The sequence below is a fragment of the Sphingobacterium sp. UBA2610 genome (genome assembly GCF_002339225.1).
In the GTDB taxonomy this organism is placed as follows: Bacteria; Bacteroidota; Bacteroidia; order Sphingobacteriales; family Sphingobacteriaceae; genus Sphingobacterium; species Sphingobacterium multivorum.
The window spans coordinates 175,737-233,407 of record NZ_DDKA01000009.1 but is presented as its reverse complement, the minus strand read 5'-3'; the positions used below and the strand labels follow the sequence as shown (position 1 = coordinate 233,407).

The 57,671-nt window shown below is 38.7% G+C and carries 49 protein-coding genes and 3 tRNA genes (2 of these 52 cut by a window edge); 26 read left to right on the top strand and 26 right to left on the bottom strand.

The window, feature by feature from the left end; genetic code table 11:
- Nucleotides 1-470, bottom strand: partial view of a heavy metal translocating P-type ATPase gene (locus B4Z47_RS06870; protein ID WP_115048794.1) — the beginning only. The gene continues 1,630 nt to the left of window position 1, outside the view; the window shows 470 of its 2,100 coding nt (coding positions 1-470); its start codon is at nucleotides 468-470; the stop codon falls past the left edge of the window.
- 177 nt (nucleotides 471-647) lie between these two features.
- Here B4Z47_RS06870 and B4Z47_RS06865 point away from each other — a divergent pair, with 177 nt between their 5' ends.
- Entirely contained in the window at nucleotides 648-1,490 is an 843-nt protein-coding gene (locus B4Z47_RS06865; RefSeq protein ID WP_070568869.1) for a mechanosensitive ion channel family protein, read from the top strand.
- 2 nt (nucleotides 1,491-1,492) lie between these two features.
- Here B4Z47_RS06865 and coaA read toward each other — a convergent pair whose 3' ends face one another.
- The 6 genes from coaA to lysS all read right to left on the bottom strand — a co-directional run bounded on the left by coaA (nucleotide 1,493) and on the right by lysS (nucleotide 7,689).
- The gene (coaA, locus tag B4Z47_RS06860; RefSeq protein ID WP_046673564.1) at nucleotides 1,493-2,452 is read right to left on the bottom strand and encodes a type I pantothenate kinase; all 960 of its coding nucleotides are present in this window, start codon (nucleotides 2,450-2,452) and stop codon (nucleotides 1,493-1,495) included.
- 131 nt (nucleotides 2,453-2,583) lie between these two features.
- Entirely contained in the window at nucleotides 2,584-2,985 is a 402-nt protein-coding gene (locus tag B4Z47_RS06855; RefSeq protein WP_070568864.1) for an OsmC family protein, read from the bottom strand.
- 12 nt (nucleotides 2,986-2,997) lie between these two features.
- A complete protein-coding gene (locus B4Z47_RS06850; protein WP_046673562.1) occupies nucleotides 2,998-3,378 on the bottom strand; it encodes a methylglyoxal synthase in 381 nt (126 codons plus the stop codon).
- Nucleotides 3,379-3,445: 67 nt separating this feature from the next.
- A complete protein-coding gene (locus B4Z47_RS06845; RefSeq protein ID WP_046673561.1) occupies nucleotides 3,446-4,678 on the bottom strand; it encodes a nucleoside recognition domain-containing protein in 1,233 nt (410 codons plus the stop codon).
- 31 nt (nucleotides 4,679-4,709) lie between these two features.
- A complete protein-coding gene (locus B4Z47_RS06840; RefSeq protein WP_115048791.1) occupies nucleotides 4,710-5,765 on the bottom strand; it encodes a patatin-like phospholipase family protein in 1,056 nt (351 codons plus the stop codon).
- A gap of 205 nt (nucleotides 5,766-5,970) precedes the next feature.
- Nucleotides 5,971-7,689, bottom strand: a complete 1,719-nt coding sequence (lysS, locus tag B4Z47_RS06835) for a lysine--tRNA ligase (protein WP_070568858.1) — start codon at nucleotides 7,687-7,689, stop codon at nucleotides 5,971-5,973.
- Nucleotides 7,690-8,014: 325 nt separating this feature from the next.
- Between lysS and B4Z47_RS06830 the strand changes: the two genes are divergently transcribed.
- Together B4Z47_RS06830 and B4Z47_RS06825 are read left to right on the top strand one after the other, a co-directional pair.
- Nucleotides 8,015-8,620, top strand: coding sequence for an RNA polymerase sigma factor (locus B4Z47_RS06830; RefSeq protein ID WP_046673558.1), 606 nt, complete (start codon nucleotides 8,015-8,017; stop codon nucleotides 8,618-8,620).
- A gap of 14 nt (nucleotides 8,621-8,634) precedes the next feature.
- On the top strand, nucleotides 8,635-9,996 hold the full coding sequence (locus tag B4Z47_RS06825) for a hypothetical protein (RefSeq protein WP_070568854.1): 1,362 nt from the start codon (nucleotides 8,635-8,637) through the stop codon (nucleotides 9,994-9,996).
- 80 nt (nucleotides 9,997-10,076) lie between these two features.
- On the opposite strand, the gene B4Z47_RS06820 is transcribed toward B4Z47_RS06825, so the two are convergent.
- The 9 genes from B4Z47_RS06820 to B4Z47_RS06780 form a co-directional block, all read right to left on the bottom strand.
- Nucleotides 10,077-10,688 carry an HAD family hydrolase gene (locus B4Z47_RS06820; RefSeq protein ID WP_070568850.1) on the bottom strand — a complete coding sequence of 204 codons (612 nt, stop codon included), beginning with the start codon at nucleotides 10,686-10,688 and terminating at the stop codon, nucleotides 10,077-10,079.
- Nucleotides 10,689-10,819: 131 nt separating this feature from the next.
- Nucleotides 10,820-13,990, bottom strand: coding sequence for an efflux RND transporter permease subunit (locus tag B4Z47_RS06815; protein WP_115048789.1), 3,171 nt, complete (start codon nucleotides 13,988-13,990; stop codon nucleotides 10,820-10,822).
- 38 nt (nucleotides 13,991-14,028) lie between these two features.
- Complete coding sequence (locus B4Z47_RS06810) at nucleotides 14,029-15,186, bottom strand: efflux RND transporter periplasmic adaptor subunit (RefSeq protein WP_075992753.1); 1,158 nt, start codon at nucleotides 15,184-15,186, stop codon at nucleotides 14,029-14,031.
- Between the two features lie 26 nt (nucleotides 15,187-15,212).
- The gene (locus B4Z47_RS06805; protein ID WP_075992752.1) at nucleotides 15,213-16,538 is read right to left on the bottom strand and encodes a TolC family protein; all 1,326 of its coding nucleotides are present in this window, start codon (nucleotides 16,536-16,538) and stop codon (nucleotides 15,213-15,215) included.
- An 8-nt stretch (nucleotides 16,539-16,546) separates the two neighbouring features.
- Nucleotides 16,547-17,134, bottom strand: a complete 588-nt coding sequence (locus tag B4Z47_RS06800) for a TetR/AcrR family transcriptional regulator (protein ID WP_158638758.1) — start codon at nucleotides 17,132-17,134, stop codon at nucleotides 16,547-16,549.
- Nucleotides 17,135-17,428: 294 nt separating this feature from the next.
- The gene (locus tag B4Z47_RS06795) at nucleotides 17,429-17,848 is read right to left on the bottom strand and encodes a c-type cytochrome (RefSeq protein WP_075992750.1); all 420 of its coding nucleotides are present in this window, start codon (nucleotides 17,846-17,848) and stop codon (nucleotides 17,429-17,431) included.
- Nucleotide 17,849: 1 nt separating this feature from the next.
- Nucleotides 17,850-18,497 (bottom strand): SCO family protein, encoded by a 648-nt coding sequence (locus B4Z47_RS06790; RefSeq protein ID WP_115048787.1) that lies wholly within the window; start codon nucleotides 18,495-18,497, stop codon nucleotides 17,850-17,852.
- A 101-nt stretch (nucleotides 18,498-18,598) separates the two neighbouring features.
- On the bottom strand, nucleotides 18,599-19,021 hold the full coding sequence (locus B4Z47_RS06785) for a transposase (protein WP_115048785.1): 423 nt from the start codon (nucleotides 19,019-19,021) through the stop codon (nucleotides 18,599-18,601).
- Between the two features lie 41 nt (nucleotides 19,022-19,062).
- Complete coding sequence (locus B4Z47_RS06780) at nucleotides 19,063-19,560, bottom strand: PaaI family thioesterase (RefSeq protein WP_070563819.1); 498 nt, start codon at nucleotides 19,558-19,560, stop codon at nucleotides 19,063-19,065.
- A 91-nt stretch (nucleotides 19,561-19,651) separates the two neighbouring features.
- Between B4Z47_RS06780 and B4Z47_RS06775 the strand changes: the two genes are divergently transcribed.
- Nucleotides 19,652-20,884 carry an MFS transporter gene (locus B4Z47_RS06775; protein WP_075994819.1) on the top strand — a complete coding sequence of 411 codons (1,233 nt, stop codon included), beginning with the start codon at nucleotides 19,652-19,654 and terminating at the stop codon, nucleotides 20,882-20,884.
- A gap of 244 nt (nucleotides 20,885-21,128) precedes the next feature.
- Here B4Z47_RS06775 and purN read toward each other — a convergent pair whose 3' ends face one another.
- A complete protein-coding gene (gene purN, locus B4Z47_RS06770) occupies nucleotides 21,129-21,701 on the bottom strand; it encodes a phosphoribosylglycinamide formyltransferase (protein WP_070563826.1) in 573 nt (190 codons plus the stop codon).
- A gap of 157 nt (nucleotides 21,702-21,858) precedes the next feature.
- On the opposite strand from purN, the gene B4Z47_RS06765 reads away from it, so the two are divergent.
- A complete protein-coding gene (locus B4Z47_RS06765; protein WP_115048783.1) occupies nucleotides 21,859-22,353 on the top strand; it encodes a TlpA family protein disulfide reductase in 495 nt (164 codons plus the stop codon).
- Between the two features lie 61 nt (nucleotides 22,354-22,414).
- On the opposite strand, the gene clpB is transcribed toward B4Z47_RS06765, so the two are convergent.
- Complete coding sequence (gene clpB, locus B4Z47_RS06760) at nucleotides 22,415-25,015, bottom strand: ATP-dependent chaperone ClpB (protein WP_075992745.1); 2,601 nt, start codon at nucleotides 25,013-25,015, stop codon at nucleotides 22,415-22,417.
- A 271-nt stretch (nucleotides 25,016-25,286) separates the two neighbouring features.
- On the opposite strand from clpB, the gene B4Z47_RS06755 reads away from it, so the two are divergent.
- From B4Z47_RS06755 to B4Z47_RS06745, 3 genes are all read left to right on the top strand, one after another.
- Nucleotides 25,287-25,359 (top strand) — tRNA-Thr (locus B4Z47_RS06755).
- A gap of 34 nt (nucleotides 25,360-25,393) precedes the next feature.
- A tRNA-Thr gene (locus B4Z47_RS06750) sits at nucleotides 25,394-25,466 on the top strand.
- 33 nt (nucleotides 25,467-25,499) lie between these two features.
- Nucleotides 25,500-25,572 (top strand) — tRNA-Thr (locus tag B4Z47_RS06745).
- A 42-nt stretch (nucleotides 25,573-25,614) separates the two neighbouring features.
- Here the strand turns inward: B4Z47_RS06745 and B4Z47_RS06740 are convergent.
- The 3 genes from B4Z47_RS06740 to B4Z47_RS06730 form a co-directional block, all read right to left on the bottom strand.
- Nucleotides 25,615-27,027 carry an alkaline phosphatase gene (locus B4Z47_RS06740; RefSeq protein ID WP_115048781.1) on the bottom strand — a complete coding sequence of 471 codons (1,413 nt, stop codon included), beginning with the start codon at nucleotides 27,025-27,027 and terminating at the stop codon, nucleotides 25,615-25,617.
- Nucleotides 27,028-27,118: 91 nt separating this feature from the next.
- Nucleotides 27,119-27,772 (bottom strand): NAD(P)H-binding protein, encoded by a 654-nt coding sequence (locus tag B4Z47_RS06735; protein WP_115048779.1) that lies wholly within the window; start codon nucleotides 27,770-27,772, stop codon nucleotides 27,119-27,121.
- Nucleotides 27,773-27,856: 84 nt separating this feature from the next.
- Complete coding sequence (locus B4Z47_RS06730; protein WP_046673541.1) at nucleotides 27,857-28,099, bottom strand: hypothetical protein; 243 nt, start codon at nucleotides 28,097-28,099, stop codon at nucleotides 27,857-27,859.
- 208 nt (nucleotides 28,100-28,307) lie between these two features.
- On the opposite strand from B4Z47_RS06730, the gene B4Z47_RS06725 reads away from it, so the two are divergent.
- On the top strand, nucleotides 28,308-28,493 hold the full coding sequence (locus tag B4Z47_RS06725) for a hypothetical protein (RefSeq protein ID WP_046673540.1): 186 nt from the start codon (nucleotides 28,308-28,310) through the stop codon (nucleotides 28,491-28,493).
- 52 nt (nucleotides 28,494-28,545) lie between these two features.
- On the opposite strand, the gene B4Z47_RS06720 is transcribed toward B4Z47_RS06725, so the two are convergent.
- The gene (locus B4Z47_RS06720) at nucleotides 28,546-28,998 is read right to left on the bottom strand and encodes an Lrp/AsnC family transcriptional regulator (RefSeq protein WP_075992742.1); all 453 of its coding nucleotides are present in this window, start codon (nucleotides 28,996-28,998) and stop codon (nucleotides 28,546-28,548) included.
- A 122-nt stretch (nucleotides 28,999-29,120) separates the two neighbouring features.
- Between B4Z47_RS06720 and rocD the strand changes: the two genes are divergently transcribed.
- From rocD to B4Z47_RS06690, 6 genes are all read left to right on the top strand, one after another.
- On the top strand, nucleotides 29,121-30,380 hold the full coding sequence (gene rocD / locus B4Z47_RS06715; RefSeq protein WP_115048777.1) for an ornithine--oxo-acid transaminase: 1,260 nt from the start codon (nucleotides 29,121-29,123) through the stop codon (nucleotides 30,378-30,380).
- A 3-nt stretch (nucleotides 30,381-30,383) separates the two neighbouring features.
- A complete protein-coding gene (locus B4Z47_RS06710; protein ID WP_115048775.1) occupies nucleotides 30,384-31,349 on the top strand; it encodes an arginase in 966 nt (321 codons plus the stop codon).
- 201 nt (nucleotides 31,350-31,550) lie between these two features.
- Nucleotides 31,551-33,173: a tetratricopeptide repeat protein gene (locus B4Z47_RS06705; protein ID WP_115048773.1), complete on the top strand. Its 1,623-nt coding sequence runs from the start codon at nucleotides 31,551-31,553 to the stop codon at nucleotides 33,171-33,173.
- 206 nt (nucleotides 33,174-33,379) lie between these two features.
- Nucleotides 33,380-36,166 carry a TonB-dependent receptor gene (locus tag B4Z47_RS06700; protein WP_115048771.1) on the top strand — a complete coding sequence of 929 codons (2,787 nt, stop codon included), beginning with the start codon at nucleotides 33,380-33,382 and terminating at the stop codon, nucleotides 36,164-36,166.
- Nucleotides 36,167-36,316: 150 nt separating this feature from the next.
- Entirely contained in the window at nucleotides 36,317-37,579 is a 1,263-nt protein-coding gene (locus tag B4Z47_RS06695; protein ID WP_115049587.1) for a right-handed parallel beta-helix repeat-containing protein, read from the top strand.
- A 70-nt stretch (nucleotides 37,580-37,649) separates the two neighbouring features.
- Nucleotides 37,650-38,663: a phytase gene (locus tag B4Z47_RS06690; protein WP_115049586.1), complete on the top strand. Its 1,014-nt coding sequence runs from the start codon at nucleotides 37,650-37,652 to the stop codon at nucleotides 38,661-38,663.
- Between the two features lie 97 nt (nucleotides 38,664-38,760).
- Here the strand turns inward: B4Z47_RS06690 and B4Z47_RS06685 are convergent, their stop codons facing one another.
- Nucleotides 38,761-40,788 carry a PAS domain-containing sensor histidine kinase gene (locus B4Z47_RS06685; RefSeq protein ID WP_115048769.1) on the bottom strand — a complete coding sequence of 676 codons (2,028 nt, stop codon included), beginning with the start codon at nucleotides 40,786-40,788 and terminating at the stop codon, nucleotides 38,761-38,763.
- Nucleotides 40,789-41,126: 338 nt separating this feature from the next.
- Between B4Z47_RS06685 and B4Z47_RS06680 the strand changes: the two genes are divergently transcribed.
- Nucleotides 41,127-41,795, top strand: coding sequence for a response regulator (locus B4Z47_RS06680; protein WP_070563855.1), 669 nt, complete (start codon nucleotides 41,127-41,129; stop codon nucleotides 41,793-41,795).
- A 63-nt stretch (nucleotides 41,796-41,858) separates the two neighbouring features.
- Here the strand turns inward: B4Z47_RS06680 and lgt are convergent, their stop codons facing one another.
- A complete protein-coding gene (gene lgt, locus B4Z47_RS06675; protein WP_115048767.1) occupies nucleotides 41,859-42,677 on the bottom strand; it encodes a prolipoprotein diacylglyceryl transferase in 819 nt (272 codons plus the stop codon).
- 504 nt (nucleotides 42,678-43,181) lie between these two features.
- Here lgt and B4Z47_RS06670 point away from each other — a divergent pair.
- The 6 genes from B4Z47_RS06670 to B4Z47_RS06645 all read left to right on the top strand — a co-directional run bounded on the left by B4Z47_RS06670 (nucleotide 43,182) and on the right by B4Z47_RS06645 (nucleotide 52,343).
- A complete protein-coding gene (locus tag B4Z47_RS06670; RefSeq protein WP_286727064.1) occupies nucleotides 43,182-45,059 on the top strand; it encodes a sensor histidine kinase in 1,878 nt (625 codons plus the stop codon).
- Between the two features lie 12 nt (nucleotides 45,060-45,071).
- On the top strand, nucleotides 45,072-45,806 hold the full coding sequence (locus B4Z47_RS06665; RefSeq protein WP_046673530.1) for a LytR/AlgR family response regulator transcription factor: 735 nt from the start codon (nucleotides 45,072-45,074) through the stop codon (nucleotides 45,804-45,806).
- Between the two features lie 121 nt (nucleotides 45,807-45,927).
- Nucleotides 45,928-46,668 carry an ImuA family protein gene (locus B4Z47_RS06660; protein ID WP_070563863.1) on the top strand — a complete coding sequence of 247 codons (741 nt, stop codon included), beginning with the start codon at nucleotides 45,928-45,930 and terminating at the stop codon, nucleotides 46,666-46,668.
- A 2-nt stretch (nucleotides 46,669-46,670) separates the two neighbouring features.
- On the top strand, nucleotides 46,671-48,170 hold the full coding sequence (locus tag B4Z47_RS06655) for a Y-family DNA polymerase (protein WP_070563866.1): 1,500 nt from the start codon (nucleotides 46,671-46,673) through the stop codon (nucleotides 48,168-48,170).
- A gap of 2 nt (nucleotides 48,171-48,172) precedes the next feature.
- The gene (locus B4Z47_RS06650; RefSeq protein ID WP_070563869.1) at nucleotides 48,173-51,313 is read left to right on the top strand and encodes an error-prone DNA polymerase; all 3,141 of its coding nucleotides are present in this window, start codon (nucleotides 48,173-48,175) and stop codon (nucleotides 51,311-51,313) included.
- Between the two features lie 82 nt (nucleotides 51,314-51,395).
- A complete protein-coding gene (locus tag B4Z47_RS06645) occupies nucleotides 51,396-52,343 on the top strand; it encodes a hypothetical protein (protein WP_115048765.1) in 948 nt (315 codons plus the stop codon).
- A 58-nt stretch (nucleotides 52,344-52,401) separates the two neighbouring features.
- Here B4Z47_RS06645 and B4Z47_RS06640 read toward each other — a convergent pair whose 3' ends face one another.
- Nucleotides 52,402-53,805, bottom strand: a complete 1,404-nt coding sequence (locus tag B4Z47_RS06640; protein ID WP_115048763.1) for an MFS transporter — start codon at nucleotides 53,803-53,805, stop codon at nucleotides 52,402-52,404.
- A 118-nt stretch (nucleotides 53,806-53,923) separates the two neighbouring features.
- On the opposite strand from B4Z47_RS06640, the gene B4Z47_RS06635 reads away from it, so the two are divergent.
- Nucleotides 53,924-54,262 (top strand): winged helix-turn-helix transcriptional regulator, encoded by a 339-nt coding sequence (locus tag B4Z47_RS06635; protein WP_112375470.1) that lies wholly within the window; start codon nucleotides 53,924-53,926, stop codon nucleotides 54,260-54,262.
- 165 nt (nucleotides 54,263-54,427) lie between these two features.
- Here B4Z47_RS06635 and B4Z47_RS06630 read toward each other — a convergent pair whose 3' ends face one another.
- Complete coding sequence (locus B4Z47_RS06630) at nucleotides 54,428-55,420, bottom strand: 2-hydroxyacid dehydrogenase (protein WP_046673609.1); 993 nt, start codon at nucleotides 55,418-55,420, stop codon at nucleotides 54,428-54,430.
- 175 nt (nucleotides 55,421-55,595) lie between these two features.
- Between B4Z47_RS06630 and B4Z47_RS06625 the strand changes: the two genes are divergently transcribed.
- The 3 genes from B4Z47_RS06625 to B4Z47_RS06615 form a co-directional block, all read left to right on the top strand.
- Nucleotides 55,596-56,675 carry an NAD(P)H-dependent flavin oxidoreductase gene (locus tag B4Z47_RS06625; protein WP_115048756.1) on the top strand — a complete coding sequence of 360 codons (1,080 nt, stop codon included), beginning with the start codon at nucleotides 55,596-55,598 and terminating at the stop codon, nucleotides 56,673-56,675.
- 167 nt (nucleotides 56,676-56,842) lie between these two features.
- Entirely contained in the window at nucleotides 56,843-57,223 is a 381-nt protein-coding gene (locus B4Z47_RS06620; RefSeq protein WP_046673523.1) for a response regulator, read from the top strand.
- A protein-coding gene (locus tag B4Z47_RS06615) for a HEAT repeat domain-containing protein (RefSeq protein ID WP_115048754.1) crosses the window boundary here: on the top strand, nucleotides 57,216-57,671 show its start. It continues 585 nt past the right edge of the window; only the first 456 of its 1,041 coding nucleotides appear in the window; its start codon is at nucleotides 57,216-57,218; its stop codon lies off the right edge, out of view. The genes B4Z47_RS06620 and B4Z47_RS06615 overlap by 8 nt, the downstream gene beginning before the upstream one ends.

Genomic DNA, 57,671 nt, shown 5'->3' with positions numbered 1-57,671 from the left:
GCAAAAGCAGCTGTAGATCCAATAAAGATGAGTACATCCATATTGGGCATTTTGTTCCAGATGGAACGAAATGCACTGATGCCAAAATAGGAAAAACCAATGATGTAAACTGGCGCACAAAGCGCGAGTTGGATAAAGGGATCATGTAGAATAGGTAAATTCGTAAACATGTGACTCCACAAGGGTATCGTAAAGATGAGGCAGCAGAGGAACTTAAGCTCGATAGATTTCCAAAAGCTAGGTTTCTTATCCTTACCCTCCATAACTTTGTAACCCAAAGACTCAATGCCTTTGACCAGCACAGGTATTTGTTCCAGCGGTATCTCCGAAAATTTCACTTCATCTGATGCAAAATCGACATAGATATCCTTAGCACCGTTGTTTTCTAGGTATTTGTGGATTGAAATAGCACAATTTGCACAGTGCATTCCGCTTACGTTAAGTTCAGTTTGCACGTTCGATTCCTTCATTTAATAGCATGTAATGTCTTTAGCCAAAGATAGCTATTTCCTGATAATGCTTTTTACGTAAAGTAAAATTGTTTAGTTTAGCAAGCCCGTTTGAAGCCATTTTACATGAAATATCTTGAATAGTGAATGGGAGAACATTAAATTTGACTAGATAGACAACTTAAGCTTGTGTAAAAAATGACAAAATCGATTTCAATTTCTTTTATCGTCCGAATTATATTGTTGATTGCGCTAACGGCATCCTTTGTTCAATTTGAAACCTTTTATAAGCAGCGGGAGATCATCCGGAATATGGCATACGGCTTAAATACTTTTCTAACAGCTAGTGTCCTGATCTCCATTGGTCATTTTATCCTTGTAAAACTATACAATAGCCGAAATGAGCAGCAGGTTGTACGGGGTAATTTTGTGCTTGGAATTACGCGTGTCGCCACGGTAGGCAATGTCTTTTTCATTATTGTCAGCCTAATGATAGCTGTTGGGATTAACCCAAAAGATTTTATCACCAGCATGACAATTGTCGCAATGGCCATTGCTGTGATTTTTAGAGAATACATCACGAATATGATATCTGGTTTGATTATTATGTTTTCGGATCAGTTTTCTGTAGGCGATCGCATAAAAATCGGCGAATATCAGGGGAAAATCGTGGATATCACGTTGGCTAATCTGGTTGTGCGCGATGAAGATGACGACGCTGTGATGATTCCCAATAATTTGGTGTTTACTGCAACGTTGGTCAATAAGACCTCCCAAAAGTCAAATAAAATTGTTGTAAAATTCGAATTGCCGATTGATCGCTCGTTTGCAGTGGCGGAATTGGAACAGTATTTAAGTCCATTATTACAAAAAAATCCAAATTTAGATCATTCCCAAGGTTTTACAATTAAGGTCGCCGATATGACTAAAGATTATATCAAATATAAAGTTGAGGTTAGTGCAATCTCATCCAGCAATAAAGTACATCAACAGGTACAAAGCAGCATATTAAATGAAATCCTGCAGTTTACGAGACTGTAGGGTCAAATCTTTCTTACTTTGACATTTTTAACAAAGTGGTGGCTTCCTTTTTCCAAAATAAGATCGGCGCGATATCTCGTTGGCAAAATGTTTTTAATTAGATTGGGCTTATTAATTTCGTTCCAGATATTTACAGCCATGGTGTGACTTTCATCAGCTGTCATATTTGCATATTTATGGAAAAATGAAGCCGGATTTTGAAATGCAGTGGCACGCAGTGACTCAAATCGATTGGTATACCATTCAATAAGATTTTTCTCGCTGGCATGTACATAGATTGAATAATCAAAAAAGTCGGAAACGAATACGCTATGTCCCTTTCGTGGTCGCTGGGAATTGACTTGTAATACATTTATCCCTTCTACAATAAGGATGTCGGGTTGTTCAATCACTTGTTGCTGTTCGTCTGGCAACACGTCATAGACCAGGTGGCTGTATACTGGAACCGTAATTTTTGGAGCTCCTGATTTCACTGCTGAAAGGAAATGAATCAATCTTTTAGCATCATAGCTTTCAGGAAAGCCTTTTCGGTTTAGAATACCACGTTCGATAAGATATTGATTCGGGTAAAGAAAACCGTCTGTGGTCACCAAATCGACCTTCGGTTTGGACGGGAGTAAACTAAGCACACGTTGTAGCACACGGGCTGTCGTACTTTTTCCCACAGCAACCGACCCAGCTATACCGATGATATAAGGCAGTTTGCTCACTTCCTTGCCAAAGAAGCGGTTTGTACGCTGGTGAAGACTTTGGAAACGATCAATATGAATCTCAAGTAGATGACTCAAGGGAAAGTAGACTTCTTCTATTTCCTGATTTGTCAAGGGTTCATTCAGTGCATGGAGATTTTCCAGATCTTCGACACTGAAATTGTGCAATACTTTTCCGTTTAAATTTTTCCAGTCTTCACGTTTGATCGATCTAAAAGGCGAGTCTATTGCTATTTGTGGATCCAATTGCATTGTTGCTTTATTTTTATTCCAATTATCTATATTGCAGGACAAGTAACCTTTTCTATTCGATTCTAGGAGCTATTAAAGGTCTTTTTTGCGCGGACAAATATAATTAGTGTTATCCGTTATCCCAAGAAACATTATAAATGATTTGAAGTTATTACAATAGGATTTGATAATATCTTATGAACGGGGCACTTTTCAGCAATTTTGAACAACCGCTGCTTTTGCACCTCATCTAGATCTCCTTTAAAGCTGATAAAGCATTGTATATAGGTCGTTTGCTGCTGCTCACTTGTTTGCACCTCATAAGATAAACGCACCTGTACTTCTTCCAGGAGCCAATTTTTGCGGTCCGCATACATTTTGACGGTAATGGCTTTGCAACTCCCTAAGGATGATAACAGTAATGGAGTAGGGTTTATGCCCTGATCTTCACCGCCTATATCTTCAGGTTCATCGACCGTTATTTGATGCTTACCGTATTGTACTGTCGTTGTATAGGGGATTTTCCCTATTGAAACGATTACTTCATTGTCCATAAGCGATAGAAATTAGGATTCAACGTCTTCTAATAGACCTTCAATGATAAGGCTTCCAGTTGCAGGATTTGTTGCCAAAGGGACATTGTAAAGATCACATACACGCATAAGCATTTGAATATCTGGTTCATGTGCATGTTTTCCTAGTGGATCGCGAAAGAAAATAATGCCGTCCACTTTTCTTTCGGCGGCTAAAGCTGCGATCTGTGCATCACCACCCATGGGGCCACTTAATTTCAATTCTACAGGCAGTCCTGTCTGCCTGACATAAGAGCCTGTAGTACCTGTGGCAATGATATTGGCGCGCTCCAATAATTCCTGGTGGTCTTTGACAAATGCGACCATTTCAGGTTTTTTGCCGTCGTGGGCTATTAGTGCGATTGTTTTTTTCATCACAATATAATAATTTGTAAATAGTTGACATTGTTATAACAGCAGACCTTTCTGTAGTATAAGTATGTTATTTAAAAAATATGTATGAGATAATTATTGCTGCGATTACACCGGCTAATTCGGCTAATAATGCACATGGTAAAGCATGCCTAGTACGTTTTATGCCCACTGCACCAAAATATACGGCGAGGACATAAAAAGTAGTTTCTGTCGATCCTTGTATAACACAAGCAACCCTGGCAGCGAAGTCCATTGGACCTTTGGCATTCATCAAATCGACCATAAGTCCACGTGCACCGGAGCCGCTAAGCGGTTTCATAAAGGCTACCGGTAAAGCGTCTACAAAAGATGTGTCTAGACCACATAATGCGATGGCTTTGGAAATTCCAGCGACCATATAGTCCATCGTTCCTGATGCTCTAAATACCGCAATACCAACAAGCATGGCGACAAGATAGGGGATTATTTTTACAGAAACTTCGAAGCCCTCTTTGGCACCTTCAATAAATGAATCGTACACATTTACTTTACGGAAAAGAGCCAAACCTATGAAAGAGGTAAATAAGCTGAATAAAATAACATTACCAAATACTTTGCTGAATATTTCAATTTCTGTTTGTTGCAGTCCCGAAAAGTAATAAAGTAGTCCACCGATAAATAATCCCATTGCACCCAGGTATCCAAGAATTACACGGTTAAATAAATTGATTTTTTGATAGATGGAAACGAGAATCAAAGCCACCAATGTGGAAAAGAAGGTTGCGATCAAAATTGGCAGAAATACATCTGAAGGGTCTGGAGCACCAGCTTCCTTCCGATAAGCCATAATTGAAATAGGCAATAGGGTTAAGCTAGATGCATTGAGGACAATAAACATGATCTGTGCATTGGTAGCGGTTTCCTTATTGGGATTGAGCTCCTGGAGTTCCTTCATCGCTTTAAGTCCCAATGGGGTTGCCGCATTATCTAATCCCAACGCATTAGCCGAGAAATTCATCAGAATTGAGCCAAGTGCTGGGTGATTTCTGGGTATTTCCGGAAATAGTTTATGGAAAAAAGGGCCCACGATTTTTGCAAAAATATTGATCATACCACCTTTCTCGCCAATTTTCATAATTCCAAGGGCAAAACTCATCATGCCGATCAGCCCTAAAGAGATTTCCGCCCCCGTTTTTGCACTGTCAAAGATTGAATTTACAATTTGCTGAAAGATTTCCGTATCTCCGAAAAAGATTAGTTTTACAAGGGCTACGGCAAATGTGATTAAAAAAAATGCAACCCAAACGTAGTTTAATGCCATATAGATTTAAAATATGCGTAAAAGTAATCTTTTAGAACTTATCCATCAACTGGCTCCATGGATTTTTCTTCTTATTTTGACTCTTTTCCTTAATGAGGTGTGCAACGATATAATCCAATGTATCCTCGTGCTCACTGATCATTTTATCGGATAGGGAAATCAACTTCTGTATATTATTGGGCGAGGCTGCATCTAGCGACGCATTGATACTAGACAAGTTGGAAGGCTCTATGCGCAGATAATTTTGTTGCTTACCATTATTTTGGAATAGTTGCCGAATAAAAAATTCGGTACTCTCGCAAGATGCACTTGTCATAATGTCAACTAAAGCGGGGCCGATTTGTATAGCAAGTTTCTTCTTAAAATGTTCGTAGTTATAAGCTGTCTTTGACATTCCAGTACCTAAGGATACCATAAACATGTCGTTTATCTGCGTGCTGTTAAAAGCCTTTAAAACTTCAAGTAAACCACATATGGAGGGGTTTTGAGCAAACACACCGCCATCAATCAACGGATATCTTGTTTTTGAAAGGGAATAGATCTCTGCAACAGGAAAAAATGTGGGCGCAGCGGATGTCGCCTTGCAGACGTCTTTGAGGTAGAAATCCCGTGCTTCGCCATGCGTAATTGCTTTTTGCTGCCTGAAAAAATGATTTTTCCGTAATTCAATGTTATATGCAGTGATGATACATGGTTTGATAAGATGGCTCAATTGTGCATTTTGAAAATATTCATCCAGGACATTCGATAATGGATTCGACGAATACAGCTCACTGACCAGACCAAATCCACTCAGAAATCGACGCCATTTGGAGGCCGTGAAAATTTCAGTTCCATGGTTGACGAATAAGTTTAAAGCATCTCGAGCTGAAAATTTAGGATGCGTGGGATTGCCTTCTTCCGGATACAAGAGAATGCTCGTTAGAATTCCGCCGCTGCTTGTACCCGCAATAAAGTCAAAGTAGGAGGCAATCCGTGCATTAGGATCCATCGTCTGCTTTTGCAACTTCTCTTCGAGAGCCACAAGAACCATTGCAGGAATGATACCCCGGATACCACCGCCGTCAAGCGCGAGAATATTCTTCATAAGCTAAAAACTGATTTAGTTAACGATATGTAAATATAACAAATGTCTACAATTGGCAGGAGTCATATATTGGTGACAATTGTCAGCGATCCTGTGCTTCAATGCATAGCGAATCTATTTGTAAATACTTTTACAAATTTGCCCTAAAAAAAAAGCTGCCTCAATAAAATTTGAGACAGCTTTTTTAGCTAGCATAAATACCGATTTAATTAAACCAAGCAAATACTTCGTCTTTCGTTGGCATATTGATATCCAGTTTAAGTTTTTTACGCATACCACCAAGGTCATTAAAAACCTTGTTCGGATTGGCTTCTTTTAAAGCTTCAATGGTTGTAAAGCCCATTTTTTGTAATGCGGGAACCCAGGCTGCAGGAATACCTTGTTCTTCATAATCTTTTACTTCTGCTACTTTGACGACTTTTTCAGGTCTCATTTGTGGGAAGAAAAGAACTTCTTGGATTGACGCATTATCGGTCAAGAACATGATTAAACGGTCCATACCGATTCCAAGTCCAGAGGTCGGTGGCATTCCATATTCCAATGAACGAAGGAAATCCTGATCTATAAACATGGCTTCATCATCACCTTTTTCAGAAAGACGTAATTGATCTTCAAATCGTTCACGTTGATCAATTGGATCATTAAGTTCTGAATAAGCATTGGCAATCTCTTTTCCACAAACCATCAGCTCAAAACGCTCGGTTAAATCAGGATTATCTCTGTGTTTCTTCGTTAAAGGAGACATTTCTTTTGGATAATCCGTAATGAATGTCGGCTGGATGTAGTTTCCTTCACATTTTGCACCGAAAATTTCATCAATCAGTTTGCCTTTACCCATGGTTTCGTTTACATCGATGCCCATTCCTTTGGCAGCGATACGGATTTCTTCTTCAGATTTTCCAGTAATATCAAATCCAGTGAATTCCTTAATGGAATCTGTCATCGATATCCGTTTATATGGTGCTCTAAAGTCAATTTTATGTTCACCGAAGGTTGCTTCAGTCGTACCATTTACAGCCAACGCACAATGTTCTAACAAACGTTCTGTAAAATTCATCATCCAGTTGTAGTCTTTATAGGCTACATAAATTTCCATTGCGGTGAATTCCGGATTGTGGGTGCGGTCCATTCCTTCGTTACGAAAGTTTTTAGAAAACTCGTATACACCATCAAATCCACCAACGATTAGTCTTTTTAGATAAAGCTCGTTGGCGATACGAAGATATAATGGAATATCTAAAGCATTATGATGCGTGATGAACGGACGTGCCGCAGCACCGCCTGGGATGGATTGCAGGACCGGTGTTTCTACTTCCATATATCCAGCGTCGTTAAAGAACTGACGCATCGCATTGAAAAGCTTCGTACGTTTGATAAATATGTCTTTGTTACTTGGATTTACGATCAAATCTACATAACGCATTCTATAGCGTTGTTCTGGATCTGTAAACGCATCAAAAGTTTTACCTTCTGCCGATTTAACAACAGGTAGGGGGCGCAGCGATTTGGATAAAACAGTAAATTCTTCTACGTGTACTGCAATGGCCTCGGTTTGTGTCGTGAAGACATAGCCTTTGATACCAACGATATCGCCAATATCCAATAGCTTTTTGAAAACTACATTGTAAAGGTCTTTATTCTCATCAGGACAGACATCGTCACGCTTTATATAAGCTTGAATACGTCCGGTTGAGTCTTGAATTTCAAAAAATGAAGCACTACCCATGACACGACGACTCATGATACGTCCCGCAATGGTGATGTTCTTATAATTCAATTTATCTCTATCGTAATTTTCTAAAATATCAGCAGCATGTGCATTGACGACAAATTCGTTGGCTGGAAATGGATCAATTCCCATATCCAACAACGATTGCATCGCTTGTCTTCTAAGTTGTTCCTGTTCGGATAATACAGTACTCATTCGGTATGAATAATATTTAAAATGTGAAAATCACGCAAAAATAGCCATTTTTTTCAATTCTTTTTATGGATTTTTTTTGAAAACGCTGTAGCGAAAGGAAATGGCATTTCGTTATATGGATAAAAATAGTTAAATAGTGATATTATTACAAGGGGACATTCGGCTATTTGATGTTGAGTTTTATAATTTTAATTTCGTTATCTCCTCGAAAAAAACGTTCATCTTGAAAGGGAGAATTCGATAGATTGTTTACATGGCATATGTTATTGATTGCATATGAAAGGCAATTTGTCTAAGTTTGAAACTTAATAATTAAATGGTTTAAGTGGGTATAATTCGGTCATATTTTTATAACAAGAAGCTATCATCTTTACAGGATGCCTTAGAACGTTGCTTACGCGATCGTGAGGACGGCAAGGCCTTCGTTTATAAGAAGTATTATGGTTATCTCATGGCTATTATTATTCGTTATGTTAAACAGGATGTGGACGCGGAAGAGCTTGTAAATGAAAGTTTTGTTCGGGTATTTCGGAAATTAGAATCATTTAATAGGGATATTGATGATGAAAATCTCGAAAAATCATTTAGAGCCTGGATAGGGCGAATTGCTGCCAATATTTCGATTGATTTTTTACGAAGTAAAAAGCAGTTTTATTCGGTTGAAGATTTGGGAGAAGGGGATATGCATACTCCTGCAGTACAATTGGACAGTCGACTAGAGGTCAATGAGATTATGCGTCTGCTCGATCAGCTCCCCGAAATTCAAAAAACTATTTTTAATCTCTATGAAATTGAGGGTTATTCGCATGATGAAATAGCCCAAATGCTTAACATACCAGATAGTACGTCAAGGACTTATCTGACGCGAGCGAAACAAAAACTTAGAAAATTATACTTGGATTATACAGGCGTAGTTCAAGAAATAAGATAAATAGTGTTGTTACGATGAAAGACAATAAGAAAAAGGAATTGATAGAAGAGATCATTGGACAATTAAAGGACCATGAACTACCTTATAAAGAAGGTTCCTGGGAGAAATTTGCCTCAAGTTATGGCGTTTCAGCACATCGTTCTTCGAATTGGAAATACTGGAGTGCTGCTGCGGCCGTGTTATTGTGTTTTGGTGTGGGGTATTGGGGGCTAAAGAAGAATGTGGAGACTGATTTACCGGAAGTAGTGTTAACACATCTGCCGGAACGAGAAGATGTGTTAGGCGACAACAAAGATTTAAAAGAATCCATCCAGCGTTCATTATCGGATATTAGGGGCGGTAGGGCTTTAAGTCCAGAGGTATTAGCACTGCAAAAGCCCTATACCTATTCTGTACCAACGGCTCATCCGACAGAAAGTTTGGGTAATCACCACTTGATATTAGGTGCTGGGCGATTAATGCAGGGGCAGGATGTGACTGTATCAGCCGATTTAGGAAGACTGCAGTCCATGCAATTGAAAAATAATTCATTTTCAGCGCAGGTTGGCGTACCTGATAATGAAGCGGAACGGGCAAGCGCGTCAACAAATAACACGTTGACGAATAAAACCGTTATTGCATCGACCAATTCAGGGCTAATCCCGCCTGTTAATCAAACGCAACGTGACGCTGTAAAACTCGCGCAATTGTATGATGCGCAACAAGGGAGAACAAGAACTAGTGTTGTTCACACGAACATTCCTCAAGATAAAAAATGGGAAATGGGCGCTTTTGTATCCCCAGCCTCTACATCGGAAAGCATAACGCTCGGTGGTGGGGTCGCGCTAGCCTATAATATTTCGAGCAAAGTAAGTCTTCGTTCAGGAGCTTCCATTCAACATTATGGAGCTGTTTCGGGTAATTCACCCATTACTCCTGCAATGGGATCAAATTCTCTTAATGCAGATGCGCCAAATTATATTTCTCAATCGAATTTGAATAATTCCTTTGCGATGCGGGCAGCAGATGCAAAAGATGCAAAGAGTAATGAACGGGTTTCAGGTAAAATCCTAACAGTTGATATCCCATTGGATGTTAGATACGCGATAAACAAGAATTTCTATACCTCAGTCGGTGTATCCTATGTTGGTGTATTGGATCAGGAACGGGCAACGATCTATGAAACAAATAATACGGAGTACAGACAAAAATCTCAAGACAAAAATGTTGATGATAAAGGTGTGAACGGCTTTATTAATTTTTCAGTTGGTCGGAAACAGAAAGTTGGAAAATTATCCATTTCTGTAGAGCCTTATTATAAAGCTCCAATCGGAAATTTGAAATCATCCGATTTGAACTATAGCAACGGGGGAGTGAAAATAATTACTAGTTTTTAAATAGCATAATGTTATAAAAAAAGCCGCAGTAAGCTTGAAGTTTACTGCGGCTTTTTTTATAGTCTGCAAATTGGGGTTTATTAAATTTCATCAACGCGAACCCAACCCATTCCTGCGGCTTTCGCACCTTCAACTCCAGGGGTCCCGTCTTCGTAGACCAGGCATCTTTCCGGAGCAATATTCAATTGAGCAGCTGCCAAAAGAAAGGGTTGTGGTGAAGGTTTTCCCTCAGCTGTATCTCCAGCACAAACCAGTGTTTCCAAATCATCCCATACACCAATGGTGGTTAATGTCATGGATAAGGTTGTTCTGGTTCCTCCTGAAACGGCAGCGATGTGTTTTTTACCTTTCTGATATTTTAGATGTTCAACAACGTAATCTACAGGCTTAGTCTTGAAAACATACTCGTCTCGAAAAATAGTAGACTTTAGTGTGGAAAATTCTTGATAATCGAAATCTACCTCATAGCGTTTGCTGATTTCCTCTGCAACAGCCACAGTGGGCCATCCGGCAGTTTCATCAATCAAATTGACATCCAACTCGACTCCGTATTGTTTGGCTGCAGCTTTATAGGCTTGTTTATGTGCGTCCATATTATCTGCCAGGGTACCATCGACATCAAATAATAGTGCGTCGTAGGATTCGGCAAGAAGGTTTAGTAATTCAAATTTTCGTTGTGATTCAGGTGACATATACTTTTAATAGTGAGCAGTAAAAATAAAAAAATATAATTGGACGAGCAAAAAAGAAGCCTTTCCCTTGTTACAAGGAAAGGCTTCTTGCTGTTAGCTCCGTGGGGATTCTTCACAGAGGCAGCGTATAATTAGTGTGAACTTAAATTTTTCGCTTTCTCTTCATCGAAATTCGCTTCTAATTCAGCCAATTTTTTCTTACCGTATGCCATACGTGTAATCACAACGAATAGTACCGGAACGATAAAGATCGCTAGGAGTGTGGCTGCAGTCATACCACCAAATACCGTCCAACCGATTGTTTGGCGAGAAATTGCTCCAGCTCCATGAGATAGCATTAATGGAATAATCCCCAAGATGAAGGCAAAGGACGTCATGATAATTGGGCGTAGACGCAATTTTACAGCATCTAATGTCGCTTCATAAAGGTTCATCCCGATATCAACCCGTTCCTTAGCAAACTCCACAATTAGAATCGCATTCTTGGCAGCAAGTCCAATGATGGTGACCAGACCAATCTGTGCATAGATGTTATTATCCAATGTAGGGATTAATGTTAGGGTTAATATGGCCCCAAATACACCTAAAGGAACAGATAATAAAATAGAGAATGGTACAGACCAACTTTCGTATAATGCGGCTAAAAGCAAGAACACAAACAGGATACACAACGCAAAAATTTGGACAGTTTTTGATCCCGATTGCATCTCTTGCAGCGACAGACCGGAGAACTGATAGTCAAAACCTTCTGGTAATGTTTGTGCAGCTACTTCTTGTAAGGCTTTCAAAGCATCTCCTGATGAGTAACCAGGGGCCGAACTACCATTGATCTCGATACTTCTAAAGATATTGTAGTGATTGATGATCGAAGGCATAGTCATCAATTCATACTTAACCAGCGTACCCATAGGTACAGGGTTTCCCGACACATTATTGACATACAATTTGTTGATGTCTTCAATATTCATACGGTACGGGATATCAGCTTGTGTGACGACACGGTAACTACGACCATACTTTGTAAAATCATTCACATAGCTACTACCCAAATAGGATGATATCGTCGAATAAATACTGGAGATAGGCACGCCCATGCGTTTTGCCTGTTCGCGGTTCACTTCCAATTTGTAGTTGGGAGAGTTGGTATTAAATAGGGTATAAGCCATTCCAATTTCTGGACGTTGGTTGGCAGCCATCAAGAATTTGCCGACTGTCGCTTCGAAATCTTTGATATTTACCGTCTGTAAATCCTGTACCTGCATAGAGAAACCTCCAGATGTACCTAGACCCGGAATTGCTGGTGGCGTTACCGCCAACACCCTTGCTTTGGTATAGCCCTGGTATTTACCCATAATCATACCAGCGATATCGTTTGCCGTGCGTGTACGGGTTTCCCAAGGTTTAAGCGAAACGAACACTGTTGCACCATTGGATTTAAACGCGCGGTTCAAAATATTGATACCGGAAATTGCAGTAACATACTTGATTTCTGGAAATGTCTTGTGTAGATCGGCTTCAATCTCTTTAAGAACTTCATTTGTACGCGCAGAAGAAGAACCTTCTGGCAATGTAATACCGGCGAAAAATGCACCACCATCCTCTGAAGGAATAAATCCAGTTGGTTTGGTTGTAAACATCCAGCCTGTTCCGATAAAAATACATAACAGAATAATCAATACCAGTGGTGCTTTTTTGATAGCCTGTTTTACACCATTTGAGTACCTGATGGTCACTTTTTCAAACCAAATATTAAATTTGTAGAAAAATTTATTCAAACCTTTAGCGCCTTCATGTACTGCTGTTGGTTTTAATAAAATCGAACATAATGCTGGAGTTAACGAAAGGGCAATAAATGCAGACAACATAACGGATACAGCGATCGTGATGGCAAATTGTTGATACAATTTACCGACCATCCCAGGGATAAAACCTACAGGAACGAATACGGCAGCCAAAATTAATGCAATTGCAATAACCGGAGCGGTGATATCGCCCATAGCGCGACGTGTCGCTTCTTTTGCATCCAGCTTATAATGGTCGATATAGTGCTGCACAGCTTCCACCACAACGATGGCATCATCCACCACAATACCGATGGCCAATACAAAGGCGAGCATGGTCAGGTTGTTGACCGAAAAGCCAAACATCAGGAAGAAGATGAATGTACCGATGATGGATACCGGAATTGCCAATACGGGGATTAATGTTGCCCTCCAGCTTTGAAGGAAGAAAAATACCACCACTGTTACCAGGATCAATGCTTCAACTAGGGTATGGATAACCGAAGAAATTGAGGCATTTACTACCGAAACTGTCTCGTAACTGATGGTATAATCTACATCCGTTGGAAAAGATTTCTTTAATTTTTCCAATGCTGTCACAATACCTTCTGCGGATTCTACGGCATTTCCTCCCGGGGTCTGGTTAATCATCATCGCAGATGAGGTCATACCATTTACGGTAGATGATGTACCATAATTAAATTGACCCAATTCAACACGTGCAACATCCTTTAAAAGTACGATAGATCCATCTTTGTTGGTTTTTACAACGATGTTTTCAAAGTCTTCCGGATTCGAAAGGTCACTATCGGTAATGATTGGATATTCAAATACTGTCGAAGACTCTTGTGGACGTCCACCCACACTACCACCAGGTATGCGGGAGTTTTGTTCCGCAATCGCTGTCGATACATCGGCCGGGGTCATGCTTAGATTAGCCAATTTATTTGCATCTAGCCATACACGCATTGAAAATGGCTGACCAAAAGCCGTTACGTCACCGACACCTTTCACACGTAAGAGCGCGTCTTTAACGTATAAGTTATTGTAATTGGCCAAGAAATTTTCATCTCTCGTTCCTTTTGGTGAAGTTAAGGCAACCAACATCAGGATATCGTTATTGGCTTTACGGGTCGTAATTCCCAGACGTCTCACAGCTTCGGGAAGGGCTGGTTCAGCGATTCCCACGCGGTTTTGTACGTCTAAGGTCGCAATATCGATATCCGTACCTACTTCAAATGTCACCGTAATTGTTGCTTGACCATTTGACGTACTATTGGACGACATATAAATCATGCCAGGTGTACCATTGATCTGACTCTCGATAAGAGTTGTCACGGTTTGTTCAACCGTCTGTGCATCAGCTCCGGTGTAATTGGCCGTAACCGTTACTGTTGGAGGTGCAATAGAAGGATACTGGCTAATTGGCAACGTGGATACTGCAATGATCCCGATAATTGAAATCAATATCGAAATAACGATTGCGGTAACTGGCCTCTTAATAAATACTTCTGAAATCATTCTATATCTTTTAGATTCTCTTTAAAAAATTAATGGTGTTATTTTCCTTGAGGTGCTCCTTTCGCAGCCTGTTGGGCAGCGACAGCAGCATCAACTACTTTAACTCCATTTTGGACATTCATGGTACCGTCGACGATAATCTTTTCACCGTCTTTGACACCTTCTTTAATCACAATTTTATCACCAGCTTTAATACCTAATTTTACTTGACGTATTTCAGCTTTGCTGCTATCATTCACAGCATAAAGGTTAAATACCCCGAGCTGTTCAAAGACAGCTTTGTAAGGTACAACAACTTCTTCTGTAGCCGAGGTTGTTGATACATTCATCGTAATATTCATACCAGCCCGCAATTCGTTGGCATTGTTCGGGAAAGTAGCCCGCACTTTGATTGTTCCGGTAGCAGGGTCAACTGCGCGGTCAATGGTTGTGATCGTTCCTTTGCCTTCATAAGTGCTTCCATTTGGCAATAAAAGAGAAAGGTCCGAAGAGGAATGGCTGCTTTGCAATTGGGTAAATTTGGCAATATCCTTTTCGTTTACCTGAAACTCAACAGCAATTGGACTGGTTGAAGACAAGGTATTCAATAGGGTTGTGCCTGGGTTAACTAAAGCTCCCAAACGCACCTGTGATATCCCTACAGTACCACTGAAAGGAGCGCGGATCGTTGACCGTGATAAGTTTGTATTTGCAGTGACCAATGCCGCACGAGCCGACTCTACCTGTGCCTGAGAAGCCGCTACATTTGATACTGCATTGTCAAAAACCTGCTTCGCAATCGCGTCTTTATCGGCCAATGTCTGGTAACGTGCTAAATCTCTTTTTTGTCGGTCCAAATCAGTCTGTGCGACCTGTAAGCTTGCTTTAGCTTGTTGGACAGCTGCGTTGTAGCGTGTTCCATCAATTTCATAAAGAGCTTGTCCTGCGGAAACTACTGCACCGTCAGAAACATATATTTTTGTGATATAGCCGCTTACTTCCGCATATAGATCTGCTTCGTTCAACGGTTTGACTGTTGCTGGATAGCTGATTGTACCTGTAACAGTCTCATGCGATGCGACACCAAAGCTGACAGGGACAACTTTTTCAGCCTGAGCCTGTGCTGCACCTTGCTTTTTTGCATCTTTATTTCCACAAGAGGTCCATACTAATGCCGTCCCAAGGAAGAAAGCGAATAATAATTGTCTTTTATTCATGATTTGTATTAGTTTCCGTTTATTGATTAATTTGTGTGGATTGCCCCAACTGCTTTCTGAACATCCAATTTACTTGACAATAGCGCATAAAGGGAGTTCAAATAATTGAGCTGTGTTGTTTTGAGATCAGTCTCTGCTGTCATTAAATCGAGGTAAGTTTTGATACCTTCGTCATATTGAAGTTTGATTGTCTCGTATACTTCTTTGGAGAGATCCACATTTTCTTTAGCTGTTTTCCAGTCATTTAAATTTGCATTATAGGTTGCCTTTGCCAACGAATATTCTGTGTTAATGCTGTTTTCTAAATTTTTGATATCCCAGTCAATTCTTTCTTCCTGCAATCTGGATTTATTGATTTGTTTTTTACGTTTAAACCCGTCGAAAATTGAAAAAGAAACATTTAGGCCAGCTACTGAACCCGGGAAATTGTCGGAATAAAGCTTACTGAATTTATCATTTCTATAGTTGAATGCGTAATTATAAAAGGCACTTACGCTTGGTAAATATGTCCATTTATAATACTGTGTGCTCAACTGTTGAATCTTTTTCGATGTTTCCAATTGTTGGAATTCAATTCGATTAGAGACACTTATTCCTGCAGTTGTATCAAGTAGAATCTCTGATTCCATACTGCTATTGTCAAATGAAAGCGTCAAATTTTTGCTTTTATCCAAAGCTAGCAATTGTTTAAGGTATTCGTATTTATATTTACGAAGCTCAACCGTTCTTTTCTCGTCAGCATTCGAATTTGCCAACGCAATTTGCGCTCTCTTATAGTCGGTTTTATCAACTAAACCCACATCATATTGTGACTTCGCATCTTTCAATTGTTTTTGAAGGCGAGCAATATTTTCGCGAACAATCTTGATCTGCTCTTCCGAGGTAAGGATGTCATAATAGGCTTTACTGACTTCCACAACAGCTGTTATTTTTTTGTTCTCCGTATTTTGTTTATTACCGAGACGTACCAGCTCAGCGGCTTTTTTTGCCTGCATTAGCTCCGGATTAAGGATCTGTTGGTCTGCTTGAAGCGTTAAGGCACTCGCATTGTTCTGCCCCATTTTGATATTATTTCCGCCAATATTTGCTAATGGAACAATGACATTATAATTGTAACTTCCTTTTAGACCCAATTGAGGGTACCAACCTGAAAGGGAGATGTCAATATCTTTTTCACCGATGGCCTCGTCCAATTGTGCTTGTTTTACAGAGATTTGATTACGTAAGGCGTAATCAATCAGCTGCTGAAGTGTTGCATTTGCCGGCAAGTTTTCAGATTGCTGTTGTGCAAATCCTGTATTACTCAAAAGCGACAGGGCCGCCAAGGAATAAACGATTCTATTAAACTTCATATATGTAATTAATTATTTTTTTCTCTATTAATAGCTCCATCCCAAATAATCCCAATTAAATCTTCTACATTCTGTTCAGAGAATTTGAGATCTTTAAATTTGATACTGTGAACAGTGGATAAGGCTACACCAATATAACTGGCCACCAAAAGATGGACGTCTACCTGTTTCAATATTTTTCGGTCAATGCCTTCTTGTAAAAAATCAACAACTTTATTTTGTCCACCTACAGGTTCTTGTATCTCAGCTTTGTTTTTCTCGTAATAAGGAGACGAAAAAAACTGTTCAAAAAAACTGAAGATATGCCCATTTTCTAAATAGAACTTGACAAAGTTGCGCCAGATATGAATAAAGGAATCTTTATAATCGAAATCATCTTTTATACCATCAAAAATGTAATCATTCAGTAATGTTCTACAATGCTTGAACAGTGCAAAGATTAGGTCATCTTTTGATGGAAAATAATGGTAGATAGTTCCTATTGCTACATCAGAATCTTGTGCGATTTTGCTCATCGGCGTTCCATGGAAGCCGTTTGTTTGTATAAGTTTTAGTGTGCTGGCAAGTACTGCCGCAATTTTTTCATTGGAATTCATCAATCGAACGTTCATTCGGTTGCAAAATTAACGATTAATTTGGATCCAAAATGTCAGAATATTGTTATAAATCAATAAATATAAAACGATTTGAACCAATAATACAATAAGGAAAAAAAGGTGAAATTGTTTTCAACTTTTTATTTTTTTTGATGGGCGGAGGGGAAGTAGTGCCAAGAGTGCCAGGGTTGTAGCTTGATTGTCGCTTGCAGATTGGCCCGAAGATCTTTCTTAGAGGAGGTGGATCGGTTGCATAGAAAAAAAAGCGTTGGCTTATAAAACCAACGCTTTTTTCTATTTACAATTTTTTAAATTTTTCTCCACTTCTTCCAGAGGATATAGATTCTTTCCTTTATTGATCTTGGTATTGATGTATGTTAATACATAAGCGATATCAATTGCAGAAAGATTTGAAGCGGGCATGGTATTATTAAACTTTTTGCCTGCTACTTCAAGTTCTCCGGAAGTCCCGTGCTTGATGATACAAGCAAGCTCCTGACGATGCGTTTGCAGAAAGGTAGTATCGGTTAGGGGAGGATAGAGATTTCCCAATCCTTCACCTTTCTCTCCATGACAATTTTGACAATGTGTTCGGTATACCTTTTGACCATTAACCGCATATTGTGCCGTTTTGATATCAACTTCCTGCTGACAACCAATCAAGATCGATAAAATAACCCCGATCGTTATACCTGTTGTTAAGAGAATGCGCATGTTACTTTTTAGCCCCACTCAAGAGTAAAGGTAAATCGTTTATCAATTTTTTCACCTGCTCATCGTTTGTACCGTCGTAGGCACCCCGAATTCTTTTATCCTTATCTATTAAGACAAGGTAACCTTGATGATCGTAACCACCAGGTGCATTTTTATCTTCAGCGGTATAAACCAGGTATTGATTGGCTAGACCATATATTTCTGCTTTAGTCCCCGAAACAAATTGCCAGTGATTATTGGTTACACCCAATTTATTGGCATAATCTTTCAGAACATAGGGTTGATCGTATTTAAAGTCTATACTATGGGACAGGAAACGAACTTCTTCATTATCCTTGTATTGCTGGTATATCTTTAATAGGTTGCGATTCATCGTCGGACAGATACTTGGACAATGGGTAAAGAAGAAGTTGGCGATATATACTTTACCCTCAAAATCTTTATCTGAAATCATTGTACTATCCTGATTGAGCAGTTTAAAAGGTGGAATAGTATGATAGACTGTATCTACGATTTGTTTTCCATCAACTGTTTTTTCTACAGCTTCTCTTTCGCCATAGATGGGTAGGCTTGTCTGGCTATTGTTTTTACAGGAAAATAAACCGAGTAAAAGGCCAGTTGCGCAGTAAAATTTAGTTATGGATCTCATGTGTTTAATAGTTTTGTTTGTAAAAGCTTGATTCCATCTTTACACGAACAATTTAATGTTAATCTAAAGCGGGGTGGACTGCGTTATTTGAATTTTTGGATTTAAAAATTCTTTAATTTGTCTTGGCTTTCTTTAGAAACATTATCAAATATTTTTTTCATATCACTTACTTTTTGCAGCTCTGTTTCAAAATATTTAACATCTGTTGAATCTGGGTTATATCCTTTCATCCAGTCCATCATATGGTCTGTAGCACTTTCTAAATTAGCTTTCAATGTGCTTAGCTCTTTTCTTGTTAAATTGGTGTCTAAATCAGACTTAGTTGTTTTTAGGTTTTTTAAATTTGCCAAAATAGAATCTATCTTAACAGCATCGCGGTCGAAATGAGCGATTTGAGGCATAATTTCATCATGTATCTTAATAGTTGAATCTTGCAGGGCTTTTACACCTGTTGCACCATTTCCCTGAGTTCCACATGCTGCTATTGCCAAGGATGCGATAGCTACAAACGCGATTTTATTCATGTTTTTTGTTTTTTTGGTAATTGGACAAATATATTAATTTCTTATGGCTCAATATTTCGATTTCTGGAAGGGAATGTAAAATTCAAGTCACGAATATAGGTTTCACAACGTACCGTGGCACAGAGATCGCCAGACTTATCTTTAATTTCCAGGGTAAAATCTTTTACTACTTTGCCTTTTGTACGGATAATATGGGCACATTCTTCAAGGATTTCCTCGGAGAGTTGCACAGAATATTCCACGCTGGTTTTGCCGGGTTTCTTAAAGGTGATCTGTGATGATTTTAACCAGGCCACCGTTTTTTTAAAACCAATCTTTTGAAGATACTGATCAATGAGGATGGGGAATATTGGATCTGCTGCAGAAAAGATCGTTCCGCCAAATAATGTTTTGTTGGTATTGATATTGAATGGTGTCTTATAAATTTTTACTTTGGCGCCTTGGAAGCCGGGGCTAATTTTTTTAACCCAGATTCCCTGAAATAGAAATGGTGGGTAAATACGTAATAGCCATGTTAAGGCAAGTGGACTATATCTCATGATGCAAAAGTAAAACAATGTGTCGGATTATTTTTCGAAATCTTGGTTTTATAGCTTCACTATGGTATTTTTACAGATCAAAAAACCTAAAATGTCAACAATAAAAGAAAAACAATCCAGCAAAAAAGTATGGTTACTGGTTATGATTGCATCACTGGGCTATTTCGTCGATATCTACGATTTGATTATTTTCTCCATAGTTCGTATTCAGTCCTTCACTGATATTGGCGTCCCTGCGGAAGAAATGCGGGTAAAGGGTGAATTTGTGCTCAATATGCAAATGGGCGGTTTGCTGTTGGGTGGAATTCTTTGGGGGATTATAGGGGATAAATTTGGACGTTTAAAAGTGCTTTTTGGATCGATTCTTTTATACTCTGTAGCGAACATTGCAAATGGTTTTGTACATGATGTGCTTATGTATGGTATTATTCGTTTTATAGCGGGCGTTGGATTGGCCGGAGAACTGGGGGCGGGAATTACCTTGGTTTCTGAAAGTATGCATAAATCAAAACGCGGTTATGGGACCATGTTGGTTGCCGGTGTCGGTGTTTTAGGCGCTATATTGGCCTATTTTGTCTCGGAAGAATTTGACTGGCGGACGGCCTACTTTGTCGGTGGTGGAATGGGCTTACTGTTGTTACTGTTGCGCATTGGCTCTTTTGAATCAGGATTATTTAAGGATCAAGATAAATCGGGTGTTGTGAAAGGAGATATCCGTATGCTTTTTACAAATAAAAGCCGGTTAAAACGGTATGTTAACTGTCTCTGTATTGGCCTTCCAATCTGGTTTGTTGTCGGTGTTTTGGTTACACAGGCTCCGGAAATCGGCAAGGCCTTAGGGGCTACAGGTACATTGAGTGCTGGTCAAGGGGTGATGTTTACCTATATCGGTATTTCTATTGGGGATGTACTGGCAGGAATATTCGCACAGATTTTAAAATCCCGCAAAAAAGTGGTGTTTATATGTCAATTAATTATCATTGGAAGTTCACTATGGTATTTATTGAGTGATGGTATTACAGCGACAAAGTTTTTAAGCCTTGCCTTTATAATGGGCTTAGGAGTAGGGTATTGGGCAACCTTTGTGACTATCTCAGCGGAACAATTTGGTACAAATCTCAGAGCAACTGTTGCAACGACGGCCCCCAATTTTGTACGGGGTGCACTCATTCCATCAACAATGCTATATGGACTTCTAGTAAATGCATTTGGAATTGTGCCAGCAGCAATTACAATGGTTGTCGTTCTTTCGGGTATAGCAATTTATTCGTTGACTCAGTTAGAAGAAAGCTTTGATAAAGATTTAGACTATCTGGAAGAGTAGTCAATAAATAGCTATTTTTTTCGTCCCGGACATTTTTTACAGCGTTTGCCTTCTTTATATTTTTTGCAACACTTTTTAAAGCAGGCACAAGAAAAGTCAGAAAAAGGGTTCATAGCCGTATTCCGAAACTGAAACAACCCGGCTTTATTTTCTGACTCATCGATCTCCAACACAGATTCAATAACTTCGTTCATAATACAAAGTTACAATTTGTTTAAAACAATTCTAAATAATAGAATTGTTTTTACATTTTTTTGATAAGATTTTCAATTATTTTAGGGAAGTACTGATGTTCAAGTTGCTGCCCTTTAAATTTAATAATGTCTAAAGTATCGTTGGGATCCACTTTGAATCGTGCTTGGTATATAATTTCCCCCTCGTCAAAATGTTCATTTGCGAAGTGGATCGTAATGCCATGTTCCTCTTCCTTATTGGCCAAAACGGCTTTGTGCACATGGTCACCATACATACCTTTGCCACCATATTTTGGTAGGAGAGCAGGATGTATATTTATAATTTGATTTGGAAATGCTTTCAGAAGGTTATTGGGAACGAGCCAAAGAAAACCCGCCAAAACAATCAGATCAATATTTAAGTTTTTAAGAATATTGACAACGTTGTCGGTTTTGTAAAATTCGTCACGATCAAATATATGTGCAGGTATTTCAAAATTGTCGGCTCGTTGAATAACGTAAGCATCAGGGTTATTGGATAAAATCAAGGCAACCTCAGCTTCATCTGAATACTTGAAATGTTCCATTATTTTTTGAGCATTGGACCCTGAACCTGAAGCAAAAATAGCAATTCGTTTTTTCACGATTAATAAGTATTAATAGATTTGATCGATTTAAAAATTAGCCCAAACTTACGGATTTTTTGTAAAAAAACTAAAATAATAGTTGACTGAAGCGCATTTTTAAGTATTATTGATTAAAATTAATTGAATAGTCACTGTTGGTTTAAATTTCTTTAACATGAGGTTCCTTTGTTCCCTATTTTTTGTAAGTGTATTTTTCTTATTTCAACCTGTTTTTGCACAGGCACCCAAAACACTTCCATCGTTTACTTTTGAGGAGGTCTATCAGGCTAACAAGTTTAATTCGGACAAGCTTCCAAAATCGGGTTATATTGTGTTGGATTTTTACGACCCGGGTTGTGGCCATTGCCAGAAAATGGGCGCTGGTATCGCACAGCACTTGTCCAAATTCAAGAATGTATCCTTCTATTTTATCTCCATGAATGACAAGCCTTATGTCGATGGATTTATTAATATGCATGCGAAGGCATTGAAAAGTGCCGCAAATGTCAAATTCTTGTTTGATGCTGGAACTCAATTTATTGAGAAATTTAAGCCAAGCAATTACCCTTCGCTTTATATCTATGATGCAAAAACCAAAGTATTGGTACAGCATTTGGACGGCGAAGACGATATAAACAAGTTGTTAAAAGCTTTAGGTATTACAGGTTAAATGTTTAAAAATTAGCAATAAAAAAAAGAACGTCCGATAGTACTATCGGACGTTCTTTTTTTTATTGTTCTTGTTTATTGATGAACACAAATTTACCGTCGAATACATCCAGACGAATAATCGAATCGCGATTTACTTTTCCGGATAAAATTTCCTTTGATAATTCATTTAAAATTCGTTTTTGAATAACACGTTTTAATGGCCTAGCCCCATAAATAGGGTCATAACCAAGCTGTGCCAACCAATCCATTGCTTCATCAGAAGCCGTAATGAATATATTTTGTTCGGCCAGCTGTTTCTGAACATGTGCAAATTGTAAACGAACAATATCTCCAATTTCGTCTCGACTTAATGGCGTAAACATAATCACTTCATCGATACGGTTCAAAAACTCGGGACGAATCGACTGTTTTAAAAGATCGAAGACCTCATTCCGTGTTTTGGCGATAATTTCATCCCGATTATCATCGGTCAGATGACTGAAATTCTCCTGTATAATGGTTGACCCCGTATTGGAGGTCATAATGATAATGGTGTTTTTGAAGTTTACCGTACGACCTTTGTTGTCTGTAAGATGGCCATCATCCAATACCTGCAATAGGATATTGAATACATCGGGATGAGCTTTTTCAATTTCATCTAACAAAACAACAGAATAAGGTCTTCTTCGGACTGCTTCAGTCAACTGTCCGCCTTCATCATAGCCGACATATCCCGGAGGCGCTCCGATTAAACGAGACACTGCGTGTCGTTCTTGATATTCCGACATATCAATACGAACCATGGATTGTTCGTCGTCAAATAAGAACTCGGCAAGTGCTTTTGCAAGTTCGGTTTTTCCGACTCCAGTAGTCCCCAAAAATATGAACGATCCTATTGGTCGTTTCGCATCATTTAATCCAGCACGTGATCGACGAATGGCATCGGAAATAGCTTCTATTGCTTCATCCTGACCGGCGACACGTTTATGAAGCTCTTCCTCTAGATTCAGTAATTTTTCGCGTTCTGATTGAATCATTTTACTCACAGGTATTCCCGTCCATTTTGCAACAACATCAGCAATGTCTTCTGAAGTAACTTCTTCTTTGAGCATACGCTTACTTTCTTGTTTTTCGGCGAGTTCAGCCTTTAGTTTGTCCACTTTTTCTTGCGCTTCTTTAATTCGTCCATAACGAAGTTCTGCTACCTTTCCATAGTCTCCGGAACGCTCGGCCTGCTCAGCTTCGAGTTTGTAGTTTTCAATATTCTCAATCTCTTGATTGACATTGTCAACAAGACTCTTTTCTTCTTGCCACGATGCTCTCAACGTATCTCTTTCTGCAGATAGATTAGCGATACTTTCCGACAGTTCTGCGACTTTTTTATCGTCATTTTCACGTTTCAAAGCTTCACGCTCAATTTCCAATTGCATGATACGACGTTCAAGCTCATCGACAGCTTCCGGTACAGAATCCATTTCAAGGCGCAATTTGGATGCTGCCTCATCAATTAAATCAATCGCTTTATCTGGTAGAAAACGATCGGCAATATAGCGCTGTGACAATTCCACTGCAGCAATGATAGACTCATCCAGAATGCGTACCTTATGGTGTGTTTCGTAGCGTTCTTTTAGGCCACGGAGAATGGAAATGGCATCTTGCGTGTCAGGTTCTTCAACCATAACTTTCTGGAACCTGCGCTCCAATGCTTTATCTTTCTCAAAGTATTTTTGGTATTCGTTTAAGGTTGTCGCTCCAATTGCACGTAGTTCACCTCTAGCTAACGCCGGTTTGAGGATATTAGCCGCATCCATTGCGCCTTCACCACCACCAGCACCCACTAATGTATGGATTTCATCGATAAAGAGTATAATGTCTCCATTGGAATCGGTAACTTCTTTTACAACCGCTTTTAGACGTTCTTCAAATTCACCTTTATATTTAGCTCCGGCAACCAAAGCGCCCATATCTAAGGAAAATACAATCTTAGATTTTAAGTTTTCAGGTGCGTCGCCTTTTATAATTCTGTAAGCAATACCTTCCGCAATAGCCGTTTTACCAACCCCAGGTTCACCAACGAGTATTGGGTTGTTTTTGGTACGACGGGAGAGTATCTGCATCACCCGTCTAATTTCCTCATCACGGCCGATAACAGGATCCAATTTGCCGGATTCGGCATATTCATTTAAATTTCGTGCATATTTCCCCAGAGCATTATAGGTGGCCTCCGCATTTTGATCGGTTACCCGACTGTTTCCGCGCAATTCTTTTATGGCGGTCTTTAAGTCTTTTTCTGTAACGCCCTGTGACTTAAGTAATGTTGAGGTCTTATCAGAGGTCGCCAGGATACCCAATAATAAATGCTCTACCGAGACAAATTCATCATTGAATTCTTTGAGATAGCCCTGTGCTTTCTGAAGTGCATTGTTGGCATCGCTACTTAAATAAATATTGCTACCACTAACCTTCGGAAAACCTTCAATTTGTTTGTCAAGTTCAGTTCCGAGGTAGCTGATGTTGACATTTAACTTTTTTAATAAGTGGCTGACAACATTTTCATCCACTGTGAGTAAAGCTTTTAAAATATGCGCTGTCTCAATCGCCTGTTGTTGATGGCCAGCCGCAATTTCGGATGCTTTTTGTATAGCCTCTTGGGCTTTAATTGTATAGTTGTTAAAATTCATTTTTATTCTCTTATTTAAAGTTTCGTTGATACATATTGGTTATAACAATTGAAGTGCCATTCGGTTTTTAAGCCATACTTCGGAAAAAATGGCAATATTTTTTATTGAATCATGACAAATTTTCAGTTATTGAAAATAATGCGCTTGATTTTTAAATAATTGGCTTAACAGGGTATAAAATTCTTGAAATCGACTTGCATTTTTGGTTTAAGCTTTCGATATTTGCAGCATCTTAAAACGGTCAGACGTTGTAAGATTGAAAAGAAGTAACGCCTCTTTAGCTCAGCTGGTAGAGCAACTGACTTGTAATCAGTAGGTCATTGGTTCGATTCCGATAAGAGGCTCTTTTAAGCAACATGCATTAAACTTCTTTAAAAAGCCTCTTTAGCTCAGCTGGTAGAGCAACTGACTTGTAATCAGTAGGTCATTGGTTCGATTCCGATAAGAGGCTCTTTGAGCGACACTCATTAAAATTCATGTGAAAGCCTCTTTAGCTCAGCTGGTAGAGCAACTGACTTGTAATCAGTAGGTCATTGGTTCGATTCCGATAAGAGGCTCATAAAAAAGATCCCCAAGATTTCTTGAGGATCTTTTTTTGTTTAGTCCAAACTAAGTTGTGCTGCTGTAGCGATTTTCTTTGGTATATCTGTGTTATCCATTTTCTGACTGAATTGCTCGGAGCCAACTCCGATCGCATATACCGGTGCATAGGCGGCCGAATGGTTGTTAGAGGCCCAGCTTATTGATCCCATCCGATTTAAGATTGAAATACTCAATGCGGCTATTTTGTCGTCGCTTGCGTAAAGGCTTTTTGCGGTTTCATTGTGGTGATCGACAAAGCTTTTTTGATAGGCAGCTTCTAAAGCATTACGATCAGTTTCATGGATTGTAATTTTGGAAAATAAACCAGTTTGAGCAGCAATGAGATTCTTGAGATCGTCCCATGTTGCATTTGGATTATTCTTACGAAGGTTGCCAATTGCGTTCGAAAGTTCTGCATGCGAGGTTTTTTGGTGGGACAAGAATTTTGTTTTCAGCGAAGAACTTCCATTACCGACACCTAATCCTCCTGTTTCATGGTCCGCCGTAACGACTATAAGTGTTTCATTTGGGAATTTTTTATAAAAATCATAGGCGAGTTGTACGGAGGCATTGAAATCCAATACTTCCTGAATCGTTGTAGCCGCATCATTTGCATGGCATGCCCAATCAATTTTTCCACCTTCAATCATTAAAAAGAAACCATTTGTATTGTTTTTATGCAGTGAAGTGATAGCTGCAGATGTGATATCTGCCAATTTTAAATCACTTGGCTTTTGGTCTATGGCATATTTAAGGGCATCTATAGGACTGCCATCTGAATTCATCAATATGATCTTATCTGATTTATTTGGTAGTTGTGCATAAGCATCTTTTCCTTTAAGCACTTTATAGCCGGCTTTTTCTAATATGGGGAAAAGCGATGGCGCCTTTTTATGATCAAATGTTGTTTCGGGTTTGAGAAAATTGGATCCGCCAAAAAAGTCAAAATTGGAAGTGACAATTTCTTTACCGATTTCATAATACATGTCGCGGTCTGCTTGGTGCGCATAAAATGAAGCTGGGGTAGCGTGGTCTATGCTGACGCTTGTAATAATACCGACTTTCTTTCCTTTTTGCTTTGCGGCATAAGCTATACTCTTATAGGGGACAGTTCCTGTACTGTCCATACCGATAACGCCATTTTTGGTTTTTTTTCCAACGGCTAATGCGGTACCTCCAGCGCCTGAGTCCGTTACGCCATTGGAGAGTGAATGTGTGGAGGCAAATCCAACATGAGGAAATTGGGTAAACACAAGTGGGATGGGATTATCTTTATGCTGTACTTCAGCTTGATGAATTTCGGTGAGATTAACCTGGTTGAGGCCCATGCCATCACCAATTAAGTAAAAGATGTATTTTGCTTCTTGGCCAAAAGAGGGGAAAACATGTACAAAAACGAGGAGAAACAGAAATAAAACGTGTTTTTTCATTTGAATGGTTGTTATTTTAAAAAAACACAAATTACAGCCTTAGGATTAGCTTACTGTTAATTCAATATTATGAATTGTTTTTTTACTTGTTTCAACTGGTTTCTGCTGCTAATTTCTGGATATCTTTCACGGTTACAGTATGGATACCTGTTGTGTAGTGATTGATCGCCTGTAACATTGCCATAGCAACTTGTCCCACTGAAAGAGGCTCGTATGTTTTGAATAATCCTATTGTATTAAAGATACGAAGAGCAGCTATGGCTGTTTTTTCACCCAAGCGATCTGTATTTGGTCGGATTAGTCCTCCAGGCTGGAAAATAATAAGCCGATTGAAATCAAGTGCCTTAACATCCTGTTCAAGGCTTCCTTTCATGCGGTTATAAAAAATTTTTGATGCAGGATCCGCAAGGACAGCCGATAATAAGAGAAAGGTAGGAAAACCATTTTTTTTAGCCAATGCCGCAAATTGCAAATTAAGATCATGATCTATTTTCCATTGTGCATCTTTACTGCCTGCGTCTTTTAATGTGGTGCCAAGGCAGGAAATTGCGACATTGCCCTGTATCACTTGCTCAAAATCCGTTAGATTTTCGAAATCTACGATAACCTGTTTCAATTTAATGTGCTCCTCAAACGAGACACGTCTTAAAAGCACTACGATTTCCGTAATTTCCTTAGATTTTAACATCAATTGAACGAGCGCCCTTCCTGTAGCGCCAGAACCGCCTATTAAAACTACCTTCATTATTTCCTTACTTCTTTTCTTTACTAATTATCTTGTATTAATTGCTTTACTGAGCGTTATTTGCCGAGATGATTGAGCATGCAATTAATCTTTATAATTAGGCTTGCCCGGAGTAAAGCGAACAATAGATTGATCCAATCGGAGGGTGTCTGCGACGGTAATCAAGTCTTCTTCGACGATAAAATTTTGATCAATAGCGGTTTTTATTGTCGTAAAATCCTCTTGATCGGCGTCCTGAAAATAGAGGAGGGATTGAATAGTAGATACAGCCACCAGTTCGAGTAATTCGTCTTCACCTTCGTATCCAACGTAGAAAAAATCTGCCATAACAATGATATTTGATGTTATACGAATATACTTTTTTTCTTTTTAAAATTTGTCAATTAGCGCGAGAACTTATTAAATTGTGATAAAGGCTATGTCAAAAAGTTGTTGAAATTTGAGTTTCTTTTAGACAGATGTGGGTAGCCATCGTAAAATACATTATATTTGATATAGTCATTTTAAAGATAATTAACAATAAGTTTTGATAACGATGGATAAAGAGCAGATACAAAATTGGTTGGACAATGGATATGACATACTTCATCATGGAAGACCTGTGAAAGTTGAAGGTGATTTGTGGGATTATATCGATGGATTGGGAAGTTATGAAAATGTGTATGTTTTGCGCGAATTGATCTATTGGACGGAAGAAGAGTTGGCAAATATCGGTAAATAACGTGGAGACCCTGAAAAATCATATTCAGGATCCCGTCGGTTGTTGCCTTGTTCTAGAATATAATATTTCGCTTGAAGGCACAGCCTAATTCAATAAGGGAATCTGTTTTTGCAATTCCTGGAATGCTATCGATTTTTTCATAAAGCAATTGTCGCATATGTTCGTGGTTCTTAGCAATAATTTTTACATATAGCGTGTAATTGCCCGTAATGTAATAGCATTCTGTAACTTCTGGTATTTTCTTAAGTTCTTCAATAATTCGGCTCGAGTCATGATCTTTTTCTAAACTTAGCCCTGTAAAAGCACCCCAATCATAGCCTAGCTTTTTTTCATTTAATACAGGCTTTATACCGGCCAGTATTCCTTGTTCTGTCAATCGGTTGATTCGTTGATGGATCATCGTATTGGATACGCCCATAGCTGTTGCTATTGCAGAGTAGGCCATTCGTCCATCTTCGTCTAAATATTTTAAAATTTGTAAATCAAAATCATCGATATTATTCATTGTAGAAAGTGGTTTAAAAGTTAATTTTAGTATTTCTATGCTAATTTAGTGTTAAATTTTATTTTTCAGTCAATAAAAAAGTAAATATTGTATATTTGTTATTATTAGAAAAAATCTGAATTATGAGTACAGTAGCTAAACATGGTAAGGGCGAGATGTTCACTGCCAAAGAAGAAAAATATGGAGCGCACAATTACCATCCTCTTCCAGTCGTATTGGAAAGAGCTGAAGGAGTCATGGTGTGGGATGTTGATGGAAAATCTTATTTTGATTTCTTGTCTGCATATTCTGCTGTCAATCAGGGACACTGCCATCCGCGAATTATAGATGCTTTAAAAGAGCAAGCTGCGAAATTGACACTTACATCGAGAGCGTTTTATAATAATAAATTGGGCGATTTTGAAGAAATGCTTTGTCAGTTATTTGGGTTTGATAAGGCTTTGGTGATGAATTCGGGAGTTGAAGCGGTAGAAACGGCAATGAAGCTTTGTCGTAAATGGGCCTATCAGGTGAAAGGTGTAGCAGCCAATCAAGCGAAAATTGTTTTTGCCAAAGACAATTTCCATGGTAGGACAATCTCCGTTATATCGGCATCCAATGATCGTACTGCAACACATGAATTTGGTCCCTTTTTAGATGGCATAGTACTCGTTCCCTATAATGATGTTGATGCGCTAGAACAGTTATTCAAAGCAGATGAAAATATTGCTGGCTTTATTGTTGAGCCAATTCAGGGCGAAGCGGGTATTGTCGTTCCTGATGAGAATTATCTGATGCGTGTGAGACAGTTATGTACAAAATACAATGTATTGTTTATTGCAGACGAAATCCAAACCGGTATTGCTCGGACGGGAAGTATGTTGGCATCCTATGATATTGATGCTGCGCAGAGTCAAAGCAAACCAGATGTTCTGATTTTAGGGAAAGCGTTATCGGGAGGTGTATTGCCGGTATCGGCAGTGTTGGCAAATGATTCCATTATGTTGTGTATTAAACCGGGCGAACATGGTTCGACTTATGGTGGAAACCCGTTGGCCTGTGCAGTGGCTATGGAAGCGTTAAATGTTGTACGGGATGAAAATTTGACGCAACGGGCGTTTCAGATGGGGGCATTGTTTTTGGATGGATTGCGTCAGATTGCCGCTAAGTGCACGTTAATTACAGAAGTGCGAGGAAAGGGGCTCTTGACTGCCATTGTAATTGATGCGGATGAAGAAAGTGATTTGGCCTGGAATATCTGTCTCAAATTTAAAGAAAATGGACTTTTAGCGAAGCCTACACATGGTAACAAAATTCGATTGGCTCCGCCGCTGGTTATTACAAAAGAGCAAGTCGAGACTTGCTTAGGGATTATTGAGCGATCGTTGACTAATTTGAAATAGTGTATGGAGAAAATGATTGAATTGATCAAAAACAGATCGGATATAGGAGCAGGGACTAGGGGTTCAGATCTGGGCATCGACGCCATCGAGATAGCTGCAATTAATAAAGGAAGTCAATATTTCATTAACTATCCATTTGTTGATGTGCCGACTCGAAATAGCTCCATTTATCAGAATGATAATCATCCTTTTGCAAAACATATTCAGCAGATTTATGAACAATGCAAACAAGTAGCTTCCACCGTTGAAGATAGCTTATCTTCCGGCAATTTTCCATTGGTGTTTTCAGGGGATCATTCTTCAGCAATGGGGACGATCAGTGGTATAAAGTCCGCTTATCCTGATAAACAACTCGGTGTAATCTGGGTAGATGCGCATGCCGATATTCATTCTCCGCACACAACACCCTCAGGCAATATGCATGGAATGCCTTTAGCGGCGATGTTGAATGAGGATAATTTGCCATGCAAAATCAATGAAATAGACGAATCGACACAAGAATTTTGGAATAAACTAAAACGAATAGCTGGCCCAGTAGGTAAAATACTATCCAATCATTTGATTTATTTTGGTGTAAGGGATACGGAAGAACCGGAAGATCTGGTCATTGAACGACTTGGCATTAAGAACTATCGTGTGGAAGATACGAGACAGCGCGGAATAACCGATTGTGTGGCTGAAGCATTGAAAATCCTAGAAGCATGTGATATGATTTATATCTCTTTTGATGTGGATAGCATGGATAGTGAATTGATATCGGATGGCACGGGAACACCAGTACCTAAGGGTTTTTTGCCAAGGGAGATTGTGTTGATTTTAGAAGAGATCATCCGATCTGGAAAGGTGATTTGTTTTGAAATTGTTGAAGTTAATCCGTTATTGGACAATAAAGGTAATAAAATGGCAGAGGTGGCATTTGATATATTAGAACGGATCACTCCGCTCATTGAATTGAAATCGGGTAATTAACCGGTTTTGGGATTGTCTATTTTCAAGCCCTTTTATTGATGTGTATCGTCAATAAAAGGGCTTTTTTAATAGTATATCGTTGAGCTTGGCGGATAAAAATAAGTCAGCCTTCCTTATGTTAAAACTCGTATTGCTTTATGTGATTTAATATTGTGTTAACATGTTTCATGTACATTTGCAATTCGATTATTTACGTTAAATATGAGGATTTCTGATAAAATTATTTTGTTTCTACTTTTTTTTATACAGCTTTTTTTGTGTCACCCGGGTACTGCGCAGGTTGAATCCTTTAAGGATATCAGAGGATTAAGTCAAAACCATCCTGATTCTGCAATTATGCTCGTCAAAAAACGTTATGCAAAAGCTGTTACGGATAAAGACTTATTATTACAAGCCAATTGTTTACAGGCGATTGGATGGTTATGTGTCAATCAGGGACATTATGGACAGGCGCAGGACTACTATTTTCAAGCCGATCGAATCTATACGCAATTAAATTCAAAACAGCATCTTGCTTCGAATTGGAGTGATATCGGGGAGCTCAATATTTTCAACAAACAACATGATGTAGCGAAAGTTTATTTTAACAAGGCGCTACATTCTTTCCGAACAGAGGGGGATAAAAATGGAGAGGCAGGTACATTAGGGAATATAGGTCATTTATTTGAAAAGGAAGCGAACTACGACTCCGCCTTTGTCTACCAGCATCTTGCTTTGTCCATTTATAGCAGTGTGGGTAATAAAAATGGAGAAGCCAAGATCCATGAAAATTTGGGGAGTATTTATGAAGATCTTGCAAGGTATGACAGCGCTTTTCTTCATTTTGAAAAAGCAAGTACCCTCTATACGGAAACAAAAGACAATTATGGAAAAATTGTGGTCATAAATAATATGGGCGATATTTTTAGAAAGACCAATAAATATCCAGAAAGTATTAAACTCACGCAATTGGCCTATCAGATGGCGGAAAATTTGGGTGATGTGTATCAAATGGCTGCTACGACAAAAGATTTGAGTAGGACCTACACCTTGCGTGAGCAGATGGATAGCGCATATTTTTATGCAGAAAAGAGCCGTAAGTTGGTGCTTGAACTATATAGCGTAGATGGTGCTCGACATACCGCTTTTTTTCAGGCGCTCTACGATATGAATCAAAAAGCTGAGGAGATTGAAAAATTGCAGGTAACAAAAAGAATCAACTTAATCATGCTGTGGGGAACAATCGTGGTTTTAATTTTGTTAATTGTATTATCCTATGTATTGCATAGTCGTCAGAAAATTAAGATCAAAAATCAGATTACTGAATCGCGAAAACAGGAGGCCGAACGTGAGTTGACTGAAGTAGCCCTTAAAAACCAGTTGCTTGAAGATAAGCAGCTCAAACAAGAACTGTCGCTCAAGCAAAAGGAATTGACATCCCATACCTTAAATCTAATCCGTAACAATCAATTTTTGGAAGAACTTCGTGATGAATTAAAAGGAATGGTTAAGGACGAACGCCGGGATCAAAAACGACAAATGCAGAAGTTGGTGTTGCAAATCAATGAAAATATTACGCAGGGCATCCATTGGAAAGAGTTTATGGGAACTTTCGAAAAGGTACATCACAGCTTTTTTGAAAAACTTATTCAACGATTTCCAGATTTGACGGCCGCAGATATGCGATTAATAGCATTGCTTAAAATAAATTTGAATAATATCGATATTGCCGTCTTATTGGGCATTTCACAAGATAGCCTTCGTGTTGCCAGACATCGATTGCGAAAAAAATTAAGATTGGAACAAGGAGAGGATCTGACGGGTTATCTCGTTGGTATTTCATAATTTTTTAACACAGGAGTAATAGAATGTTAATGGCGTGTAATTTGTTTTTAAATTACTGTTTACTAGTGTTTTATATCTTCTTGTTTCCTTGCTGTATAGTGCTCTTTTTACCTTGTTTCCTTGTTGTAACGCTAGATATTTTGTGTGAATAGAATTGGCTGCCATCTTTGCGACAACAATCAAAGATTCATAATAATCTAAGCAAAATGAAAAACTTTTTAACGGTATTACTTGCCTCCAGTATTTCGGTCAGCGCTGCTTATGCGACCAAAATCAAAGGTAAGGTATTAGATGGTCAGACTGGTGAAGCCATTGCTGGTGCAACAGTGTTCTTGGAACAGTGTGGGCTATCGACCAAAACACAATTGGATGGTTCGTTTGAATTCAAAGGATTATCTGCAGGTGTGGATAAGGTTCATATCAAGCATATGGCCTATGCCGAATTAATTAAAGAAATCGAAATTCAAAAAGAAAATACACCTCATTTTATTTTTCAGCTGACATCTACCGAACAGACATTAATGGAAGTAACCATAAAGGGACGTCGGAATGGAGGGGATGATGATCCTAGTGCAAGGCGTTTGGAAAAGAATGCGTCACAAATTATGAATGTTGTTTCGGCGCGTGCAATAGAGATTTCTCCGGATATCACCGTTGCTAATGTTGTACAGCGTGTTTCGGGTGTATCTATAGAAAGAAATTCGAATGGCGAGGGGCAATATGCTATTCTGAGAGGGATGGATAAACGTTACAATACCACTTTAGTGAATGGTGTAAAGGTTCCAAGTCCGGATAATAAATACCGTTATGTCCCTTTGGATTTATTTCCTTCAGATATGTTGGAACGCTTAGAAGTCTACAAGTCGCTAACACCAAATATGGAAGCCGATGCGGTGGGTGGAGTTGTCAATATGGTTATGAAATCGGCGCCGACTAAATTATTGCTTCAAGCAAATTTGGCAACAGGCTACAGCCAACGTTATTTTAATCGTGATTTTGGAAGCTTTTCAACAGGCGGAACCTCGGCTAAATCTCCCTACGAACAGCATGGGAAGAATTACAATGCAACCGCTGCTGATTTTAATAAGGGGGCATTAGATTATACCTATAAAAAGCCCCTTCCAGATCTTGTAGGCAATTTGACAATAGGCAATCGGTATTTGGATGATAAATTGGGCGTTATTTTGGGTGCGAGTTATCAAAATTTACATCGAGGTAGTCGTTCTATTTTCTACAAATCGGCTGTCGTTGGCGTAAATCCCAATGCGGTAATTACTGAGCAGAGTGATCGTCAATATGATGAACAGCAACAACGCTTAGGTTTGCATAACAAGGTCGACTATCGATTTAATCCAAATCATCGGGTTAGCTTTTATCAAATGTATGTGAATTTAAATAACATGCAATTGCGTGATGCGGTAAATACGATATATAATGGTCAGTATGATCCCAGTATTGGTAAAGCCGAACTGACCTATGTGACAAGAAGCCGAAAAACACAGCAACAGATCTACAATGGTACCCTACAGGGGGATCATCATTTTTTAGATAATCGTCTGAATGTCCGTTGGTCAGGTGTGCTTTCTTCAGCGCGCAATCAATTGCCACAAAATACGATGATCAGTCTGGATGGAGTAGAAGAAAATTTTGAACGTAAAAGGACTTCTCTCGTCAATAAATCTCCCGTAACCTATCGTTGGGAGCGGAATACCGATAATGATCATGCAGGCTATTGGGATGTAGCTTATAAAGTTCCAATGGAAAACAGTAAGCTGGAGCTATCGACGGGAGGTTTGTATCGTGATAAACAGCGTAGTAGTTTTTACAATAACTATAACTTATCACCAGCTTCGGCAGAAGAGGCAAAGTATAAATACGGCGTAGATTTTCAGCGCTATACCGATCTCAATTTGACCGTCACCAATCCTACCGGAGCTGTCGCAAATCCATTAACTTATGATGCTGGAGAGAGGACCACAGCATTGTACGGTATGTTCAATTATGAGAATGACAAATGGCAGATGATCGGTGGGATCCGGATGGAGCATACCAATCAGAATTATAAATTATTGTTTCCTGCAGGAGAAAAAAGACCAGAAGGATCCCAAATTTATACAGATTGGCTGCCAAGTTTGACCATGAAATATCATTTGGACGAAAAACAACAGCTTCATGCGGCCTATTATCGTGCGTTAAACCGACCTGGATTTTATGAAATTGTACCCTCAAGTGTGGTTAATGAAGAGTTTTTAGAAAAAGGAAACCCAGATTTAAAACACGCCTTAGCAGATAATTTTGATTTAAGGTATGAATTATTCCCTGAGGCTTCCTCTCAATTTCTTGTGGGTATGTTTTACAAGAAAATCAAAAACCCAATTGAATATACCTTTCAACCGGATGAGGTTCGTAAACAGGATGTATACTACACACCTGGTAATTTTGGTAATGCCAATAACTTTGGTCTTGAGGTTGATTATATCAAGTATATCCAGAAATTTGGTGTTAAGGCAAATTACACCTATACACATTCACGTATAACTACCGCCAAGATGTCGCGTCGAATCAATGAGACCACACAGGACCCTGAAGCGATTATCGTGGATCAAACGAGACCGCTATATGGGCAAGCTGCACATGTGGCCAATCTATCGCTACTTTACAAAGATGCTAATAATGGCTGGGAAGGACAGTTAGCTGGATCTTATACCGGCTCACGAATCAATACAGTGTCACAATTTTTGAACGATGATTTATGGCAAAAAGGATTTGTTCAGTTAGATGCTTCTATTGAGAAGAAATTTAAAGCTGGTTGGGTCATTTTTGCCAAAGCTAACAACATCTTGAACACACCAATGGAATTGTATGTGAAAGGAACAAATCCCGAAAATGAGAAGATCGCTGAAAAGCTTATTGAAGGCGGAAATACTTTGATTAGAAAGGATTTGTATGGACAGAACTATATCCTTGGATTACGTTATTCGTTTAGTAAATAATAGACCCGCGTAAAACAGGGCATGTTTTAATCTGAACATGTGCGACGTGAAATAACAACAGTTTGTTTCGGTGAAGCTTTCACTTTTTTGGAAAGCCAATGTTTTGGATAAGTGAAATCTGCTTCATCATTAAAAATTAAATATATACAGATGAAAAATAAATGTATTTTATCGTTTCTAGCGTTTTTTATCGTGGTGCTAAGTGCCTGTGAAAAAGCAAATATTGATGTTGATACTTCTGATGCTGATGGAAGTGCTATAGGTGAGGTCTCCGGTGTGTGGAGCAAAGGGAGTGTGCAGCATATCAAGGGAGATATTATTATTCCCGAAGGCAAGAGCCTGACGATTGAGGAAGGTGTAACCGTATTGATGGATTCAGTCAATAAGCCTGAAATTGTTGTTTTGGGTAATTTGTATGCACTAGGTACAGCTGAAAATCCTGTAAAGTTTACGGTTGAAGATGGATATAAGACGAAGACGAATGAATTTGGGAAGTTATGGGGAGGAATTTTAGCCGCTCCAAGCTGCCAGGAACTTGTTTTGGACAATACCGTCATTGAATATGGTGGTGCAATTACATCGGATGCGTCGACTTCTGTAAAAATGGGCTTGTATAAAAAAGTGTCTGGTGAAGCTTTGCCAGCTTTGTGGTTCTCAAATCCAGACGGAAAGCTAGTTGTTCAAAATAGTACTGTAAGTCATTTTCACGAAGACTGTACGTATATTGAAGGCGGAAAAATCATTTTCGCTAACAATCGTTTCTTTTCTAATGGGGTGACAGGTGGAGAAGCGATGAATTTCAAATCCGGATGTCTTGCAGATGTTGCTTATAACCTCGTGTATAGTGTAAATACCAATGCATTAAAACTATCCAACTCGGGAGACCGTACACCGCAGGCTTATATTATTGTTTATAATAATACCATGCTCAATACAGGGTGGCGCAGACCTACAGCCAAAGGAGGTTCCATATGGTTAGAAGCCTCTGTCAGAGCAGAAATTTATAATAATCTTTTTGCCAATACACGGTTTGGTGTCAAGCGTGATCCTAAAAAACCAGAAGATAGCCGTTCTGTGTCAGGTAATAATTGGTATTATGGCTACGGTCAATTGACTGTAGATCAGTTTCAGGTCGGTAAAAATGATATTGTAGGCGGTAGTAATGATGTTAGAGGTAAAGTGGCAGGGGAGAATAATCCTAAATTTGTTTCTTATCCTTTAGAAACATCAGTTGACAATTACATATTTGATTTAACCTGGGATTTTCATCTTCAGGGGAATTCACCTGCATTAAAGGCCGGTACTTTGGCTTTTAAACCCCATTTTACGAGTGGCCTGGTGATGTCAAACGGCCTGACATATAATTCTCCTCAGCCTGCAGCTTATGTTGGGGCATTTGGTTCCAAATTCTAATTTACTTCATATAATGACAAATTTAAAAACAATACTAACACTAACTTTTGGAGCGTCAACCCTGCTTCAAATGGCATGCAAAAATGCGCAAACAAATACGGTAAACTCAGTTAAACCCATTATTGTGACCGATGCTGTACGTTATGATTCGGATGATCCTGCAATTTGGATCAATAAGAGCGATCCGAGCAAGAGTCTGATTATAGCAACGGATAAAGATGCCGATGGAGCTTTATTCGTGTACGATTTACAGGGTAAAACGGTCAAAGAAAAAGTGGTTTCCAATTTAAAACGGCCAAACAATGTCGATGTCGCTTACGGTTTGGTATTGGGGGGGAAACCTGTCGATATCGCTGTCACAACAGAGCGTATGACCCATAAATTGCGTATTTTTTCACTACCTGACATGAAGCCGATCGATCAAGGGGGATTAGATATGTTTGTTGGTGAAACTGAGCCTGAATTCAGAGATCTGATGGGGATTGCCCTATATACTTCTCCAAAAGGAGAGATCTATGCTATTGTTGGACGAAAAAATGGACCAAAAGAAGGCTATTTGGGACAATATTTATTGGAGGATAATGGCTCTGGTTCAGTAAAAGCTACACTGGTTCGCAAATTCGGTTCATTTAGTGGAAAGAAAGAGATTGAGGCAATAGCGGTGGACAATGAGCTTGGGTATATTTACTATTCGGATGAACAGGTTGGCGTAAAACAATACTATGCGGATCCAGCAAAGGGAAACCAACAGTTGGCATTGTTTGCTACAGCAGGTTTTAAAGAAGATCATGAAGGTATTTCGATTTATAAAGTGACCGACAGTACTGGATATATCTTGGTGTCGGACCAGGGTGCAAATCGTTTTCAGGTTTTTAGTCGGGAAGGAACCAAAAGCAATCCTTTCGAACATAAATATCTGAAGACTGTGCCGGTTATGGCAACACAAAGTGATGGTTCGGAAACTACCTCTTTTAATTTAAATGAAACCTTCAAACATGGCTTGTTTGTTGTTATGAGTGACGATAAAACATTCCATTATTATCGATGGGAAGATATTGCCGGAGCCGATTTGAAAAAGAAATAGGTGACGAATTAATATTTCAGCAACAGTTGTGATTTGATTCGCAACTGTTGCTTTTTTTGCTATCGGAAATTTTATTGGTGGTAATTAGCGCTGTTATTTATACACTGACCGGAATTTTAAACCAAAAGGTTGACCCTTGGCCGATCTGGCTGTCGACACCAATTTCTCCTTGATGTTTTTGAATAATTTCTTTGCAAATAAACAGTCCTATGCCAAATCCCGAAGCATAACGATCTGCATCGTCATTTACACGATAGAATTTATTGAATATTTGTTTCTGATCCTTATGATTGATGCCTTTTCCTTGGTCTTTGATCTCGACTTCAAAATAACCTGAATGTATGGCCACATGCATAGTAATTGTTGAATTACTGGGCGAATATTTAATGGCATTATCCATGAAGTTGATTAACACTTGTTCGATTTTATCACGATCGGCGATAATCTCCAAATTCGAATCTATTGCTCCTGAATAATGAATGAAGTGCTTTGCAGATTTTAGAGAATAGATATTTTGAATATAATCGAGTAAAGAACAAACGTTAAATGTCTTTTTGCGAAGTACTAACTTACCCTCATTTAGTTGAGTAACATTTAAAAAGCCGTCGATTAAACCGCGCATGCGCGTTGCTTGCTCATTCGATTGGTGGAGATATTGCATGCGCTTTTCGCTGCTCAATGTACCTTCTTTGGCTTGTAGTAATTGGATATAGGCAATGAGTGAGGTCAAAGGTGTTTTGAGTTCATGACTTGCGATACTAATAAAGTCTAGTTTTTTCCTTTCTTCTTCCTTGTCATTGGTGCTGTCTATTATAGCGCCGTAGATCATGAGTCTTGTCGTATCCGATTCCAATTGACTTCCGCCTATTGACCTTAACCATTTTATCTTACCCGTTTTTTTATCTTTTATTTCACATTGACAATCAAAAGGGGATTGTTTGAGCGTTACTTCTTGAAAAACATGATGAATGATGTTTCTATACTGAGGCAGAATTTGGTCGAAAAAGTCGGATTCTTTTATGTTGTCACGCTGATCGAAGCCAAATAATTCACGGCAACGATCATTGAGTTCCATTTTCTTGGTTTCCATGTCAATAGAAAAGATACCGATGCCGGCGGCTTCTACGATCATTCTAAACTGTTGATCTCTTTTGGCGATAAGTTGATTAATAGCTTCAAGTTTTTCATGCTCTTGATGCTGGATGGTAATATCTATAGCGGTGCCTGCAAACCATTCGGGTTGTTGGTCTTGGTCAAAGTATACTCTTCCTTTACAGTGCAACCACCGTAATTGAAGATCTTGTGCTCCAATGGTTCTAAATTGTACGTCATAAACACCTTTGTTTTGGTAAGTCAGTGACTTTTTGACTTCTTGATCGATTCTATTCCTATCTTCTGGATGAATATATTTTAGTACCTCATTATATGGAACATATTCACCTTTCGCAAAACCAAAGAGCTCCCGGGTCCGTTCATCCCAATTGACCATATAATTTTTACAATTTAAATTCCATGTACCCATCTCAGCCGACTGTAAGGCAAAATGGTAATGTTCTTCACTTTCTATGATTTTCTTGAGTGCATCCTTAAGCTTTTCATTGAGATCTTCGGTATGTTTAGGTGATAAGGTATAATTATTCGTGGGGATTTTGTAGGGGGTTCCTGCTACTGTATACTTTTGAGTTAATAAATCTTGTAGCAGTTTTCGTTCAATGGTATTTTTTTCTTGCGTTTGTGGGGTGTCGTCTTCATTTTCAGGTATCAGTCTAATTTGATTAAATATGGCATAAATTTCACCCTTTTCATTGATGAGCGGATGATATTCAAACGTGTGCGTATATCGGAGTGAAGATTGTTGTTCGGTTTTGAGCTTGATCTTTATCTTGTCGATCAGCTGTGTATTTTCATTTCCCCAAACGTTTTTCAAAAGGGGGATATAAGACGTTAATTCTTCTTGTTGAAGACAATTCTCAAGATATTGCCCAATCGCGCTGTGATCACAATTCCATAATTTTAACATGTTAGTGCTTGCATAAGAAATACGGAGATCTGCGCTATCATAAATTGCGCAAGCATCCAATGAAGAAGAGAGAACGGCTAAAATATCTTTATCTGAACAAATCATAACATATCAAAAATTAAGCGTTGATTAAGCGATATCATGTATAGCTTGATTTAATAGCGTACAAATATTGTTCCTTTCTCATGAGTTTTCGCTCTATCCATAAATGACCGGAGTTGTCGTAAGGGATGAAATCCACTATTTTATTTGCCAGTTGATCCTGTGGGCTGTTTAATGTGAACTCATCATGTCGACAGTAGACTGGATAGAAAGTTGTATCTTTATTTTGTTTATGCAGTCTGTTTCTTTTTTATTTCAAATAGCGAATATGATAAATTATCGTTGCAGTATAAGTTTGGAAGAAAATAGAATTGAAAGTTTTTATTTAAATGCCATAGAAGATGAATACGGTTAAGATACTATTGGTTGAAGATCACATGGTCGTACGGAATGGTATTAAACTACTTTTAGAATCCCAGGGTGAATTTACGGTGATAGGCGAGGCATCTGATGGTGCAGAAGCGCTGTCTATATTGGCGAATGGTTTAGCTCCTGATATTGTTTTAACTGATATAAACATGGAGCATATGGACGGGATGGAGCTTTTAAAAATCATCAGTCAAAAATATCCATTGGTCAAAGTTGTGATATTGTCTATGCTAAATCAAATTCATTATGTTGTTGAAGGTTTTGAACATGGTCTTTCAGGCTACCTGTTGAAAAATATAGGTTACAATGAATTACTTTTTGGATTAAAGCATGTCGCTGAAGGCGGACGCTATATGAGCGAAGAAATTAGTATAGCCCTGCTTGAACAAGTTTCTTCCGGTCAAGTTTATAGGGATGCGGGCTCGAATATCATCCTCGATCTGGAAATAAACGATCGCGAGCTAGAAGTATTAGAGTTAATCGCTGACGGTTTTACAAATTTAGAAATTGCAGATAAAATCTTTTTGAGTAAGCGTACTGTTGAAGGATATCGGCAGAGCTTGATAGATAAAACAAGGGTAAAAAATACCGCGGAATTAGTAAAATATGCTTTTCAACATGGCTTATTAAAAAAGTCATGATAACCATTTCTGTATTTGGTGAGCATGACGTAGCGGGCTATTATTGGAAGTCTGCGCATGCTATTACGTTATATTCGGTATTCTTTCTCGACAACGATTGAAAATAAATAGACCAGCTCCAATAAGAATGAAGGGTATACTAAGCAGCTGTCCCATATTGATCAATAAGGAGTCTTCAAAATGCTCTTGATTGATTTTCAAAAACTCATCTAAAAACCTGAACGAAAACAGCAAAATCAACAGCAAGGCGAAATAGTTTCCATTGTTACGTCGAAGCTTGTTTTCTTTCCATAAACGATATAACAATACGAATAATAAGAGACAAAATAAGGCTTCATAAAGCTGTGCTGGATGCCGGGGGATAGTATCGATATGGGTAAACACAAAGGCCCAAGGTAAGCTACTTGCTGTGCCAATCATTTCAGAGTTCATTAAGTTGCCCAATCGAATGCAAACACCAGCTAAAGGGACGACCAAAGCAATCCGATCTGCAAGCCAGAGAAAAGGAAGTTGCTGTTTTTTTGCAAATAAATAGATTGCGATTAGTATGCCTATACCACCACCGTGGCTTGCCAGCCCACCTTCCCATATGGCTAATATTTTTAAGGGATTATTGAGGTAATAACCGGGATCGTAAAATAATACATGCCCTAGTCTAGCGCCAATGACAGTACCAAAAACAATATAAATGGTTAGTTGATCTAAAAACTCGGGTGGCCGACCTTCTTTCTTAAATAATGATCCTAATATCTTATAACATAATACAATACCCAATAACCAAAATAGTCCGTACCAGCGAATAGGGTGTTCAATAAGTGGAATAACAAAGATATCACTATCTATAGTCCAGTTTATGTAAGTAAAGATTAGGTTATTTACCATATTACGTTTTAGCGTGATGCTTTATGATATAAGTATGTGGTATGGCTATTTCGTTACACGTTTTGATAAAAAAACGAAATTCTCTTTATCGATGCAAATATTGAGTCATATATTGCGATTATTAAATAGTAAGTTTTCATTGTTGACCAATTTGTATGTTTGTAGGAAGTAAAAGAAAATTAACTCTATCTGCGATCAATAATTGCACTCGGTGTTTTTACTGAGGAAGAATATTAACATAAGTATCAGTGGGGTTAAATACTTTTGAAAGTATATATTGGTTTTTTTGATAATATTCCGATATTCGACAATAGATAACATGATATGGATAGTAGTGCCTTGCCTATTTTTTTATAGCTGTTGATATCTTGTGAAAGCTTATTATAGTTAATGAAGGAGGTAATGGAAAAATATAAGACCTTCATGTAAATTTAAACAGATAGTTATATTCTGATGATACGAAATTTGACAAGATTTACTTTTTGTTTTTTATCTCTCGTGCTAATGGCACAGTTACTTTCTTGTTATCAAAGTGACCGTCAGACGTCTAGAAATAATGCGCATACTGAAGATAAGGCACTTGATTTAACCTATCAGGACACATTATTAAAATTTCTCGCTCTACAGGATTTTAGGGATCAATCTATTATAGCAAAGAAGACAACGGAGTTTGCTAAGGATAGATATTTTAATATTTCTGGCTATAATTGGATTTTTTTGGCGTATAACTACTTGTTGGATGATAAAATTGATTCAATAGAAATTGCGCTGAAAAACCTTGATGGGAGAACAATGTCTCCCGATTTGCATGTTCTGAAGGATTACTTTAAAATAAGAGCTAATTTTATTTTTAATGATGTGACTACTATTGGCATCATGGAACAAATTATCGATGCGAAAGAATATGCATTAGCAAATAAAAGTAGGTTTAGTTTTCTTTTTTTTAATCTATTGGCCAATGCAAATTATCGCCGCGCTGATTATAACCAGGCACTCAAAGATAACGAGTCGTGGTATTATTATCATCCCAACAGATCCGACCCACATGTTGCACAGGCCTATCAGGAGATTAAATTTATACAGTATATTGAATTGCATGATTTTGAGAAATTAAAATTAACACTGGATAGCTGCAGATATTATGCAAATAAAACGGCTGATTCTGCTATTATTATGCGCATGTATAATTTACAGGCGCAGTATTTTTTTAGCATAGGTAATAGTCGAAAAGCAGTAGAGGCATCCCAAAAGTATTTTAATTATTTATCTTCAAGCAAGGCGCTCAATGCCTATGCGTATGCGAATTTGGCAAAAAATTTTTTGAATAATCATCAAGTGGACTCGGCGATCTATTATTTCAATGCTGGATTGCAGTTTATCAAAACACATAAAGGCAAGCAAAATAAATTATTCTATTACCAGAATCTACAAGTAGCACACGCATTAAAAGGAGATTATGAACGGGCTTATTTTACCTTAGATTCAGCCTATCAGGATTATAAAAATAGCACAAAAAGTATTGAAAATGATCGTATCAATGAGATCAATACACGATATGAAACTGAAAAAAAGGACCAGGCTATTCAGCTTTTAAAAACAACAAATGCCTTCAACCATCAGATTATGGTCCAACAGCGTTGGATTTTTGTTATTTTATTTGCGCTGATCTTTAGTATTGCATTCTTCATTTATTATCGGAATAAACAAAAGTTGTTGAAAAATATTAATCAGCGTATAGTTGCCGAAAACAGACAATTAATTTTAGAGCAAAAGACACGACAAAACCAGCTTAATCCGCATTTTATTTATAATGCTATAGCTAATTTGCAAGGTTTGATCAGTAGTGAACAAAAAGCAAAAGCAAATCAATACCTCATCCTGTTGTCCCGTCAAATTCGTGATATACTCGAATTAAATAGGGAGGAGTATATTTCTTTGGATCAAGAAATTAAATCATTAAAGAATTATATACTTTTACAGCAGATGCGCTATCAAGATGTATTTGATTTTGAAATTGAGAGCGGTAATTTGGATGTGGACGATGTCATGATTCCCCCCATGTTGATTCAGCCGTTTGTTGAAAACGCTATTGAACATGCTTTCAAAAATTTAAATTATCGCGGACAGTTACAAATTCTTTTTAATCAGCAAGCAGATCAATTGCATATTGTTATCAGTGATAATGGTTGGGGAATGCGCACAGATAAAAAAGAGAATGCGCACAAGACATCTCTTTCACAGGTGATTACCAAAGAGCGTCTTGAACTTTTATTTACTGATCCAAAGCAAAAAGCAAGGATTGAAATAAAACCCAATTATAAAGAGGATAAAAGTGGATATCGTGTAGAAATTTATATCCCACTTGTTTTATATTTTAATTAAATACGTGAAATTATGAAAGTTTATATTCTTGAAGACGAGCATAACATCTATCTGTATATTAAGTCTCTGTTAGATGCGATACCCTATGTTCAGATAGTAGGTTATAGTCCCTCTATTGCCCAGGCAGAACGTGAATTGCTTGAATCTAATCCAGATCTTATTTTAGCCGATATTCAATTGAAAGACGGATCCAGTTTATCCTTCCTTTCAGAACTGAAATTGGATATTAATACCATCTTTATAACAGCATTTAACCAGTATGCCATAGAAGCCCTAAATATAGGTGCCATTGCGTATTTATTAAAGCCATTAGTCCCAGAACAATTTATGGAAGCTATTGAAAAATGTTATAAAAAAAATACGGAATTTAAGTTCAATAGCATGCAATTAAGCATGGCCGAAAGCTATCTGAAATCTCCAAGTAGACCTCGTAAGATAGCGCTTCGTACATTTGAATATACCCAGATCGTGAATATTGATGATATTCTTTATTGTCATGGAGATAAAGGGTATACTACATTTTATATCAAAGACAATAAACCGATGATGGTTTCAAAAGTCCTTAAACATTTTGAAACGATGCTTCCTGAATCTGAATTTATTCGTTGTCATCAATCTTATTTAATCAATGCCAATTATATTAAAAAATATTTCAAGGATGGCCAAATAGAAATGTCTGATGGTAAAATGATTCCTGTTGCGACCAGAAAAAAAGATGTCATCCAACAATTCTTGAATGATATATAAGAATTGAAATAGTAAAGATTCCGTTTTAGCACTGTGTTTATTTGCTAAAAAATATAGCTTTCGTCTTTAATACTAAAATATTTAGTATTACATTTGTATGTACTATTAAATAGGAGGGGCTATGATGTTAGATGATAAACAAGCTTTGATTAGCAAACTTAAAAAAGACTTACTGTCGTGGCAGGGAGTAGCTCAAAGTTTGAATGATGAATGCGCTATAGATTTGGGGCCTTTGGAAAAAGCTTTTCCAAATGGAATCTTTCCCAAAGGTGTTATACATGAATTTGTTAGCTTTAACCGCATGGATAGTGCTGCTTCCTGTGGATTTATTGGTGCTTTGCTTGGAAAACTGATGCAAAATGATGGGATTTGTATTTGGATAGGCTCTATTCAAACGGTATTTCCTGCTGCTATCAAATCATTTGGAGTTGATCCGGCCTCGATTGTTTTTGTCTCCATGAAACGGGAAAGAGATGTTTTATGGGCAATGGAAGAAGCGTTGAAATGCCATGGCATAACAGCCGTATTGGCTGAAATACATCAGCTGGATTTTATTCAGTCAAGGCGCCTTCAACTTGCCGTAGAAAAAAGCCGGGTGACAGGATTTATACTTCAACATAACCCCAAGATCTTGTTGGCGACGAGTTGTGCTGCACGTTGGAAGGTTACTTCTTTACCTAGTCAATCGGATGATGGATTACCTGGTATTGGTTACCCCTGTTGGGAAGTAGAGCTGCTTAAGGTAAGAAATGGTAATCCAGCCAAAGGACAAATTATCTGGTCTCCACAAGGATTTAGAACATTCCTCAAAAAAGATGTGCAGATCACAGATTGGACCTATAATTATCAAAATTTAGGCTAGCCATGAAAAAAAGATTTGCGTCCCTTTGGTTTCGTTACTTAAAAACAGATTGGCTTACCGTCTGTAAGCCACATTTGCAGGATGTTCCTGTTGTTTTGTCTGTCGCTGTGCAAGGAAAATTAATCGTTAGTGCGTGTAACGCATTTGCAGAGCAAGCGGGGATACACGCAGGTATGGCTATAGCAGATGCACGGGCATTTATTCCATCACTTAAAATCATCAAAGAGCAAGCTGGATTGGCTGAAAAATTACTCCATTCCATAGCAGATTGGTGCATAAGGTATACACCATGGGTTTCATTGGATGAGCCCGATGGAATTATGCTCGATATAAGTGGTTGTGCACATCTTTGGGGTGGAGAGGCAACTTACTTAACAAGTATTGTTTCTCAATTTAAACAACATGGTTATACTGTGCGCATGGGCATTGCTGATACCATTGGGGCCGCATGGGCTATCACACATTTTGGTTCTGAAAATACGATTATAAATGAACAGGCGCAGTCAGAGGCACTTTTTCCCTTGCACCCTGCAGCACTACGATTGGAAGAGGTTCAATTGAAAAGGTTGCAATCGCTTGGACTACAGTCAATAGGAAGTTTTGCAAAAATGCCGCGTTCAGTCTTGCGTAGAAGATTTGGTGACAGCCTATTGCTTCGACTGGATCAGGCCATGGGGCTGGAAGATGAATTTGTTCTTCCTATAAAAGCTAATTTACCGTATGAAGAGCGATTACCTTGTCTCGAACCCATCTGTACAGCACATGGTATTGAACTGGCGCTGGAAGAGTTATTAAACAAGTTGTGTAAACGTTTGTCGGGAGAGGGGAAAGGATTACGTGCAGCTGAATTGAATTGCCACCGCGTGGATGGGAAATTAGAGACAATCAGCATTGAGACTAATCGTGCTACTGCCCAGGTCAAACATATCCTTCAATTATTTGCCATAAAGATTCCACAGATTGAACCGGCATTGGGGATTGAATTATTTACTTTGGAGGTTTCTAAAGTTGAAATTGCAGATCCTATTCAGGAAAATCTTTGGAACCATAGAATTGGCCTCAAAAACCCGGCAGTTACCGAACTGTTAGATCGCTTGAAAAGTAGGGACGCCAATTGTGAGATTTCACGCTATGTTCCGTCTGCACATTACTGGCCCGAGCGATCCATGAAAATAGCGACTACACTAGATGAGGTTGCAACTGTTGACTGGCAAATGGCAAGACCACGTCCGACGCGATTATTGAAGGTTCCGGAACGTATTATTGTTACAGCTCCCATACCCGATTATCCCCCCATCTTGTTCCGTTATAAGGGAGACACCTATACGATCAGAAAAGCAGATGGCCCCGAACGTATTGAGCGTGAATGGTGGATTGATCCAGGCGAACATCGGGATTACTATGCGGTAGAAGATCTGCAAGGCCGGCGTTTTTGGCTGTATCGTTCGGGGCATTATGACGGGCATACGGATCAATGGTTTATACACGGTTTTTTTGCTTAAGCATGGGCTATTGTGAATTACAGATAACAAGTAATTTTAGTTTTCTCGAAGGTGCTTCACACCCTGAGGAACTGATCGAAAGGGCTGCTCAATTGGGGTATCATGCTGTTGCAGTAACCGACCGTAATAGCCTTGCTGGGATCGTTCGTGCGCATATCGAGGCTAAAAAAGTAGGTATACGACTTATTCCTGCCTGTCGTTTAGATTTACAGGATGGCCCAAGTTTATTGGCCTACCCAACAGATAAAGAGGCTTATGGCCGACTCTCAACATTGTTAACTCTTGGAAATTTAAGGACCGAAAAAGGAAAATGCGAGTTATATAAAAACGATGTATTTCAATACGCTGAAGGGATTATATTCATTATTTGTCCACCTGAAAAATTGGTCGTGGGGTTTGAGCTTGAACATTCATTTATTGAGTTTGTTCAGGAATGTCAACAGCATCTCCAGGGCTATCTTAATCTAGGAATAAAAAAACTCTATCGTGGGGATGATGCTAAATTATTGTTTCGGATAAATCAGCTTGGCGAACAATTGGATATCCCGAGGGTGGTACTTGGTGATGTATATTATCATGTCCCTGAAAGGCGTGAATTGCAGGATATTTTAACCTGCATTCGTGAAAAATGTACGATACATACGGCTGGATTTCATTTACATCCTAATGCGGAGCGTTATCTCAAATCAATACCTGAAGTTGAACGTTTGTTTAGGCTGTATCCTGAGGCCGTAGCACAGAGTGTAAAAATAGCCAATGCTTGTCGTTTTGCCCTAGATGATTTGAAGTACATCTATCCAGATGAATTATCATCCCATGGTCGAACGACGCAGGAGGAATTAACTTATTTAACCTGGGAAGGGGCAAAAAAACGATTTGATGGTGATATTCCAGCAACAGTTCGTGAAACGATTCTAATGGAACTTGATTTTATCGAACGCAAAAATTATGCTTCTTATTTTTTAACTGTATACGATTATGTCCGGTTTGCAAAGGAAAAAGGAATTTTATGCCAGGGACGTGGATCGGCAGCAAATTCTACGGTCTGTTACTGTTTGGGCATTACTTCTGTTGACCCATCAAAATACAGGCTTTTATTTGCACGATTTATGTCCGATGCACGCGATGAACCGCCGGATATAGACGTCGACTTTGAACATGAGCGTCGAGAAGAAGTGATCCAGTATATTTATGAGAAATATGGTCGAAATCGTGCTGCTATCGTAGCAACTGTCACACAGGTACGCTCCAAAGGCGCAATACGTGATGTTGGCAAGGCGATGGGGCTTTCCATGGATGCGGTAGGGCGTTTAGCAGGGGTAGTGAGTAGCCATTGGGACGATGATATCAATTTGGAACGTTTGGTTGAACAGGGCTTTAATCCCGAAGATCAACATTTGCGAAAAATTCTCGAATTGACGCACCAATATATTGGCTTTCCACGTCAATTGGGGCAGCATACGGGCGGCTTTGTTATTACGCAAGGTAATTTGCATGAGCTTTGTCCCTTAATAAATGCCCGTATGGATAATCGGACAAATCTCGAATGGAATAAAGATGATCTTGAGGCACTGGGTTTTCTAAAGGTTGATGTACTTGCTTTGGGGATGTTGACCTGTATACGCAAAGCTTTTGACCTCGCTAAAAAGCATTATGGAAAAGAGCTTACCCTGGCTGATATTGGGGCAAAAGACGATCCAAAGGTTTACGATATGATCTGTCATGCGGATACCTTAGGTGTATTCCAGATCGAAAGCCGGGCCCAGATGTCGATGTTGCCGCGATTAAAACCGCGCGAATTTTATGATCTGGTTATTGAGGTGGCTATCGTACGGCCTGGACCAATACAAGGCGATATGGTGCATCCTTATTTGCGTCGGCGAAATAAAGAGGAAGATGTCGATTATCCAAGCACAGAGATCCAAACCATTCTTGAAAAAACCTTGGGCGTCCCCCTTTTTCAGGAGCAGGCCATGGAAATTGCCATTGTTGCTGCGGGATTTACACCTGCAGAGGCCGACGAATTGCGCCGAAGCATGGCTACATTCAAAGCCAAAGGGCAGGTGTCGACTTTTCACAAAAAGATGGTCGATGGTATGGTAAAGAAAAACTATACGGAAGAGTTTGCAAATCGAGTTTTTAAGCAATTGGAAGGTTTTGGCAGTTACGGTTTTCCAGAGAGTCACGCAGCGTCTTTTGCATTACTGGTGTATGTGTCCTCATGGCTTAAGTATTACTATCCGGATATTTTTGCAGCATCCTTACTCAATAGTCAGCCCATGGGGTTCTATCAGCCAGCACAAATTGTTATTGATGCACAGAAACACGGGGTAAAAGTACGCCCTATTGATATCAATCATTCTTTGTGGGACAATACCTTAGAAGGAGAAATTGGAAAACCACATGACCTTCGATTAGGCTTACGTCAGATCAAAGGATTTTCAATGGAAGAGGCTGCTGTGCTGACACAAGGTCGGCAGTCTGCTTATGCATCCATTACTGGTATGATGGATGTTGGACTATCTCTTACTGCGTTGGAGAAGTTAGCTGATGCAGATGCCTTTACATCATTAGGTATTGATCGTCGGCAAGCACTTTGGGAAATTACAGCATTGGCGGATCGTCCGATTGCATTATTTGAAGGTCAACCCTCTGAAAGTATAGTAGAAGGACAGATCGAACTGCCATTGCTCACGAAAAGCCAACATGTAGTGGCCGACTATGCAAGAACCTCACTATCCATTAAAGCACATCCCGTGAGTTTCTTGCGCGGTAAGCTTGATCTACTCCATGTCGTGCCTACAGCAAAATTAGGTCTGATCAAAAATAATATACTCGTGAAAATATGCGGATTGATTACGGTTAGACAACGACCAGGAACCTCTAAAGGTGTTTTATTTATCACCATTGAAGATGATACCGGTTTTGCAAATATTGTCGTTTGGAGTACTGTATTTGAAAAATATCGAAAAGAAATTCTTCGCGCAAAACTCCTGATGGTCGCGGGTAAAATTCAAGTTGAAGGAGAGGTTATTCATGTAATAGCAGAACGATGCTTTGATATGTCAGGTTTGTTAAAAGATCTGACAACAGTTGGCGACAATGCTGCAGGTATTTTTCATAAGGGAAGAAATTTTCATTGATCTTTCATTTATTAATCTGATTTTTGATCTAAAATGGTTCAGTGCTAATCGATAGCGAAGCAATCCATAGAAATTAAACGGTATGACTAAAAATATTCTCGTAAATACAATCGAAATTGATAAAGCAACTATTCGTGAATTAATTAAACAGGGCGATGTCAATGCCGCAATTGATCTGGTTGCCACAGCGGCAAATGTAAAGTATAAAGCTGCCCGGGATATAGTGCAAATGTTTCAAGAAGATCATATTGATCTTTTTGATGGTAAAGACTTATTTTTAGGCGATTATGACCGGATTGAAAATCGTGACGATGCTGACAGAGCAGATCACAAAAGATCTACATTTTTGGAAGTGGAAACAAATGAGCATAGCCGGACCAGTATTTGGAAGGCACTTTTTATTTTTTCTGTCCTTGCACTATTTGCTTTTGTTATCTTAAATTACGTTGTTGGTTTTAATCAAATAGGACATCATATTTCAGAACTTACGCAGTTATTCGATAAAAATGAAAGCTCAGCTGCTGCAGATGCTGACACATCCAAACAAAATATCGCCTTAAGTGTTGGAGCCACCCAGGTGGACGATGTTGAAGACCTCCATCCCGTAGATACAAATCTCTTACCAATGGATGTGAGGCAGGCCGAAATAGCACGAATATATCAGGCTCAGTTCGACCGATTGAACCCCGCAAAACATTCGCCAACGGATGAAGATGCACAGCTTGCTTTAATTCACCTTACCAAAGGACGGTTGACGGACCTTATTATTCAACAAAAATTAAGTGTAAAAATAGGGAAGTGTTATGAAAACCTGGCCATGAAAGATAAGGGAACTTGCGTGAGTTGCATGATACTACTTTATAATAGAGCGCAGAAAAAATGGCAAGAAGCACCCGATGGGGAAAATTTCCTGCGTAATGCTTATGACTTTTACTTGTCCCCTGATTCAGATTTGTGGGAAGCTGGTCCCTTGAGTATGCGCATACCCTATGATTATGCTTTAGTGAACAAATATAAGGCAGCAAATTAGCGGCCTTAACCCTTATATAAAATAAGATAAAACAGCTAAACCCTATACAAATTACCTGCTATTTTACCTTTTGTGAAGGTAAATAAGCTATAAAACCTAGGACAAATAAGAGCAATATGACCGATAGTGCGATCGAGTAGCCATAAGCTGATGAAATATGCTGCCAAATGAAAAATTTATTTTCTTTTTGATGTAGAAATACACCGACGATAAATGTGATTCCCAGGCATATTGATAGTTGTTGTATCGTAAGATAGATGGCAGATCCGACTGAAATTAATTTTTCATTGAGGTCTTTTAAGGCAAGAGTCATTAATGCAGGTAGCACACTACCGCAACCAATGCCGTATAAAAAGAACAGGGTATGTATCTGGTAGTTATTTAAAAGCATCCTATTAAAAATGAAAAGATGTGCAACCAATCCCAAAATCATGATGCCTAATCCATAAAGCACCACAATTTTTCCATGACGCTGTATCAACTTGCTGACCATAACGCTTGCCAATACATAACCTATACCTTGATAAACAAAGGCAATTCCGGTCATTGTTGCTGTATAATTCTTTTGATTTTGAAGGTAATTGGAATTTATGATAAAATAAGCGTCCTGTACCATATAGTAGGCTAATGCGGCCAGCAGACCCAAATTGAAAACCCGATTATTGAATAAGGTGAAATTGAGTACGCTAGGATAGCCCATCTTTTCTAATTTACGCTGTTTTTTTAGAAATAGCTGGACAAAAACAAGCGTTGTTCCCAGGACAAGCAGTGACCATATTGGCCATTTCAAGTCAGGCCCCATGATTAATGGAAAAATTATTCCCATTAAAAGCGTAAATAATGTTACCATTGGTTTAAAAGAAACAGCGGATTTAACGTAGACTTGATCGTTAGCTGTATAACGATAGACAGCAAAGCAGGCGACCACCCCAATGGGAACATTAATTAAAAAGATAAGACGCCAGCTTTCATGTATCCAGGTCTGGTCGGGAAGTATTCCTCCCAATAATTGACCGATGACAGAAGCGATGCCTGCTATACTCCCATAAATACCCAATGCCATTGATCTCTTCTCGGGATTTTCAAAACGTAAGGTGATCAATGCGATACCCTGTGGAACCATCAATCCAGAACTAATCCCTTGGATCAATCTTCCGGCCAATAAAATGTAAAGATTATCGGCTAAGCCACATAAAAGAGAGGCTACTGTAAAACCAGCCATGCCAATTAAATATAATTTCTTCTTTCCATAATGATTTCCGGCATTCCCTGCATTGATTAGAAGACTTGTGTAACCAATGATATATAGTATTATGATCCATTGCGTATCACTATTGCGTAGATGTATCGCATGTTGAACCGTGGGAAGAGAAACATTAATGATAAAAAGATCGATGACGAAAAGAAATATACCCGTTGAAAGGAGGAAAATATGAAGTAGATCCTTAATTTGAAAGCGCATATAGAAAGTTTTTAATAATTTTACGATTAAAAATAGTTTGGATATTTTTTGCAATCAAGTAGTTATAAATGATGTACTTGGTATGTTTTTATGAACTAATGGTCAGTATGAGGAGATTATGAAGGAAAAAAAAAGTGAAAATTTTGGAGCCTGTTGTGATGTCAACGGAATTTTTAAGATAATTGGCGGAAAATGGAAAGTTTTGCTCATTAAGGCTGTTGCCAAACAATGCCCCAAAAGATTTGGAGAACTACGGCGGGAAATGGAAGATCTGGCGCAAACGACCTTGACCGTTCAACTCCGTGAGCTCGAACGTGATGGTATTTTATGTAGACAGATTTATGCTGAATCTCCACCACGTGTGGAGTATAAACTTAGCGAATTAGGTAAAACTTTACTGCCGGTCATTGAAAGACTTGATGAGTGGTGGTGTGATTACAAACGCGAAAGGGGATAGGCATTTAGTTTATATTCCCTTTCGCTACTCATTTTTGCTGATGCCTAATGAGACAATTGTACCGATGATACAACAGTTTGCATCCATTCTGTTTCTTTAAAAGGTGCATTTAGCCACAACATTGCTAATAGCGCTACCTCAAAATAAATTTGATGGGAAGTCTTGTTAAAGCATGACCTCGGCGTCAGTGATTCCTTTGGTTGATAGGTCTGAGATGCTCCTTAGTGTTCTTTGCGAAATTTCGGTTAATGCTTCTGTGGTGAAAAAAGCTTGGTGTGCCGTCACTAAGACATTCGGATAACTCATCAATAATTGTATTGTTTCATCTTCAATAATTGTTGTCGATAAGTCTTTAAAAAACAACTTTTCCTCTTGTTCATAGACATCAATACCCAGTAAACCAATTTTTCGTTCTTTGAGTGCTTTAATGACATCTTGGGTGTTGATCAGATTGCCTCTGCTTGTATTAATAATAGTAACGCCGTCTTTCATTTTCCCCAATGACTCGCTATTGATGAGGTAGTGGTTCTCGGAGGTTAGGGGACAATGAAGTGAAATGATATCTGATTCTTTAAAGAGCTCATCCAATGATTTGTAATTGACACCCTGTGTTGTAAGCTGCTGATCGGGATATAAGTCATAGGCAATTATTTCTGCCCCAAATCCCAATGCAATTTTGATAAAGGCCTTTCCAATTTTCCCCGTTCCAATAACGCCAATTTTTTTCTGGTGAAGATTAAATCCTAAAAGGCCATTCAATGCAAAATTTTGCTCCCTTACGCGGTTATAGGCTTTATGGGTTTTACGATTCAATGTCAATAACATTGCCATTGTATGCTCTGCAACTGCTTCTGGGGAATAAGCCGGGACCCGACATACCTGAATGCCAAACTCCTTTGCCGCCTCCAGGTCAACATTGTTAAAACCAGCACAGCGTAATGCAATCAGTTCGACACCTTTTTGAGCAAGTACTTCAATCACTTGTCGGTTTAGTTTATCATTGACAAATGCGCAGACCACTTTCTCATCTTCAATAGCATTGACAATATGTGGACCTAAATGCGTTTCAAAAAAATTAAACTGAAATCCGTAAGCGCTGTTTTCCTGTTCAAAGAATAATTTGTCGTATGGTTTAGTCGAAAAGAAGGCGATTTTCATAAAATTGTTTGTTACGTAATAGAATACCATAAATATACAGTATAAATAGCTTATTTGGAACTTCCGTTGTAGGATGTTTCCCAATTGTTATCACATCATTTAACAAAAAATAAGCTAAATTAGACGCATTACATCGATCGTTATACAAATTTTAAGACTATTAAATTGTCCCGATATGCAGTGGTCAAACCAACTCACAAGATCAATAGGTATTGAATATCCGATTATCCAAGCTCCAATGTTTGGTGTTACGACACCAGAAATGGTCATTGCAGCCTCGCGTGCTGGAGCGCTCGGTTCGTTATCTTTGGGTGATCTGCCGCCAGAACGTTGCAGCGAACTTATTCGTTTGACTGCCGAAAATCTAAAGCGGCCTTTCGCGGTCAATATTTTTGTCAATAATATTCCCAAGGTTTCATTCGATTTAAGGAAACAGTATAGTGAAACAAAAACTTTCGTGGAGCAATTAGCCGCGCAGCACGACTTGAAAGTAACCTTACCCGAGCTTGATAGTATCCATTTGACCGATTACAGGGAACAGATTGACGTAATCATCACCCATCGGTGTAAAGTTGTGAGTTTTACGTTTGGAAATTTGGATACAGAAAGTATAAAACGATTGAAAGACAATGATGTTACTCTTATTGGTACATGCACCTCGGTGGCAGAAGCAATCGCTTTGGAAGAATCTGACATTGACATCATCTGTGTACAGGGACTAGAAGCAGGGGGACATCGCGGAAGTTTTGACGAGACTCCAATACCGGCGATTGGCGGACTTTCACTACTACCGCAGGTAAAAGAGCATGTCCATGTTCCCATTATTTATGCCGGTGGTTTATACAACGCTAGTACATTGCATGCTGCAAAGCTCTTAGGTGCCAGTGGCTTCCAGGTGGGTAGTTTATTACTCAAATCTAAGGAGAGCGCGCTCCTGGACTTTGAAAAAGCGCGTCTTTCAGGCGTTAATGAATCAGACATCGTATTAACGAGGAGCTTTTCAGGGCGCTACGCCAGAGGTATAAAAAATAAATTCATTGAAGCTTTAGAAGCCGCTCAAAAGATTTTGCCCTATCCTTATCAAAATAAACTCACAGGCGAATTAAGAAGAGTAGCAAGGATAAATAGAAATGCTGATTTTATCAACATTTGGACCGGACAATCGATACATTCTTACAGTGAACTTTCTACTGCAGATATCATTCGTTCCTTGATCGAAGAAGTTGAAATTTTACATACTAGTTTAGTTGTTTAACAATAAACACGAAATAAGCTATGTCAATATATTGTCATTTTAAGAGATAACAATCCTTAAAACCTGCGTTTAAATTATTTAAATCCACCTGTAGTTGTTAATCGACAAGACATTTTCTTTTTTTTTCGAAACTTTGTCTCACCGTGAAAAACTAAAAATCTACCGCTATGGAGAACGAAAAAAAGAGAATTCTTGTTATCGAAGATAATGAAATTCTATTGAGCACAATGCAATTTGTTCTTGTAAGAGAAGGGTATGACCTCTTACTGGCAAAGTCCGGTAAAGAAGCCCTTTCGCTGGTTTCGGATGAAACCATTGATTTGGTCATAACAGACCTGGCATTACCCTTTGCTAATGGTTACGAAATAATCGATCGCATTCGGAAAAGCAGTACGAATAACCAGGTGCCCGTTATTATTATTTCAGGCTATCGAGATGACAACAGCATTGTTGAAGGTTTCGAAGTAGGAGCCAACGATTATATCAAAAAACCTATTTCGCCGTCTGAACTGATATCCCGTGTACGATTAAGAATAGGTCATGCTTAGTAAAATAGAACATACGATTCATAGCATCCGATCCTTTTTTGAGGGTGAGGGTTGGCCAATTTTGGTTACGATAGCGCTTGTGTTGAGCTTTCTATTTTGGGTAAGCTGTCTTGTCGGTATTGCTATCTTTTATTATCGTGACTATCGGTATCGCCTATATCATGCTAAAATATATCCTGTATTGCGAGATTTTATCTATGAACACATTTTGATTGATAATAGGAATAGCCATTATCCGGTGGATAAACTAGCGTTGGATCTTCATAAGCCGATCATTCAGAAAGTGGTCCGTCAAATATTGCATGAATATATTTTTACTATCGGTGGAGAGAAAGGAAAAAATATGCGGAGTTTATTTAATGAATTGGGCTTCGATAGAGAAGCGCAATACGAAATAAGACACGAGAGCCACCATGTGGCAGCCACAGTAAGATCTTTGGCCGATTTA

What these genes read in the sequence shown, in the direction of transcription:
- B4Z47_RS06865 (WP_070568869.1), top strand. Translation starts at nt 648, where the DNA reads ATGACAAAATCGATTTCAATTTCTTTTATCGTCCGAATTATATTGTTG.
- coaA (WP_046673564.1), bottom strand. Translation starts at nt 2,452, where the DNA reads ATGCAATTGGATCCACAAATAGCAATAGACTCGCCTTTTAGATCGATC.
- B4Z47_RS06855 (WP_070568864.1), bottom strand. Translation starts at nt 2,985, where the DNA reads ATGGACAATGAAGTAATCGTTTCAATAGGGAAAATCCCCTATACAACG.
- B4Z47_RS06850 (WP_046673562.1), bottom strand. Translation starts at nt 3,378, where the DNA reads ATGAAAAAAACAATCGCACTAATAGCCCACGACGGCAAAAAACCTGAA.
- B4Z47_RS06845 (WP_046673561.1), bottom strand. Translation starts at nt 4,678, where the DNA reads ATGGCATTAAACTACGTTTGGGTTGCATTTTTTTTAATCACATTTGCC.
- B4Z47_RS06840 (WP_115048791.1), bottom strand. Translation starts at nt 5,765, where the DNA reads ATGAAGAATATTCTCGCGCTTGACGGCGGTGGTATCCGGGGTATCATT.
- lysS (WP_070568858.1), bottom strand. Translation starts at nt 7,689, where the DNA reads ATGAGTACTGTATTATCCGAACAGGAACAACTTAGAAGACAAGCGATG.
- B4Z47_RS06825 (WP_070568854.1), top strand. Translation starts at nt 8,635, where the DNA reads ATGAAAGACAATAAGAAAAAGGAATTGATAGAAGAGATCATTGGACAA.
- B4Z47_RS06820 (WP_070568850.1), bottom strand. Translation starts at nt 10,688, where the DNA reads ATGTCACCTGAATCACAACGAAAATTTGAATTACTAAACCTTCTTGCC.
- B4Z47_RS06815 (WP_115048789.1), bottom strand. Translation starts at nt 13,990, where the DNA reads ATGATTTCAGAAGTATTTATTAAGAGGCCAGTTACCGCAATCGTTATT.
- B4Z47_RS06810 (WP_075992753.1), bottom strand. Translation starts at nt 15,186, where the DNA reads ATGAATAAAAGACAATTATTATTCGCTTTCTTCCTTGGGACGGCATTA.
- B4Z47_RS06805 (WP_075992752.1), bottom strand. Translation starts at nt 16,538, where the DNA reads ATGAAGTTTAATAGAATCGTTTATTCCTTGGCGGCCCTGTCGCTTTTG.
- B4Z47_RS06800 (WP_158638758.1), bottom strand. Translation starts at nt 17,134, where the DNA reads ATGAATTCCAATGAAAAAATTGCGGCAGTACTTGCCAGCACACTAAAA.
- B4Z47_RS06795 (WP_075992750.1), bottom strand. Translation starts at nt 17,848, where the DNA reads ATGCGCATTCTCTTAACAACAGGTATAACGATCGGGGTTATTTTATCG.
- B4Z47_RS06790 (WP_115048787.1), bottom strand. Translation starts at nt 18,497, where the DNA reads ATGAGATCCATAACTAAATTTTACTGCGCAACTGGCCTTTTACTCGGT.
- B4Z47_RS06785 (WP_115048785.1), bottom strand. Translation starts at nt 19,021, where the DNA reads ATGAATAAAATCGCGTTTGTAGCTATCGCATCCTTGGCAATAGCAGCA.
- B4Z47_RS06780 (WP_070563819.1), bottom strand. Translation starts at nt 19,560, where the DNA reads ATGAGATATAGTCCACTTGCCTTAACATGGCTATTACGTATTTACCCA.
- B4Z47_RS06775 (WP_075994819.1), top strand. Translation starts at nt 19,652, where the DNA reads ATGTCAACAATAAAAGAAAAACAATCCAGCAAAAAAGTATGGTTACTG.
- B4Z47_RS06765 (WP_115048783.1), top strand. Translation starts at nt 21,859, where the DNA reads ATGAGGTTCCTTTGTTCCCTATTTTTTGTAAGTGTATTTTTCTTATTT.
- clpB (WP_075992745.1), bottom strand. Translation starts at nt 25,015, where the DNA reads ATGAATTTTAACAACTATACAATTAAAGCCCAAGAGGCTATACAAAAA.
- B4Z47_RS06740 (WP_115048781.1), bottom strand. Translation starts at nt 27,027, where the DNA reads ATGAAAAAACACGTTTTATTTCTGTTTCTCCTCGTTTTTGTACATGTT.
- B4Z47_RS06735 (WP_115048779.1), bottom strand. Translation starts at nt 27,772, where the DNA reads ATGAAGGTAGTTTTAATAGGCGGTTCTGGCGCTACAGGAAGGGCGCTC.
- B4Z47_RS06730 (WP_046673541.1), bottom strand. Translation starts at nt 28,099, where the DNA reads ATGGCAGATTTTTTCTACGTTGGATACGAAGGTGAAGACGAATTACTC.
- B4Z47_RS06725 (WP_046673540.1), top strand. Translation starts at nt 28,308, where the DNA reads ATGGATAAAGAGCAGATACAAAATTGGTTGGACAATGGATATGACATA.
- B4Z47_RS06720 (WP_075992742.1), bottom strand. Translation starts at nt 28,998, where the DNA reads ATGAATAATATCGATGATTTTGATTTACAAATTTTAAAATATTTAGAC.
- rocD (WP_115048777.1), top strand. Translation starts at nt 29,121, where the DNA reads ATGAGTACAGTAGCTAAACATGGTAAGGGCGAGATGTTCACTGCCAAA.
- B4Z47_RS06710 (WP_115048775.1), top strand. Translation starts at nt 30,384, where the DNA reads ATGGAGAAAATGATTGAATTGATCAAAAACAGATCGGATATAGGAGCA.
- B4Z47_RS06705 (WP_115048773.1), top strand. Translation starts at nt 31,551, where the DNA reads ATGAGGATTTCTGATAAAATTATTTTGTTTCTACTTTTTTTTATACAG.
- B4Z47_RS06700 (WP_115048771.1), top strand. Translation starts at nt 33,380, where the DNA reads ATGAAAAACTTTTTAACGGTATTACTTGCCTCCAGTATTTCGGTCAGC.
- B4Z47_RS06695 (WP_115049587.1), top strand. Translation starts at nt 36,317, where the DNA reads ATGAAAAATAAATGTATTTTATCGTTTCTAGCGTTTTTTATCGTGGTG.
- B4Z47_RS06690 (WP_115049586.1), top strand. Translation starts at nt 37,650, where the DNA reads ATGGCATGCAAAAATGCGCAAACAAATACGGTAAACTCAGTTAAACCC.
- B4Z47_RS06685 (WP_115048769.1), bottom strand. Translation starts at nt 40,788, where the DNA reads ATGATTTGTTCAGATAAAGATATTTTAGCCGTTCTCTCTTCTTCATTG.
- B4Z47_RS06680 (WP_070563855.1), top strand. Translation starts at nt 41,127, where the DNA reads ATGAATACGGTTAAGATACTATTGGTTGAAGATCACATGGTCGTACGG.
- lgt (WP_115048767.1), bottom strand. Translation starts at nt 42,677, where the DNA reads ATGGTAAATAACCTAATCTTTACTTACATAAACTGGACTATAGATAGT.
- B4Z47_RS06670 (WP_286727064.1), top strand. Translation starts at nt 43,182, where the DNA reads ATGGCACAGTTACTTTCTTGTTATCAAAGTGACCGTCAGACGTCTAGA.
- B4Z47_RS06665 (WP_046673530.1), top strand. Translation starts at nt 45,072, where the DNA reads ATGAAAGTTTATATTCTTGAAGACGAGCATAACATCTATCTGTATATT.
- B4Z47_RS06660 (WP_070563863.1), top strand. Translation starts at nt 45,928, where the DNA reads ATGATGTTAGATGATAAACAAGCTTTGATTAGCAAACTTAAAAAAGAC.
- B4Z47_RS06655 (WP_070563866.1), top strand. Translation starts at nt 46,671, where the DNA reads ATGAAAAAAAGATTTGCGTCCCTTTGGTTTCGTTACTTAAAAACAGAT.
- B4Z47_RS06650 (WP_070563869.1), top strand. Translation starts at nt 48,173, where the DNA reads ATGGGCTATTGTGAATTACAGATAACAAGTAATTTTAGTTTTCTCGAA.
- B4Z47_RS06645 (WP_115048765.1), top strand. Translation starts at nt 51,396, where the DNA reads ATGACTAAAAATATTCTCGTAAATACAATCGAAATTGATAAAGCAACT.
- B4Z47_RS06640 (WP_115048763.1), bottom strand. Translation starts at nt 53,805, where the DNA reads ATGCGCTTTCAAATTAAGGATCTACTTCATATTTTCCTCCTTTCAACG.
- B4Z47_RS06635 (WP_112375470.1), top strand. Translation starts at nt 53,924, where the DNA reads ATGAAGGAAAAAAAAAGTGAAAATTTTGGAGCCTGTTGTGATGTCAAC.
- B4Z47_RS06630 (WP_046673609.1), bottom strand. Translation starts at nt 55,420, where the DNA reads ATGAAAATCGCCTTCTTTTCGACTAAACCATACGACAAATTATTCTTT.
- B4Z47_RS06625 (WP_115048756.1), top strand. Translation starts at nt 55,596, where the DNA reads ATGCAGTGGTCAAACCAACTCACAAGATCAATAGGTATTGAATATCCG.
- B4Z47_RS06620 (WP_046673523.1), top strand. Translation starts at nt 56,843, where the DNA reads ATGGAGAACGAAAAAAAGAGAATTCTTGTTATCGAAGATAATGAAATT.